Source organism: Halobacteriovorax sp. ZH5_bin.2 (assembly GCF_043196375.1).
Taxonomy (GTDB): domain Bacteria; phylum Bdellovibrionota; class Bacteriovoracia; order Bacteriovoracales; family Bacteriovoracaceae; genus Halobacteriovorax_A.
In genome coordinates this window covers 173,015-230,685 of the sequence record NZ_JBEBMJ010000002.1, presented here as the reverse complement: position 1 = coordinate 230,685, position 57,671 = coordinate 173,015, and the positions used below count along the sequence as shown (strand labels likewise).

The window sequence follows — 57,671 nt, the reverse complement described above, 5'->3', positions numbered from 1 at the left end:
ATCACTTGGTCTCCAGTTTCTTCTATACTTAAGCCTAAAGTTTATACTTCGTTGCCTTTCATTAGTATTCATTATTGAATGATATCTTTTATATTAGTAATCTTAATTGTTGTGAGTTTTTTGAGGAAGATTTCTCCTTTTTGTTAGATAACTTTCTAGAATCTCGAAAAGGTGGCGCGTACTATGTTTCATAATTGAATAAAAAAATAAAATGATGTCGTTTTTATTTATTTGTCATGTCAGATGCGACAGAACGTTTGAATGCCTAGACCTAAATTAATAAGACAAAATGAGTTTCCTTATCACGTAACATCTCGAACTAATAATAAAGTTCCTTTTCCTCTACCAATGTATCATACTTGGGATTTAGCTAAGCAGGCATTAGTTTATGCTCGGAAAAATGTTAATGTTGAAATAAATTGTTTCGTTTTAATGAATAATCATTATCACTTACTTATTACAACTCCTAATGAGAATCTTGATAGATTTATGATGTATTTTAATCTTAAACTTTCAAAACTAATTAGTCGTAATGCAAGGGTAATAAATCATAAATTCAGTAATCGCTATAAGTGGACAATCGTGTCCAATCAGGATTATTTACAAAATGTATATCGTTATATTTATCAAAATCCTCTACGAGTAAATATTGTAGAAAGATGTATTGATTATCCATATAGTTCTTTACACTTCACAAGCATTGAAGCTCGCTTGTTAAACTATAGGCCACATTTTAAGTATGCAGATGAGGTGTCTTATTATGAACAAAGATTTTCAAGTAACTTATCTAATATAATTAGCACTTCTTTAAAAAGGAGTGTTTTTGAAATCCCTCTTAGTGTAAGTACTCATGATCGCAAGATGTTGAAATCCTGAAAAGGTGGCGCGTACCTTAAAGGTCGCGTACCTTCGCAAGCAGTAAGATTAAACCCTGCTGGCAGAATTTATTTTTCAAACGCATTCGGTCTCCACGAAATTCAAATCTTTCAGCTGAAACACCTTCTTTTGTGGCCACACCGATGCAAACAGTACCCACTGGTTTGCCAGGAGTCGCACCACCAGGGCCCGCGATTCCTGTATAAGAAATTGCAATATCAACACCTAAGGCCTTGCGAGAACCAGCGGCCATTTCCGTTGCTGTTTCGATACTTACAGCGCCATGGGATTGAAGAGTTTCCTTTTTAACGTGAATAATATTTTCTTTCACCGAGTTGGCGTAACTTACAACGCCGCCAAGAAAGACAGATGACGATCCTGAAACATTTGTGATCGTTGAGCTCGCAAGCCCACCTGTACAACTTTCAGCAAAGCCAATTGTTAGTCCTTTTGCTTTTGCTTCTTCAACAATCACTTCTTCAATTGAGCGAAGACCGTAAGTCCAAATATTGTTTTTAATTTCTGTTGCTTCAATGATGTTGCGAATCTTTTGACGAGACTCTTCATTTTGAAATTCAGGTTTTAGGTTAATTGTAATATCAACACCTGATACAATTGGAAGAGAGCTTACTTTTCCAAATTGTTCTAGATCTTCCCAAAGGTTTGGGCAAAGCTTAAAGAAGATAGTTTCTTCTGGGATGCTGTGTGTTCGGCAAACGAATAACTCGTGGCCACTTTTTGCACGATCCTTAAGCATTGGAACAATACTGTCTCGAATCATGGCCTCACATTCCCTTGGTACACCTGGAGTACAAAAGATTTCACAGTCCCCAAGTTTTGCATGTATTCCTGGAGCTAGTCCAGATGGGTTATAGATTGGGGATGTATCTTTTGGGAGCATATGATAGTTACTCGATTCACGTGAAAATATTCTACCAAATGCCTCATATTGCTTAATTGCTATATTCTCTGCATCAAGGTTTTCGACAAGTTCAACCCCAAGGGTATTTGCCACAATGGATTTTGTTAAGTCATCTTTTGTTGGCCCAAGCCCACCAGTAATGATAAGAAAGTCATTTTCAGCGGCCTGGGTTTTGATTTCTTGAGTTACTTGATCAAATTTGTCACCTAGTACCGTGCACTTCTTGAAGTCAAATCCAAGTGGAGCGATCTCTTTTGCAAGTATTTGCAAGTTAAGATCATTAATTTTTGCGTTTAGCAGCTCGTCACCAATGATTATTTGGGAAATTTTGGCCATGTTAATCCTTTAATTTAGGAAGCATAGGTTATAATATACGCTGATTATTTTAACACATAACTTTATCATTTATAGAAAGAAAGAGTACGAATGAGTAAAATTACAAATTTTAAATTAGACTACGATCAAGACCTAGAGTTTTACCTAAATAAAAACTTTCCTGGTTTTGCGGATTATCGAATCCATAACAAGGCCCTTGATGCTCGTGGCGCTAATCGCGGTAAGAAGCCGATTTATAATTATAAAGTAGAAATTATTTATCCTGGAGAAGAGTTTGCGGCCTACCGTGAACAATTTAATTTTCTCGATAACTTTTCACAGACGCCTGTCATTATTGGTGCAGGGCCAGCGGGGCTTTTTTGTGCTCTTCGCTTAGCTGAATATGGGATAAAGTCAGTTATTATCGAAAGGGGAGATCGTGCTCATAATCGAATGAAGCATATCGCTCGCTTTTGGCGTTATAATGAATTTGATGATGATAATAACGTATGTTTTGGAGAAGGTGGTGCTGGTCTGTTCTCTGATGGGAAGCTAATTACACGTATTAAGTCTCCTTACGTCCAATATGTAATGAATCGTTTTGTTGACTTTGGTGCACCTCCTGAGACGGCCTATGTTTCTAATCCACACTTGGGGTCAAATAAGATTCGTGGCCTAATTAAGAAAATTACTGATCATCTTAAAGATAAGGGCTGTGAGATTCACTACAATGTAAAAGTTGATGAAGTTCTCTTTGAAGAAGATAAGAAAGTTGCAGGTGTAAAGCTTAGTGACGGTAGAATTCTGGAGACTAATAATGTTGTTCTCGCTACAGGTCACTCAGCAAAAGAGATTTACTATCATTTGAAAGATAAAGAAGTTGCGATGGAGGCAAAGGACTTTGCTGTTGGTGTGCGTATTGAGCACCGTCGTTCGCAAGTTGACTTCCTTCAATATGGCCGCTTTGTTCAAGAGGATCTTGGGGCCGCTCGCTACAAACTTACTTATCATAATAAAGAAGTAGATAAAGGAACATATTCTTTTTGTATGTGTCCTGGTGGCTATGTTCTGTCTTCAGGAACAGATGCTGATGGTATTGTTGTAAACGGAATGAGTAACTTTGCTAGAAACTCGCCGTGGTCAAACTCGGCACTTGTTGTCTCTGTTAACGCTGGTAAGGACTTTGGGCTAGATGATGTTTTAAATGGCCACTACTTTCAACGTGATATTGAAAAGAAGGCCTATGAGGCTTCTGTTGCAAATGCGAGTGGAAAAGAAATTCCTTCTCAAAGAGTCCAAGACTTCCTTGATGGGAGAGTATCAAAAGATCTTCCAAAGACTTCTTGTCCTTCTGGAATCTTCTCTCATAATTTAACAACGATCTTACCTGAATTTATTGCTCAAGGCCTTCGTGAAGGCTTAGAGTCTTTTGATAAGAAAATGAAAGGCTTTGTTAATAACGATGCTCTTCTTCTTGCTCCTGAAACACGCACTTCAGCGCCTGTGACAATAAAAAGAAGTCGTGCAACATTTGAATCAGAATCTCACAAAGGTTTATATCCTTGTGGTGAGGGTGCTGGTTATGCCGGTGGAATTACATCTGCGGCCGTCGATGGTGTTAAAGTTGCCATGGCCATGATTCGTAAAGAAAAAAATATCTAAAGAAAATACTCTGCAACTGCAAATAGGCCATTTTGAATTACTAAGAAGTGAACAGAATGATTAGTTGGGTTGTAGAGAATTTTTCTCTGTGATGAATAGCAATCAACTTGTGCATCCCAACTTAATTCAGTTTCAATATCATCCGTAAAATTATATTGCCAAAGTTTATTACTTGCACAGTAATAGTAGTATTCCTTTGAATTGTGGCGTACGTGAGTGAAGCCGTTAGTCGTTCTTGGTAGCATTGTATAGTCAACAATATTTCCATCGCCACCTTTAACCATGACTCGTGCAGAGCTTGTTTGCTTAAACATCCAACCTAGTGTTGAGTCATAATGTGCATTTACCATTCCACCATAAGTTGGTACACGAGATGTTGCTAGAGGCGTTCCAGCACTATAGAAACTTCCTCGCTCTGTACTAGGCATCCCTGAAAAATGTGACTGACGATAACTATCATTCATGTCATATAGTTTAATAAATGCATCTGATGTTGTTGTGCCATTATATCGTGACTTGTGAAGCATAAGCTGGCCATTTGCCACTCCAAGAATTTGTTCGTTATACCAATCAAATTTAATATCAGTTCCAACTAGGCCATCTGATCCTGCATCAAAATACCAAGTGGCACCACTTCCAATAACACGAGTGTTTGTAAGTGTCGTTCTGCTGTAGCGATTAACACCTGAGCCAACATCATCAAAAATATCTCCCGTTGTTCGATCAACTGAAAAGCTGTAAGAGCGAGCTGAGTAGCCACCAACAACAGTTTCGATGGTTCCGCCAATTGTGAACTCACGATATGTACCGGAAACATAATCCCCAACAACAATAGTGTTGTCTAGGCCGTTATCTTTACCCCAATCAATTTGCCATGAAGCTGATATACGAGCAGAAAGGGCACTTTCTCCATCTCCCGAAGATGAGAATTGACCGGCCAGAGTAACGACATTACCACTGTCATCTAAAGTTCTAATAAGTCCATGGTCATTAAAGTAGATCTTTCCTTGTTGGTTCACAAAATAACCTTGAAGGTCAATTGGACATGATGTGGCGGCAGTACCATCTGCACACGGTGTACTTGATGTCGAGTCTGTTCCTAGTACTCTTGAGTACGTATTTGTTACGTGATCATAGAGCATGAGGTTTCGGCCATGGTTATAATCAAAGTAGATTTTTCCATCAAGGCCAGTTTTATAGATAGAACGATAACCTGTATAGATATCATAAGGGGCAATTGCATTATAAGTTGTTGTTGGTGTTCCTGAGGCATAATCTAGTCTTGCCACTCGATAATGAGTATTTCCTGGTACAGGCTTGTGAACTGTCACATGCATGTGTTCAAGTGCTGAGTTTACAGCATTAAATGCAATGGCCATATTTGTAACACTTCTACCTGACCAGCTATAGGTCTCATCAGAATAGATCCCAACGCCGTCGATTTGTATACGATTAACGATATTTTCACTTGCATCGAAGTGAAACCAATTTCGATCAGTATTACTTGAAGTGCTTCTAAAGTAGAGGTCACCATTTGGTAGCGGGATAAGTGTACCTAGAAATCGATGAAAGCTTGCAATGTCGATTGCACTTGGTGCAAAACTTGTTCCTGGGTTAGAGTTCGAACCTCCACCGATTAGAGTCGTTATTTGCCAAGGTGTCGTATTCATATCAATACGTCTAATACTTCCCTTATCGACAATTAGAAGTCCATTGTTGTAGTCAAGTGTAATGGCACTAGCAAATCCAATAGTCGCATTTTCAATTGGTCCGCCATCTCCACTTGGTGTACCTGTTGTAGGTAATAGCTCTTTAATAATACCTGTGGCAGGATCAACCCATAATAGGCCTGCATCAAGGTCACGGTAGAAAATATCACCACGGTCAGTTACAGCTGTAGAGAACTGGTCTATTTCGTAAGTTGAGTTTCCATCTTTAAAAATAACTGAACGACCACTTCCACCAACACCTTTTTCTGTACTTCCTGCAATAATTCTAAAGTTAGACTCATTAAGAGGCGCCGAAGTCATAAAGGTTTCACTACCATCGCTATCAAGTGCCACAACTCTAATTTTATAAACAGCATCAGTAGGTGATAGGCCCGTAAGCTTGATACAGCCTGTTTCTTGGGCCGAAATCGTACAACCACTTCCTTGCGTGTTAGCAATATTATCAAGTAGTAGCGCGTATTTTTCTTCTGTCCCATCCATATATGAGTAGTAAATACTAATTGGGTTAGTTGCGAGTCCTTCGTTATCAATGGCCTTCCACTTGACGTAGAGATCACTATCTTTTGGTGCTTGAAGCTGTGTTAAAGTTGCAGGTGAGCTTGGTGTATTTGTATTAGTTGCACTAATATTAAAAATTTCAGGCGGCGTTCCTGGCATATAATTAATCGACTCTTTGTCAACACCAACTACTTGAGTATTTGTCGAAATATTTCCAGCAGCATCTGCTGCCCATGCATAAACACTGTAGCTATTAGTTACAAAACCAATTCGTACATAAATATTATCTGCATTCGTAATTGTTAGGTTTTGTGCTCTTTTTACTTCTGGCAGGGTCGTGAAGCATTCATCGCTAATACTTGCCGGCTGAGTTGCATCGTCGTATTTAAGACAGATATATGTGATATCTGATGCGGAATCAGCTGCAGTGAGATCGACTTGTACATTATTATTCCCAGTGGTTGTTGCACCACCATTTAATGAAATCGATGTAATCGTTGGTGCTGTTCCATCTATCACAAAAGATTTTTGTACAGTCGTGCTATGTCCTGCTGCATCTGTAAAGCTTACTTCAAAGACTGCGTTATTGGCCTCACTACCTAAGCTAATATCAGTGGAGTAGCTTTTTGAAATATTTTCACTTGTTACCGCAGCTACGGCCGTTAGGTTTTGCCAAGAACTTCCATCAAAGAATCTTAGAGTGAAGTCATTTGCACCAGCATCAATATGCTTTTCAGTTAATGTCCATGAAAATGTCTTAGTTGAACTTTGTCCATATGATGTAAAAGTGTCGTGGGCAATTTGTGGTGATGTCGAATCAATCCAGAATGTATTCGATTCTACTGTGTTAGTATTTCCAGCTAGGTCACTAAGTGAGATTCTTATTTTAGCGTCTTCTATATCTAGGGCAGGTACTGTCCATGCTTGTGTGAAGGTTGTATTCGATAATGGACCTACACTTGCATTAAGTGTCGAAGTTATATTTACCCAAGCACTACCATTCCAATAGTCGATTGTATGTGTTTGTGCAGCTGAAATATTATCTTCTGTAACATCCCATGAAAGTGTTATTCCATTTGAGCCTGCTTGATTAGCAATTGTCGAAAGCGAAATTGTAGGGGCCACCGTATCATAGTAAACAGAGATGTCTGTTGATGTTGCCGATACGTTGCCATTTGCATCTTTAGACCATGCCTTAAGTGTATGGAGTCCTTGGTTTGTATTGGCCAATGTATATGTAATGGCCGAAGCTGCCGTTGAACAAGATTGCCAAGAGCTATCTGCAGGAGCTGGCCTAGTTCCTTCATTAATTAGGACAAAGCTTATATCACTGCATGAGCTAACTGTAAGATTAGTATTCGTAGAATTCGTATAAAGAGCAGAGCTCAGAGCTATAGTAGGTGATGCTGAAGGAGTCTTGTCAGCTACTGTGATTGTGACAGTCGCTGAACTTATGGCATCTGTTGTTGAGTCATTGGCGATAAATGAGAAAGTATCTGTACCATTATAGTTTACATTAGAAGTATATGTACAAGTTAGATCTGTCCCGTAACTCCCTGTTGTTATACAATTCGTTAGAGTTCCGTTTGTCGGCATCGATGTAATCTTATAAGTTAAGCTATCTCCATCAACATCCGTTGCATCTGATAGTGTAATACTTAGTGGTGTGTTGTCATCAGTTGAAAAACTTTGGTTTGAGGCCATCACAGGTGCATCATTAATAGCAGTTACGTCAATTGTTACTGTTGCTGTGTTAGAATCAAGGCCCGCATCACTTGCTTTATATGTAAAACTAGCTTGACCGTTAAAATTTACGCTTGGAGTATAAGTACATGCTCTTGAACTTCCTTCATCGCAGACAAGTGTACCGCTAGCAGTTGTTGAAACTATTGTATAAGTAAGGGCATCATTTTCAATATCTGTTGCCGCGTTTAAGTCAAAACTAACAGGAGTGTCTTCTGTTGTTAAAACACTTTGTGTGGCGGCCAGTACTGGGGCATCATTTACTGCGGCAATAGTAATTGTAACAGTTGCCTCTGTTGGAGAGTCTGCTAGCGTGTCATTAGCTCGATATGTAAATGTATCTGTTCCATTAAAGTTTAAATTCGGAGTATAGTCACAAGTAATATCTGTTGTGTAGCTTCCACTTGTAATACAGTTTGAAAGGGTACCATTAGTAGGGCCTGTAATTAGTTTGTATTGAAGTGTTTGTGCTGGTACATCAATATCTGTCGCACTATTTAGCGTGAAACTTACAAGAGTATCTTCATTTGTTGTTTCACTCTGATTACTTCCGATTAGTGGCGCATCGTTTTCTGAAGAAACCGTAATTGTAACGGTCGCGATATTTGAATCAAGGCTGCCATCGTTTACTTTATATGTGAAAGTATCAACGCCATTGAAGTTCGCTGAAGGCATGTACTGACAATCTCTTGAAGTGCCTCCTGTACATGTTAAAACTCCATTTGAAGTTGTGGAAACCACGAGATAAGTCAGTGTATCTGCTTCAATATCACTTCCTGTATTTAGAGTGAATGCAAGAAGAGTATCTTCTGCTGTCGTAAGTGTCTGTGTTGAAGAAAGTGTTGGAGCATCATTTACTGCTGTTGTATTTATTGTCACCGTTGCTTGGCCAATTGAATCGTATTGGCCATCATTTACGATATAGGTAAACGTATCTGTTCCGTTATAGTTTGCACTTGGTGTATAAGTACAACTTAAGTCCGAAGTATAAGTACCTGTTGTGAAACAATTTGATAGGGTCCCATTTGAAGGGGGCGTGATTAATTTATAGCTTAACTCAGCACTAGTATTGTCTATATCACTTGAGTCAGTGAGGTTGAAGTTTAAAACTGTGTCCTCTGCCACGCTAAAAGTTTCATTTGCTGCAATTGTTGGCCTATCATTTATATTTGCTACATTAATGTTAACTGTAGCAATATTTGAATCAAGCTCGGAATCATTTGCTTTATATGTAAAGCTATCATTACCTGTGAAATTAAGATTTGGAGTATATGTACAGCTAGTTGTACCAGCACTACAGTTTAGAGACCCATTTGTTGGTTGCGTTTCAATTGAATAAGTTTGTGAGAATGAGTCTGGGTCAACACCTTCTGTTAAACTAAAATCTAAGTTTGAATCTTCTGTTGCACTAATTGTTTGTGGTGTTACCAAGGTAGGAGCGTCATTCACTTGATTAATATCAATTACATAACTCTTTTCATGAAAAGGGAAGTTTGTATCAACGCGGTCATTACCACTTTGTTTTTTACCAACTTTAAGTGTGATTGTTGCCTTTGGTAGAGTATTTGATGGAGGAGTGTAGCTCCAAGCATTTCCTGTTCCTGTCGATACACCATCAACAAACCACTCGTAGGCAATTTGATAATTCGAATCCCAGTGATCTGCAAGCGCTGAGTATGAAGCGGAAACACCCTCATCCATAAAAGTTGGCGTTAAAATTTGCTTGATTTTTGGCTTCGAGCTTTTTAGGACCTCAAGACTTTCACCATCTGTTAGTTCGTTAAATGTATTTTGTATATCGCTATCACTTTCAATTTGTGTATAGGCATCTTCAAGATTAGTCAGATTCTCATCAAGAGATTTTGATAAGGCCTCTTCAGCTTCTTCTAATTTCTTAGTAAAGTTCGCATCTGTCGAATAATCAACACTAGTTGAAGGAAGTTGCGCAAGTATTGTTGAAGCTGCTGTAATATTTTGGTTTTTATAGAAGCTTGTGACAATTTTCTCTAATTCAAAATCACAACCTAAAAGCTTGATCTTGTAGCGCGCTGGTGCTGTTAAGTCTAAATCAAGATCATTAATATTGAATTCAAATTGAGTGGAAGTTTCAATAGTCTCTAAATCTATTGGATTGTCTTCTAATATTGACATCGTCACAGTATCAAAGACTGCAACTTTTGGATCAGGACAAGTCGTTGCTGCATAGGCACTAAATTGACGAGAAAAGAAATTTGTATGTGTAATAACACCATTTAATGGTGGCACTAACCCCTGTAGTCTTGGTGTCGGAGGAATGTATGGATCAGATTTAGAAGAAGATGAGGACTTAGAACTTTGGCCTGACGTTGAAGTCGACTCTTCTTGTGATTGTACTGTTGTTTGGTAATAAAAGCTTGAACTCGATGAAGCCGTTGACTCTTGAGCAATATTTTTATTGCTACTCAAATCTCTCGTTGGTTCAGGAGGAGAGAAATGAGAAGAGCTTGGGTTGTTAGAACCCGAGTATGCTGGAGTCGCGTCTTCTGTTACGTTTATAGCTCTATCACTAGAATTAAGATCTCCTGTCGAGTGAGTAGAGTCACTAGGGTAATTATTGTTAATATAGGCCGGTGTCGTATGATCGTTATCTGCGGACTTGTTAACAGCTGCAGTATTCTTTGGTCTGAAGATTTTCTTTTTTGACTTTACTGACGTGGAGGCCGGTGTACGTTTGGGATTTCTTTGTTTATTTTCTTCAATAGAATTTGTGTGACTTAGATCGTTAGAACTAACTAGACTTTCGTCATTTGAATTTTTATTCGTCAATAGTAAGACCAGCGCTAATATGGCGATGGCCGATATTGCCTTAAGTTTCAAACTTGTTCCTATCCTGTTTACGTACCACTTTTATTCTTCAAGTTCTTATCGGAAATATTACATACTTTTTAAGGTTTTTTTATAATAACAGAGTATTGAAATAGTAAAGAATTCAGTAGTTTAGGTAGGTATTTTGGCCATTTCCTCTAGGAAATAGCCAAGCTTATATGGCAGTTGGTAACTATTTAAGATAATAACTCAAAAAGTTCTTCAATCTTTTCGTTGAGAACACTCTTTTTTTGATTAAGTCCTGCGATTAATTGGTTCTTTTCATCATCCATATTTGAGTAATCAAAACGAGAAAGTAGTTCGTCAATTTTAGCAATTTGATCTTCAATATCCATGATTTCGGCTTCAATTTTATCAGTATCAACCTTTGGTTTTGTCTCGACCTTCACTTCTTCAACAGCTTGTGGCCTAACTTCTTCCTCGCTTTGCTGCTTCTCTAGATTTCTTTCAATTTCACGCGCCTCAAGGTATGGACGGACAAATGTGAAACCACTTGAGAACTTAGTGACAGATTGATTTTCAATTAGCCATACACGATTTGTTATATTTTCTAAGAACGATCTATCGTGAGAAATGATAATAACAGTCCCTTGGAACTCGGAGAGTTTTTGTTCTAAGATTTCAATCGATTCAATATCAAGGTCGTTTGTTGGTTCATCAAAGATCCAAATATCTGCCTCATTCTTCAAGTTTAGCGCTAATTGAAGTCGATTAAGCTCACCACCTGAAAAGCTTGAAAGAGGACGATAGAGTTCACCGCGATCAAAGAGGAAGTTTTGAAAATAACTTGCAACATGGATTGAGCGGCCATTTTTGAAATGTATAAAATCTTCACCTTCACCGAGTAGATCATATGGCGATTTTGTTAAATCAAATTCATCTCTCTTTTGCGAAAATAGACAAACTTTTAAATCATCGGCCCTTTTAATTATTCCACTTGTATTCGTGAGGCGTTCAGCAACTAATTTCATTAGAGTTGACTTACCAACCCCGTTTTCTCCAAGAACACCAATTTTATCACCTTTAAATACTGAAAGATTGAGTCCTTCAAATAATGGGGCTTGATTTTCAAAACCAAAAGAAACGTCTTTGAATTGGACAAGTTGCTTTGTCTTTCGATTGCTATCGTTCATGGCAAGATCAAGCTGACTGCGTGCCTGATCCTTTAATTTTTGGACTGCTTTCGATAAGTCGTTAAAGTTCTCAACACGCTTCTTTGAGCGTGTTCCACGGGCCTTGATCCCTTGGCGCATCCACGCAGTCTCTCTGCGTAGGGAGTTCTTCAACTTTGTTAAAGAGTTAATCCTTAGCTCTTCCTGTGCTGCCGTGAACTCAAGGTACTCAGCGTACGTTCCCTTAAAAGGGGAGACAACTCCGGCATGGATATGAAAAATTTTTGTCGTCACTTTTGAAAGCAAGTATCTATCGTGGGAGATGATTACGTGAGTCTTATTCGACTTCATAATCTCATCTTCAAATTGTTCGATCGTTTCAAAGTCTAAGTGGTTTGTTGGCTCATCCCAAAGAATGAGATTTTCTTTTGCCGTTAATCCAAGACTTAGTTGAATCTTTTTCTGCTCTCCACCTGAAAGGCCTTTTATTTTTGCGTGAAGATTATTAAGGCCAAATGATTTGATATAACTTTCGTAATTATTTTTGAGCTCCCAGTAGTTTTTATGCTCAAGCTCTTCCATGATTTCGTTTTGTCTCTCAAGTCCTTTATCTGTTGATAAGTCTAGAGCAAGTAAGTCATCATTGAGTTTTTTTAGATCACGATATTGAAAATAAAAATATTCAGCAATAGTGATATCGTCATTTGGGATTGTGAAATTTTGGTCGACTTTAAAAACATTAAATTCGAGAGTTGGGCCTTGTGCTTTAGTGGCCTTTTCAAATGTAAATGGGGGTGTTGATGAATCAGGTACTAACTCTTCGTTTATAATTTTTAGTAGCGAAGATTTTCCCATTCCATTTAGCCCAATGAGGCCAATTTTATCACCATGCTCAATATAGAATTGTGCGTTATTGAAAATGACTTTCTGCCCAAAGGCAAGATTGGTGTTTTTTACGTTACAAAGGATCGACATAGGTCAAATCTAACCTATTTTTAGCCATTTGGCCCAAAAAATTGTCATCCATTTTCTAGCCGAAATGAAGCCTCTTAGGTATGATAATGCCTTTAATAACACACACTTTCACTTATTTCGGGGTAAATATTATGAGAAATTTATTTAAAATAGCATTGGCCGCTTTTGGCTTACTAAATGCACAAGCAAATTACGAATTATTAGCAAGTAGTGGTGAGTTAAATATAAATCTTCCAGATCAAACTTTTTGGATTAGTACTTCTCTAAGATTAGAGAACTCTGGCAAGGTTTGTTTTTCTTTAAGTGGTGCAGATAATGGAATTTCTAAATATGGAATTCTTTGTGGAGATCAAAGTGACAATGTAAAGCTTTTTGCTGGAAACGGTGACGAGGCCATTAGTGAGTTCTATCTTTTCAATGATGGAGCGACAGGACAAGATCATGTTGTTTTTGCTCCTAATAATGGTTACGAACACACTGGTATTTACACGATCAACCTTGAAACAGGTAAGCGTTTAGAGCATGAAAACTTTGAAGGGATGTATACTGGTGTTTCAGGTGTGGCCATGAATAGCGAAGACACTTTAATTTACCGTCATTCTTTTGGAACTAGTAAAGCAAAAGTTGTGATCAAGAACCTTGATGGCCAAAAAGATGTTTTCACTAGCTTTACAAAAGAGATGGGTTATATCTTCTCTCCTGTAACGGCAGGGAATTATGTACTAACAAAAGTTAGAATGGGGAAGTCTACTGCTGAATCCCAACCGGATCGTCTCTACCTTTACAATATTAAAAAAGGTAGTCGTCAAATCGTTATGCAAGATAGCGATGGACAACCATCATCAAAAATTAAAGCAATTCAAAATCAATACACTGTAAACAAGAAGGGTGATATTGCAGTTTGGGCGCAAACAAATGAAGGAGTAAAACTCTTTGCTTCGACAAATGGAATTATTAAACCAATTCTTTCATTAGGTGAGACGATTTCTAAATTTGATGGCTTCGCTCCAGCTATGAATGATAAGGGTGACATTATTATCCGCGGATATGATAAAACAGGTGTTGCTGCAATCTTTACATATACAAACGGACAGTGGTCAAAACTAATTGGTGAAGGTGATGCACTTTCTATTAATGGTGTTGATTACGAGGTTGTTGATGCAACGACATCTCCATTTGTTCACGCTCCACGTATCAATGACAATGGTACAGTTGCATTTATTGTTTATGTAATTAATCCAAAAACTCAAAAATTATCAACAATGGTATTAAAGAAAAAGTTATAAGAAAATGGCATTACTGAAAAAGAAAGATCCGATTACTAAATTTTATGACGTCATCATCGTAGGCTCAGGGCTTGCTGGGATGACGGCAGCTAATAAACTGGCCAAAGATGGAAGAAGTGTACTTCTGCTTGAGGCCCATAATAAATTAGGTGGCTTTGCTACTTGGTTTAGACGTCCAACAAATGAAGGTGAAAGACATATTTTTGACATCTCTCTTCACGGCTTTCCTGTTGGGATGATTAAGACTTGTCGTCGATACTGGTCAAAAGATATTGCTGACTGTATTGAGCGTGTGGACAAAATTCGATTTATCAATCCACAATTTGAAATTGATACTGATTTTACGAAAGAAGATTATATCAATATTATGGTCGAGAAATTTAAACTTGATCGTGAATATGTTGTGGGTTTCTTCAACGAACTTCGTGCAATGAACTTTTACGATGATGAGGCCATGACAAATGGCCAATTATTCGAAAAATACTTTCCTGGCAGAAATGATGTCGTTCGCTTCCTACTTGAGCCTATTGCTTACGCTAATGGTTCAACACTTGAAGATGAGGCCATCACATTTGGAATTGTTTTTTCTAATTTCATGAATAAAGGTGCTTATATCTTTAGAGGTGGAACGGATAAGCTTATTGGGATGATGAAAGATGAACTTCTTGCCAACGGAGTTGATATCAAACTTCATGCAAAAGTAGATGAAATCTTAGTTGAAGATAATGTGGCAAAAGGTGTACGAATTGGAGAAGAAAAGGTTTTATCAAAGTCAGTACTTTCTAACTCTGCCCTTTATAATACAATCTTTAAAATGACTCCAGATGCGAATTATTCTGAAAAATTTGCTAAAGAAGCAAAGGCCGTAAGAGTTAACTCATCTTCATGTCAGGTCTTTATGGGGCTCAAAGAAGGAGAGTCGATTCCAAATATTGGTGAGCTGATCTTTTATTCAAGCTCTGATAAATTTGATACAGACCTACTTCTTTCACCTAAGGCGTACTCACAAACTTTTTCTATCTACTATCCAGATATGAGAAAGCATATGAAACAAAAATATGCTGTCGTTTCGAGTATCAATGCTCGCTATGAGGATTGGATGCACTTAAGTGATGAAGAGTATAAAGAGCGCAAAGAATATCTTGCGCAGAATGCTCTTGATACAATGGAAAAGCTCGTTGCTGGCTTTAAGGACAAGGTTGAGCATGTAAATGTATCCTCTCCTCGTACCGTTGAGAAGTATACTCACCATCACTTTGGATCTTCATTTGGAACAAAGTTTGAAGGACTCGCTGTTTCTAAAGAACTTCCAAATGAAATAAAGGGCCTTTTTCATGCAGGCTCTGTTGGAATTATTATGTCTGGCTGGCTTGGGGCCGCAAACTACGGTGTAATCGTAGGGCATGACTTAAATACTTACTTAGATAAATCTAGCGAAAATTAAAAAATAAAAGGAATGAATATGTTTGATTTTAAAGATCAGGTTGCAATTGTTACTGGTGGAACTCGTGGAATTGGCCGTGGAATCACTGAAGCTTTCTTGAAAAGTGGAGCTCGAGTTATCGCTACTTATGCTGGTAACCACGACGCTGCTAATGCATTTAAAGCAGAGTTAGGCGAGTTAGGCGAAAATCTGTTTCTTGAGGCCTTTGATGTTTCAAATGCGACAGAAGTTGAAGCTTTTTGGAATCGTATGAATGAGCAATTCGAGCAAATTCATATTCTTGTAAATAACTCAGGTATAAGACTTGATAACCTTTCTCCAATCATGCCAGATGAAGACTGGGCACGTGTTCTTGATATTAACTTAACTGGTACATTTTTAATGACAAAAAGAGCAGTGAATCACTTTCTTTCAAAGAGATATGGCCGAATCGTTAATATGAGCTCTGTTGGTGGAAGTCTTGGTCTACCAGGTCAAGCTAATTACGCTGCTTCTAAAGCAGGTCAAATTGCCATGAGTAAATCAATTTCTAAGGAAGTTGGTAAGAAAGGGATTACGATTAATAACGTTTGTCCTGGCTTTATTGAAACTGAGCTGATTGCAGATCTTCCTACTGAGCAGGTTAAAGAATACAAGAAGCAAGTTCCTCTAAAAAGATTTGGAAAGGTTTCTGAAGTTGCACATGCTGTACAATTTCTAGCATCTAAAGAAGCTGCATATATTACAGGTGCATCACTTGAAGTAACAGGTGGGCTGTAATGAGTGAACTTAATGTAAAAGATCTAATCCCTCAAAGAGAGCCTTTTCTATTTGTTGATAAAATCATTGAAAGGGAAGGTAATAAGATTGTGACGACTTATCAAGTAACCGGAGAAGAAGACTTCTTTAAGGGGCACTTTCCAGGAAATCCAATTATGCCAGGTGTTCTTTTGCAGGAAGCACTATTTCAATCGGGGGCATGTCTAATGGCCGCAGGAGCTGATGGTGGACTTGGTGTCGTTGCAAAAGTATCAAATGCAAAATTCAAAAATATGGTTCGCCCTGGTGATGAGTTAGTGATGGAAGTTGAACTTACTGAACAAATCTCAAATGCATTTTATTTTAAGGGAAGAACGAAGGTTGCAGGTAAGAGCGTTCTTTCAATCGAATTTACATGTGCAAAAGTATAAAGGTATAAAGTGAGTTTTTTAAATTTTGAAAATAAATTATTTCTAATCACTGGTGTTGCAAATAAGAAAAGTGTTGCCTATTTCAGTGCAAAAACAATCATCGAAAATGGTGGAAAGTGTGTGTTCACTGTTCAAAGTGAGGATCATCAAGCAAAGCTTTCAAAACTTTTTCCAGAATCGAAAAACTACCTTGTTGATGTAACTAAAGAAGATCAAATTAAGGCGCTCGCACTTGATCTTAAAAAAGATGAAGTAAAGCTAGATGGAATGCTACATTCAATTGCATTTGCGAACCTAGCAAACCCTAAGCCTTTTCATGAGACTTCTTGGGAAGACTTTGCTCAAGCGACGCAAATATCTTCATTTTCACTGGTTCAATTATCAAATGAATTGTCAGCTCTTTTTGAGCAAGATGCTTCTGTTGTGACTATTTCAATTTCGGACACAAAGGCCACGTCATATGGTTATATGGGACCTATTAAGTCAATGCTTGAGACGACTTGTTCTTATTTAGCGAAAAGCTTTAGTGAGTTTTCACGTGTACGTTTTAATAGTGTTTGTTCAGGACCTTTAAAGACTTCAGCGTCTGCTGGGATTCCTGGTTATATTGATAATTATATCTTTGCTGAAAAGCTTACGATGAGAAAGGAAGCTCTCAAAACACAAGAAGTGGCCAATACGGTAGCGTTCTTATTATCTAGTGCTTCAAGCGGGATTAATGCTTCTGGTGTTTTAGTCGACTGTGGAATGCGTTCTAACCACTTTGATCAATCGGTCGTTTCCGGTAAATAAGTCCATACAATCCATTTAATTATTTTAAGCTATAATAGGGGAATGAAGTTTCTATTCCCCATTTTTTTTTCAATAAGTCTCTTTGCAAATCCTACATACAACTCATATTGTAAAAAAGTCAGTTTTGACAAAGATGAGTCAATTTATAATGAAATTGCAAAGCTTAAAGTCGATCTGGCCAACTCTAGGCCAATTGCCGCTGTTGCTGATGAGGCGCTGGGAAGTTTAATTGCTAAAAAAAGCCCTGTTGTAACGAGTTGGATTAAGCGTAGAAAGCTTGATATTAACGACCCTGTCAATGTCGCAAAACAATGGCGTCTTTATTATATCGAAAATATCGTTCTTTCTTCTGGCACATTCAAAGATCGCCCGAAAGTTATTCAGGATTTACTTGATAAAGAACTTTCAGCTGTATTCACTAATTTATACACGAAGAAAAAAATTGCCCTCCTTGAAGATAGTTTTAAGCGCGCTAAAAAGAGTGCTCTTTCTGTTTTGAAAATTCAACTTGGTAAATCTAAGGCGCTTAAAGAAATTGAAGAGAAGGTGAAGACAATTAAAATCTTTATACCAAAGAAGGTCTCTGGTACTAAGGTCGCGCAAGCTCCCCGCGATTTCTTAGAGTGGGGTTTTTCCTATGATCCAAAATCTAACGAAATTAATATCGGACTTGAAGGTTTAAATTTTGCTTTTGCTAAGTATCGTGCAAGTTTGGTGAGTCTTATAGCCCATGAAATTGCCCACTCATTTGATAGTTGTCGTTACTCTGGTTTTTATAAGAGTAAGAATCCTTTTGAATCTATTCAAAAATGTTTAAGAAATTCAACAAGTGCTGGTGCCAAGTATAGAGATGATTCACAACTTAACTTCTTAGTTCAAAATAAAGTATTAACTAAAGAAGTTAGTGACAACCTCTTAGCAAATCCAACATGTAATCGTTCTCTCTATCCACTTCCAGGAAAACAACGAGATCAACTAGATGAGGTCTTTGCAGACTGGTTTAGTGCTGAGGTTGTGGCCCATAGTGGTATTGATGTCGATAACTTAAGGAGTGAGCTTTGTTTAGACAAAGAGTTAAGAAAGGGCTCATCTTACATATCTAATAAGAGAAGATTGACTTCACTTTATTTAGCTCAGCCAACGATCGCTAAGAAGTTAAAAATATCTGAAAATGAATATAGGTACTGTTCACACTAAGGTTTTTGAAGATACTTTTCAAAGACCTGTATACGCTGCAGGATTTTATTTGATAAATCTAGAAGTGATTGATCGATATTTTGCTGTAGGTTTCTAAAGTCGGCCTGCATCTTCTTCACATCATCAGCATGTTTTAGTTCCAGTTTATTTAAGCGATCTTCGATAACCTTGAGGCCGTCCATATTAGTTTCTTTATTCTTAAGTTCTTCAAGCTGTGCCTTAAGAGACTTAAGCTCCTTGCCCATTTTGTCATCCATACCTGTTTCGACGCGACTTATTTCTTCTCTGATTTTTTTGACGTAATTTTCAAGTGCATCAATCCTAAATATTTTTGCGTTACCTGGTCCTGAGTCAAACTCTGCAAGCTCGGCGTAGACAGGTGACGTGACAGAAAATATTAACAATAAAAGAATATGAAATCTCATTTTTAAATCATATAATATTTTGCAATGACTATGCACTATAAAATTTGGTTGAATTACTTACGCCGCAAAAAATCAGCTTACTTTCTAGGAATTATCTCAATAGTAGTTTGTAATATTTGTCAGGTATTTTACTCACGGGCCATGGGGGATGTCGTTGACTTCTTTACGAATAAAACCATGCCTTCTTGGACAATTGATTATTTTATTACCGGCGATGATTTAAGGCATAAATTCTTCTATATATTCTCAGTTGTTTTACTTTCTAGGGTTATGCTCTACTTTGGCCGTGTTGGTTGGCGTATCTTCTTAGGTAGACAAACACATCATGCTGGTGGTTTCTTAAAAGACGACATTTGGCAAAATGCCCAATACTTTTCTATGGACACACTAGTTAATAAATATCCTAAGGGAATTCTTATGAGTGCTGCCAATAGTGATGTTGGACAGGCCCGCTTTGTTTTTGGCTTCACGCTTGTGGGTGCTGCAGATGTACTCTTTTTAGGTTTATTTACTGTTATTTCTCTCTTTATGATCAATATACAGATTACTATAATATCTGTATTAGCTCTATTAATCGTTCCAATTCTTGTTCGCTATATTTCAACAATTGAAATGGAACGCTACGATGTGGCACAGGATTATCTGTCTTATTTTAATGATGAAACTTCAAAGGCCATCTCAACAGTAAGGCTACAGAAATTAGGAAATACAGCATTCTTCTGGTACAAGCGTTTATTCGCTGGTGCTCAGAAGTATCGTAAAATGCGACTAGAGGCAAATAACACTTCGATGCTCTATATTCCTTCTTCTGGACTTGCATCATTTGCAACCTATATCATTCTATTTACTTACGGTTTTAGTATACTAATGAAGGGTGAGATAACAGTTGGGGAGTTTGTTGCTATCCAAGGTCTTGTTCTCCTTTTACAAGATCCACTTATGGAACTTGGTTATATTATTTCAGATTGGAGAAAGTCTTTTACATCTCTAAGACGTCTTGCTGAAATCTATACTCATTTAAAAGAAGAGTACTTACTCGATAAGAAAGTTGACCATGAATTAACTGGTGATACCGTTTTTAATCTTAAGGACTTGAGTTTTAAGTATGATGAAGGAAACGATATTCTTTCAAATATCAACCTTGAAGTGAAACGTGGTATGCGTATCGGTATTATCGGTCAGATTGGTACTGGAAAAACGACGCTTTTAAATATCCTAAGTGGACTTGAACGAGATATTGGAGGGGAAGTGACTTTCTTCGGCCGTCCTTTCAAGGAGTATGGCCACAAATTCTTAAGATCTCATATTACCATGGTTCATCAAAAGTCATTTCTCTTTGCTGACTCTATTCGTAACAATATTCTGATGGATCGAGAGTATGAAGATGAAGTTCTGTGGCAAGTTTTAGAGATTGCAGGTCTTAAAAGTGATATTGAAGGTTTTGATGATGGCCTTGATACACAACTTGGAGAGTGGGGTGTAAACCTCTCTGGTGGTCAAAAACAGAGACTAACTCTTGCTCGAGCTCTTGTGAGAAGGCCAGAGATTTTACTCTTAGATGACTGTTTATCAGCAGTCGATACTGTCACTGAAGAAACTATTTTATCAAATATTAATAAATACCTGCCAGAGTCAACTCTTGTTTGGGTTGCTCACAGACAATCAACGCTAAAGTATTGCGAGAAGGTGATTAATTTAGATCGTATCGAAGCAGGGGTTAAGTAATGAGTGATGCAAAACAATTCTTAGCACAAGATGATCAAGATGAATCAAAACACAAAGAGCAAGGACATTCGGCCTTAAAGACAACTGCCTTTTTGTTTAAGTTTGCTAAAGGGCATCGTCTAAAAATTTTAGTGTCGATTCTTATGCTTATTACATTCACTGTTTTTTCAATGCTATCTGGTCATGCTCTTGGGGTATTAGTTGGTGAGGGGCTTGCGAAGTCAAATTGGGAACTTGCCAAGAAATGGGCCTTCTATGTTTTAGCTCTTGAGCTAGGAGGTGTTCTTATTCACTACGTGGGCCGCCGTTATTTAATTGTACAAACAAGTTTTGTGATCTTGAAAATTAGAGATCGTCTTTTTCAAAAACTATCTCACTTACCACTTAAATTCTTTGATTCATGGCCCCAGGGACGTATTGTTACGAGAATGACTCATGATGTAGAAGGGATTGAGAAATTCTTTACAAGCTCTCTAGGACGTCTGGCCATCTCTGTTCTTATGATTATTTCATCAGCAACAGCAATGCTCATTACTGATTTAAAAATTGGTTTAATGGTTATCTCTGGGATGATCCCAGCAGTTATCTTTTTAATTGTTACTCGCGATAAGATTGGATCACTTAATAGGGCCATTAGTAAGTACTCATCAAATATTAACTCAAAACTTTCCGAATATATTGATGGAATTCATGTTATTCGCTCTTTTGGCGTTGAGGATTGGTCTTATGATAATTTCAAATCAGCGGTTAATGAACAACAGGTTGTCCAGTTAAGTGCAAATTCATATTATGCACTAACTATGCCAATGTTGTCTTTTCTATGCGGACTTCCTCTTCTAATTTTAGTTTGGTTTGGTGGGAATGCTTACTTAGATGGCACGCTAACTCTTGCTCTTTTTATTGCTCTTATGCGCTATTGTGAGAGGTTCTTCTGGCCAGTGCTTTCTCTTTTTAGAGAGATGGCCAATATCATTACGGCCTTTACAAGTGTGAATCGTGTTGCAAACTTTATTGAAGTTGAAACAGAAAGAGAAGTCTTTGATCAGCATGATAATAGACATCACAAGATTAATGGGGAAATTGAGTTTAAAAACGTTATCATGGGCTATAATGAAATCAGTACGGCATTAAATGATATTTCATTTAAAATTCACAAGGGTGAAAAAATTGGGATTGTCGGCCCAACTGGTTCTGGAAAGACTACTGCTGTTGCTGTTCTATCTCGTCTTTATGATTACCAAAGAGGTGAGGTTCTAATTGATGGTCAAAACCTCAAGGATTTAGATATTGATCACTATCGTGATCAGATTGGAATTGTTTCACAAGATGTTATTATCTTTGATGGAACTCTTAGAGAAAATCTCTCTGTAAATCCTGATCTCACAGATAAAGATATCCTTTCAATTTGTGATAAGACTGGAATGAGTAAGGTAATGAGTTACTCAAAGCTAACCTTAGATAGTGTCTTAAAAGATGGTGGTTCAAATCTTTCTGCAGGTGAGAAACAAGTCATTTCTCTTACGCGTGTTTGTTTACAAAATCCTAATATTCTCATCTTAGACGAGGCCACGGCACATGTTGATCCATATTTTGAAAAGATTCTTCATGATGGGATTCATAATGTGATGGAAGGTAAGACATCATTTTTTATTGCCCACAGACTCGATACAATTAAAGAATGTGATAGGATTCTTGTTTTCAAAGATGGAAGACTTGCAGAATTCGATACTCCAGACAATCTAATGCTTCAAAAGGGGATTTTTTATAACCTAACACAAGCGACTAATTCTAATAATGGCCTCTAATTTTACTTAGGGCCATTATAAAGCTATGATCTAAATAATTTAATAGGCTCATGCTTAGCAACCATGATCGTTTTAGTTAAACACCATGGAGACAAGATGAGTATATCTGAATTAATGTTCTTAAATTTACTAGAAGGTAAAAAAGGTGACACCACTAAGTTTTCACCTCTACAACTTGCTTGTCTCTACACAAAATCTGCTTTCTTAGTGACAGTAATGGATTTTTTAAAAGATGAACTTTGGCTGCAAAAACAAGAAGATAAGAAAAGTAGCCAAGTGACATCTTATGAAAATTTCATCTCACCATTTTTTGATGATGAATTAGAGGCCGTCTCATTCCTTAGTGACTTCCTTGTGGGTAGTGGACCAAGTAAGTTAAAAGATATAAAGAAACGCTCTAAAAAGATAGAAACTCAAATCCTAGAATCAATCACTAATAAAACAGGACCAGAACAGAAAGAATTTCTTATCCACTCTTTAAATACAATGAGTGATTTCTTTATCAAAGAAGAAAAGGATCAAGAGGGACGCACCCAAGAGATGGGGCACCAAGGGCCAAACCTGTATCGGACTTTTGATAATCTCGATGATATCTTCGATCTAAATTATAATCTGGATCAAGAAATGGAATATGATCATGAAACAAATGAACGCCTCTATCAAAGGGCCGGAATTGGTGTTCAATCTGGTTATTCCACTATTTTACTCGCTCTCGATCAAATTGACGCCGCTAAAGGCAGCTCTATTGTAGATCTTGGCTCTGGCTATGGCCGTGTTGGATTAGTTTGTTCTCTTGTTAGACCAGATCTAAACTTTGTCGGATACGAATATGTCCCTCACCGTGTTGAGGTTTCTAATAATGCTTGTGAGGAACTAGGGCTAGAAGAGAATTTAGTCTTCAAAGTTCAAGATCTTTCACTTAAGTCTTTTTCAATTCCTATCGCTGATATTTACTACCTTTATGACCCATTCTCTAAAGAAACATATGAATATGTTTTGAAGCAAATTTTAGAAATAAGTCGTCAACAAGAAGTGACTATTGTGACAAAAGGGAATGCGAATATCTGGCTAAATATTTTGGCCGATGAGAATGGCTGGCCCTCACCGACTATTGTCGATGAAGGTAACCTTTGTATATTTAAATCAAATTGAAAGTAATTAATTCCAGAAAGCTGGATTGATAAGAAGCCCATGGGCCATATTAACTTTGATAGGCTTAACTTCATCAACTTTAAGTGTCTGCATGAAGCCTAGAACAAGTGCCATATTTGTCACATCTGTTGATGCATACTTGCTGTTAATCTCTTTGTCAGTTAGCTTTGCTCTTTCAAGAAGCTTTGCTAGTAGTGTTGATTGGTTGTAGACACGATTTGCTTTTTTGAATTGTCCACCGATACTGAAGTAGTGAACGCCACCAACACCATAAACTTGATAATCTTTTAAGTTTCCAAAGTCAGTCAGTTGATCTTTTGCTGTAACTCTTGCAAGGTCCATGGCCTTAAGGGCACGCTCTTCTTTTAATGGGTTTGGTGTCTTTGTTCCTTTTGGATAAAACTCTTTAAGAACTAGGTTTTTAAAAGTCACAGATGCTACTTTCAGAAGTGCAACTTGTGTCTTTTCACCTTTTTCATCAACTGGCTTTGTGATTTGCATACTTCCACCACCAATATCCCAAATTGCAATAGGTGGTGTTTGGGAAACATTCATAGACTTAAGTTTTGAAAGTGCTGCTGAATATGCAAACTTGGCCTCTTGTTCTTGAGAGATAATTTCAAGGTCAACACCTGTTTGCTCTTTTAATAGATCAGCTACGTCACCACCATTGTCCGCTGTACGAAATGCAGATGTGGCCACGGCCCTAATATCATTTGCTCCTTCACTCTTAGCGAGGTATTTGAATTCATCAAAAACATCTCTTAGACGATTTTGCATTTCTTCATTAAATTCATTGTCATCTGATGCTTGTAGTTGATCTTTGAGAGGAACAGCTCTTTGTGCCTCAAAAAGAATTCCTTCTACCATGCCACGACATGTATCAACTAGACCAACTACTAATTTAGTCGATCCTGAGCCAAGGTCGATGGCCGCTCTCTTTGTGTGACAACTTGTTGTCTCAAGATTTACTGACTCTGTATGACTTGCACAAGAAAGGGTTAGTAGAAGTAATAATAATGTCGAGATTCTAGCGATAGACAAATGCTCCTCCTCGGACATCATCAATTATAGACTTAACTTTTGTTTTCTTTTTTACTTTTCCGTCTACAGCTGTTTTTAGGTATGCATTGTGCATTTTCTTAATTGCACTACCGATTGCCTTACCCATAAGTGGTGGAACAGCATTACCGATTTGTCTCCATTGAGCAGAGATTGGTCCACAGAATTCAAAGTGATTTGGAAAACTTTGAATCTTTGCTGCTTCCCTTTGAGTAAGATAGCGATGCTCTGTAGGGTGGTAGTAGCTATGACGGTGAGTCATGATTGTTGGCGATACACTCTTTGAATCAAGTCTCTGGTACTTTGTTTGTCTAAAACGACCTTCACGCATTGTCTTCCAGTCGACACCTAGTTTTAAAGACGGGGTAAGGTACATCTTTTCATCTTTTTCGTAACGAATACCTTTTCCTTCTGGAATACGTTTAATACGCTTTAGATCTAGTTTAGATTTAATTTTTGCACTATCAAGGTCGTGATTTAAAATTTCACCATTCTTTGTTTCGATATCACTTAGGGCCTCACCTACAGTTACTGGTGGACGGAAAGTTTTTGCAATAATTGTATCGTGTGTAATTTTTGGAAATTCAACTTTCTCGTTGATACGGCTACCAATGAAAATTGTACGGCGTCTCTTTTCTGGTACACCATAATTTTGAGAACTCATTACTTTTACATCTAAATTGTAACCTAGAGAGTTAAATTTCTTAAAGATTGCTTTTAGAGTGGACTCATTCTTCTTTGCAAGAAGACCAGTTACGTTTTCAATAACGACAAATTCAGGATTTGTGAGCTTAACGACTCTTACGAACTCAAGAAATAACTTATTTCTAATATCATCAGGGTTACCTGGGCCAACTGTCGAAAAACCTTGGCATGGAGGACCTCCAACAACTAGGTTTACTTCAGTATCACCAAGAACTTCTTTAATCTTCTTATTCGTTAATTTTGAGATATCACCACAATACGGGAAAGCTTTCTTGTGATTAAGTGCAAATGTGTCCATAGCATGCTTGTTAAAGTCAATTCCCATGACACATTCAAAGCCTGCCATCTCAAGTCCACAAGAGAATCCTCCTGCACCTGAAAAGATATCAATAAATTTTAGCTTCTTGCTTCTTTTACTATTACCCTTACTCGTTTTCATAATCTGTGTTGTGTCCTCGTGTGTTATTGCGTCGTGAATGAATATTATCTGATTTTGCGTTGAGTTATGTCAATGAATATATGAGGCTTTTAGTGGGATAAAGTTATCGATAAAATTAAATTTACCCTGTTTAAATTTTCAAAATCACTTATAATTTAATTATGCAATTCGCTAAAAAAGAAATGAAGAAAGAGAGGATTATCGTCGGAATGGATGGCGGTATTGACTCGGCCGTTACCGCACTGCTTTTAAAAAAGCAGGGACATGAATGTATTGGCGTAAATATCTCATTTTTTGAGCGAATAACAAGTGAAGACGAATCACTCGCCGAGCAATTTAAAGCGAAATTAACTCCAGAGGGACAATTACCAGAGGAGTTACGTGGTGATGAAGAGCAACTTGAGGCCTTCAGACACTATGAGAAAATCACGTGGCTAAAAAAAATAAATAATATTTTTGCACCATGGGCCAGTGAATCAGAAGAAAGAATTCGCGATATTTGTCGCTTAATTGGTATTCCATTTTATGTGACAAGTGCATCAAGCGCTTTTGAGGAACGAGTTATTTCAAAATTACTTGAAGGCCGTGTTGCAGGTGTTTGGGTCAACCCAACAATTGATAAGGCCACACTTGTTTTGGAAACCCTCTACTCAAAGCTTGCTGCTCTAAAAGCGACAAAAATCGCAACCGGGCATTACTGTAAGGTAACCCCTGTTCAAAATCGCTTTGTTTTAAGTGCCCCAAATGATCCTATTAAGAATGACTGTCACTTATTGATCGAAGCTAATGATGAATTAATGTCGCATTTAATTTTGCCCTTAGCTGATTTGAAGACCTCTGAGGTTGATAAAATCGGACAGCATGTTGATTCCAAAACTATTAGTCGGACCGAACATGATAGGAAGGCCAGTTTAAGGGCCAAGGCTTATGCAAGCGAAGAGATTATAGAATTAACTGATCGCTATATTGCACCAAGCTTTATAAAAGAAAATACAATTTATCTTCACGATGATGATAGTGTTGTCGGCGAACATAAAGGCCAGCATCAATATTATTTGGGACAAACTCAGTATAAGACTTTCGATAACAAGCCTAAGGCCCCTGATAGTAAAGTTGTATCAATTAATATGTCTCGTGGTTTTATCTACGTCGCAAAGGCAAAAGAATTAACATTTGAGCGTATTGTTGGAAATCACTTTGTGAATTACGAAGTTGTGGACACTTCAAAACCAGTAGAGTGCTTCTGTCGTATTAGTTCATCAGGTGATGTTTATAAAGGGAATCTTTTTATCTTAAATAATGGCAATATTTATTTCGATCTTGATGATAAGTCCTCAGGTATCCATTTTAGAGGTGATCATTTCACTTTCCTAACAAAGAATGGGCCGAGTGCTAAGGTTATAGGACACGCAAGAATTTTTCAAACAGGGCAATTCATCGAAGGTGAATTCTACCGTCTACCACTAAATAAGAAACAAAAAGAAGCTAACGAAGAAGCACAATCTCGTCCAAAGAAAAGAGAATTAGGGTTTTAAATGAAGTATTTAATTATCGCATTATCAATGTCACTTTCTGTGACAGCTAAAGAATTTAAAAATTTTAAAGACACATATAAACTTTCTAAAAGTAAAAGATCGCCAAAGAAATTACGCTCTCTTTATTATGCAGTTTCAAAGAATTCTGAAAAAGACATTGAAACTCTTATTAATAGTTTTGTTAAGGAAACAAGGCCGAATCGTTTTGTAGGTACTAGTGGACACAAAACGGCACAGGATTATATTGTTAGTTATATCGAAAGTAATGTACGAAAAAATAATACTTCTCTTAAAACAGTAAAGTTTGTTCCAGATATTGAGTATGCGAAAGAACTCTTTAGGAAGGACCTGGCCGCATCAAAAGATAAATTGAGTGCCGCTAATTTAAAGAAGTGGCAAAGGCTTACTAATGAGAGAATTCAGCAAGTCGATGGGCTTAAGTCCACAAATGGTTACAATATCGTCTGGGAAAAGAAGGGGATAAAGAATCCAAATGAGGTCATTATTATTGGTGCTCATTACGATACGGCAGCTTATGACTTAAAGAATTTTAAGGTCGTAAACAAAGGACGCCAGCCTGGTGCCGATAATAATGCTTCAGGGGTTGTTGCTGCCTTAAGTTTAATTAATATCCTTGCAGAACTTGATCTTGAAAAAACTGTTCGCGTGGTCTTCTTTGATTATGGTGAAAATGGCTTCTTAGGTTCATATGATTATGTAAAGAATCTTAATCTAGAGAAAGGAATTCGCATCTATTCTTATGTTGAACTTGTTATGCTTGGTTACGATACAATGACTCAAGATAAGGAACAGAAGCTTGGAAATATGAAGCTCTATTATTCTCCTGCAAGCTCTGGCCTTCATAAGGCCGAAAAGTCTATCGCCCAAAGGTTCTATACCAAGTCTTCTGAAGGAACTTTCCGAGTGGACTTCAAGGTAAGTCCTTATGATTTTGTCTATGGTGATAATACGTCATTTCAGAAGTTTAATATCCCTAGTGTTGTCTTTACCCAAAATTGGGAGAGTGATTCAAATGCAACTCGCATCCACACACCTGCGGACCATGTGAACTCACTCAATATTAAGACTTTACATCACGCCACCAATAATATTGCCATGTCCATTGCTTCATGGGCACTAGACCTCTAGTGCGTAAATGTGCTAAATAAGGCACATGGAAAATGTAGGTAACGGAAAAACAGTCATTGTCGGAATGAGCGGAGGAGTGGATTCTTCAGTGTGTGCTGCTTTATTAAAAGAGCAGGGCTACAACGTCATTGGCATGTTCATGAAAAATTGGGAAGAAGAAGACGAGAATGGTAATTGTAAGGCATCACTAGAATTTGAAGATGTTATTGCTGTTTGCGAAAAGCTTGATATCCCATACTACTCGGTAGACTTTGTTAAAGAGTACCGTGATAACGTCTTTGCAAATTTTCTAGAAGAGTACGAACAAGGTTTTACTCCAAATCCAGATATTCTTTGTAATCGTGAAATCAAATTTAAGGTCTTCTTTAATAAGGCCATGGAGCTTGGTGCAGATTATCTAGCGACAGGGCACTACTGCCAGACAAAGAAAATCGATGGAAAATCAAAGCTTATCAAAGGCATTGATAATAATAAGGATCAAACTTATTTCTTATATACAATCAAATCAAAAGTACTTGATAAGGTACTCTTTCCAGTTGGTGCAATTGAAAAGCCTGAAGTTAGAGAAATTGCAAAGAAGTACGATCTAATTACTCACGATAAAAAAGATTCAACAGGAATCTGTTTTATTGGTGAGAGAAATTTCAAAAACTTCTTATCAAATTATATCCATATCAAAGAAGGGGACTTTGAACTTCTTGATGGAACTAAAGTAGGCCGCCATAGCGGTAGTGCCTTCTATACGATTGGCCAAAGAAAGGGTCTTGGCCTTGGGGGGCCAGGTGAGCCTTGGTTTGTTGTAGGTAAAGACACTGAAAGAAATGTTGTTATCGTAGAGCGCGGTGAAAAACATGGTGCTTTATACGCTGACTACCTAACGGCCACAGATCTGTCATGGGTTGATGAGGAATTTAAGCCTGAAGTGGGAATGAAGCTAAAGGCAAAGATTCGCTACCGTCAAAAAGATCAAGAATGTACAATCACTGAAGTCTCTGATGACTTTATTAGAGTTGATTTTGATATTCCTCAACGTGCAATTGCCAAACGCCAATCAATCGTTTTCTATACCAACTTGGAAGGTGAGGAAGTGTGTCTTGGTGGTGGAATGATTAAAGAAGCTGGCCCAACCTATTATGAACAAGGTATAGAGCTTCCAGATTCACAGGTCTAAGACGATTTCATAACTTCGTTTAATCGCTTTTAAGAAACTTAGATATTTCTCTTCTTTGTTTACCTTTCTATCTTCAAGCATTTGCGCTACATGGGAGCGTGCACTCGATTGGAAGCATATTGGGAGTTTTCCGTTTTGCATGAGTATATAGTCAGCGCAAAGTCTTGCACATCTTCCATTTCCATTTTCAAAGAAATGAAGACTTACGATCCATTGATAGAGGTGAAAGGCCTTTTCGTAAAAGCACATTTCATTATTTTCTAAGATAAGGTTGATAAAGTTGTTCTTGGCCTCTTCTAAGTATTGCGGTTTGATAAATTCAATACCACCACCAAAAATTGGTGATGTTCTCGTTTCTACATTCTTTGCATTTAAGATAGAATTAATTTTTTGGATGATATCAAAACTCAATTGAGATTCATTTTGAATTTCACTACTGATAAATTGGTTGGCCTTATCCCATCGCTCCAAACTGTTGTCCAGGCGCTTTGATGCTGTATTGGAAGAGAGTAGGCGTGAGTGCGCAAGCTTTGGCCAGTTTGCCGTAGGCGTTTTTATTAAACGAAGCTCGAGCTGTTCGATTTCTCGAATTACTTCTTTAAAAACACCCCCTTGATTTTGATCAAGGGGAGTTTGTAAATATTCTAATATTTCTTTGGAATTCATTCTTTTATTTGTTCTTATTAACTTGCACAAAGAACACATCTTTATATTCAAATTGTGAGAATACATATTGAAGATTCTTAATTAAAAGAATTTTTTGGTCTCCAATATTTTCAAGAATCATCTCAGTGTTTGCGTGCTCGCTTTGGCAATTAAGTGTTGAATCACAGTTGTAAAGTTTAAAAACTTTGTCAGTTAAACGATCAACACGATATTCATTTTCAGAACTTTCAATGTGTCCGTCTTCAAATTCTTTGTTCAATACTAAAAAGTATTCCATTTTTAATTCATCTTCAGTATGAGTCATTGTCTCATCACTGTTGTCTCTAATTTCGATTCTCCATTTGAATTTGCGATAGTGTTTTGTTGCATCATTAAGATCTTGATTATAAGTCCAATAATGACCGTCGAAAGATTCACTAGACACAAATGATAAATTTGCTAATGTTTCATACTTTGATAGCATTTGCGCTCTGACCTCAGTAATTTCCTTGGCCTGAAGATTTGCAACTGGGTTCATCATAATTAATGATGTTAATAGAATCTCTTTTTTCATTTTTCACCTCACATACTTGATTGATGAGGCTTATATATGATGTTTTTATTTATATTAGAAATAGTATTATAGGATAATTATTATACTAAAAAGATATAGGTGATTTTACCAAAGGCTTGGGTCATTAAGATCGTCTAATTTACTCTTTTTCTTCTTCAAATGTTCTTTTTGTTCAAAGAAGCTGCAATCTGAGCCACTAGATTGGCGAACGAGGATATAAGGCATATTTGTCGATTTCATATTAAATTTACGACATCCGCGAGGTGCATCCTTGTCCCAAGTGCTAAAATAATATTTGCATTGCATACAGTTGATTCTTTTCACTCCAATATTGTACCACGCTCATGATATCTCGCAAGTTGGTGACTAAATAAAATACGACTAAGTGTTTGATATTGTGAGGTTAATTTGTCTAACGAACACCCTGGCCGACCAAATAATTGACGTTCAATTTTTGTAACCTTCCAAATTTACATGGGTTATCCCAAAAAATCTTGGCCTAGGTTATGCTTTATAAATAGCGACGACAATTAAACGCTATAAATGCTTATTATGAGGAATTGAAATTAATGAAACAAATTGAATCAAACACAAAATCAGAAAACGATGTTCTAGTGATGTTTCCAGCATCAAAGCACTTTCCTGTAGAAGATCGTACTGCTAAAGCCCCTACACCTCTAAATAAGCTAATTGAAGAATTTGAAGAACAGGTAGCTTTAGAGCAACAAAAAGAAAAAAGACCCGTTATGAATATCCCATCGAAAGAGGGGATTGAATCAATCAAAACTCGCCGCTCTTGTAATACGGCCATCGAAATTCGTCTTGCGGCCCTTGAAGAAATTGAGCAGCGTCTAAAATTTTATCTTGATGATATTGGAACTGCTAAAAGAAAAGTCTAAAGACGTTATTGAGCTAGATATTGTTTCTGAGGCAATAGCTCATTGCTGTTTCAAAATTCAGATATTCACCGGCCGGCCGTAGTATAAGTCTCTAGCACATTGAATTTTTTTGGAAATGGTGCCTAGAAACGGATTGGCCGTTTTTCTATTGACTTGCTTCAAGACACGGAGGAGTATCAAACTCGTTTATAGTTTTAAGGTAGTTGTTATTTTAGGTCTTATTCTCATCACTTTATTTTATTACTTTGGCGTTTTACTAAATCATCTTGGTGTTCCAATTCCTTCTGCGGTATTGGGGTTACTTTTGATCTTTTTTGCTCTCATTTTCAAAGTTATTCCGCTTAAATTAGTAGATAATACGGCGCAATTTATGGTTAAGCACATGACTCTGCTTTTTATCCCTTTACTGGTTGTTTTGCCTAAAATATCAGGTCAGTTAAAAAGTGATGGAGTGGCCTTACTAATTTCTGTTTTGATTAGCTACTTGATCGTATCACTAGTTACAGGAATATTAGGGGAGTATCTCCTTGTAGATAAAAAGGGGGAGAAATGAATATTTTTTCAAATATTACTTCTTTAACCTTTTTTTCGCTTGGGCTGACTTTCATTTGTTATTGTATCGTTTTTAAACTTAGAAAGCGTTATGCTTGGTTAAATCTTTTAATTGTTCCATCAATTTTGATTTTTGCCGTCATCCAACTTTTCAATATTTCATACGAAGATTATGAAAAAGGATGCTCATTATACTCTTTTCTTTTAGGGCCATTTACTGTTGCTCTTGGCGTTCCAATGTATAAAGAGGCCCAGAAATTAAAAGGCCATAGAAGAAAACTTTGTTTCATTATTTTTATTGGATCACTTGTCAGCATGATTTCAGCAGGTGTTATTGCTTGGATTTTTGGAGCTTCATTTAAAAGCATTATGTCTGTTATTCCTAAGTCAGTTACAACTCCTATAGCGATTGAAGTATCTAAGCAACTTCATGGAGATCCTTCGATAACGATTGCAGTTGTTATCATTACCGGGATTCTAGGTAGTTCTTTCTCATGGAAGCTACTTCATTTTTTTCATATCCGTAATGAAAGAGCAGTTGGAACCGCAATGGGAACTTGTGCTCACGCTCTTGGAACTGTTAGTGCATTTCAAAAGTCAGAAACAAGCGGTGGTGTTTCCTCTTTATCGATGGCACTAGCTGGAGTTTTAACTTCAATTATTGCTGGAATTGTTACGTATTGGTTGTAGAGAAAAACAGGTCGAAGGTGCGGCTTTCGGTTAGTTGGCAAGTACGCATCGGACTTGGCCGACTCTCGGCTCCTGCCTCCGTCGGCATACACGCCATCCTGGCGCTAAACCAGCACGCCTACGGCTTGCTTTTAACTAAGCAAGTTATCTATTAAAATATGATATTTGGAATTTGTTTTTGAAATGGTGCCTAGAACTGGACTTGTTCTTCGGGATCTCCTGATCCCTCGAATTTGTTCGGCATCAATTTGCCATCGTGGCAATTGACGCCTCCAAAACCAGCACGCCTACGACTTGCTTTTAACTAAGCAAGTTATCTATTAAAATATGATATTTGGAATTTCTTTTTGAAATGGTGCCTAGAACTGGACTTGAACCAGCAAGCCTTGCGGCACACGGCCCTCAACCGTGCGTGTTTACCAATTTCACCACCTAGGCACATTGAAATCACTTGAATTCTTTAGATATATTAATCACTTAGAAATTAATTGGCAATGAAAAATCTTGCTGGATATTGACCCATTGTATCATTGTCGCTTAAGCTTTATTGGTGAGAGTTTTATTAACGTTGGTGCTAGTGGCACTTTCTTTTACAGCAGGGGCTGGTGAGTACACGAGGCCTTCTGAATACGCTGAGTTTACAGTTGAGATCAACGCTCCAATTGATATTGTATGGGACTATAATTCCAAAAATGAAAATGCCCGCCAGTGGTCGACTTATTTCTACAAGATTGTTTCTTGCCCGATATCTGATTGCCCATGGAATGCAAATTTAAAAGAAAGTGATATTGGCTTCACTCGTCGCTGTTATCGAAGAGAAAGTGAAAATGGTACTTTTTGGGATGAGACGACCACAAAAGTCACGAAGTCTGATGGAGAGTACTATAAGCAAATTAGGGCCTATAACTTCAATGAGTTTATGGATTTCATGAATTACGATGAGAAGGGAGAGTTTCTTGTGGAGCAATTTTATAAGAAGCTTGACGAAAATAAGACGTCTCTAACTTTTCGTTCTGGCTACATTAGGCGTCTTGAACTTGAGAGTCCACCCTCTAAATTTGAGTTCTTCTTTTGGGAACAAATCTTTAACTTCATAACAAAGAGAAGTGTTACCAATACCTTCAAGTGGAACTTGATTAATATAAAGGCCCATATTGAGCAGGGTGAAGATTATAAGAGAATACACCCTTATAGTTCAAATGATGCTGACTTTTACTAGTCTCTTAAGCGGTAAAACTTGTTAAGGTTTTCGTAGACTATAGGTTTTGAATTCTCAAGCTCTTGTGCCCTTTCAAAGTACATCAAAGAGAGTTTAGAAAAATCACCATTCATCTCTTTTAGGGCCAGCTTTCCAAAATCAATTTCAAATTGCTTCTCATTGAACTTCAACCATTTTTCAAATGGCCACGTCTTATCGATGAACTTTATGCTTGGATAGTAATTTGTTCTCCTTTTAAAGATAGGTAGGCACGCATAGTATGAAGTCAGAATACGTTGCTCTTCTTCGATTGATTCGTGCCAATTTTTCTCACTGTAGAAAACTAAGATCGAATTTAATAACTTATCTTTGTCTGGCGTCGTAAGCTCACTAAATAGAGAAGCCTGCGATGTAAGAAAATCATTCCACAATAATCTGTTTTGCTCATATTTCTTTTTCTGAAGATTTCTTCTTAGTTTATGAGAGTAATGCTTATAGAAGAAGTAACCAAATAAGAGAATAAAAAATAAAAGAATAGGAATGACAATCATACTGTCACCATAACATAAAAAAGCGGCCAATAAAATTGACCGCCTATTAATATTTTAGATTACTTTAAATACTTCATCGAAACTAAAGCGTACTTTTTCAAGGTCCTTGTACTTATCTTCATCTGATCTGTAACCAAGAGCTACTGTTCCAAGAGTTTTGTACTTTGTACCTTCTAATCCTAGAATTTTGTCGTACTCTTCAGGAACGATCCCTTCGATTGCACATGTATCAATGCCTTGAATTGCCGCTGTCATTAAAAGTTGCCCCATGGCGATATATGTTTGGCGTTGCGACCATTCTGGGATAGTTTTTGAGCGTGGCCCATCAATAAGCGCTCCTTTCATTACGTCAAAATAGCCCTGTAAGCTCTCACGTTCTACATTTCTTTGCTCAGCAATTGATTGCACAAATTTCTCAACGTACTCTTCATCAAGTTCTGTTAGGTAAGCTAGAACGACGTAGTGAGAAGCGTCTGTCACTTGAGATTGTCCCCAAGAATGTTCTCTTAGTTTTTCGCGTGTTGCCTGGTCATTTACTAAAATAAATTTCCAAGGCTGTAATCCAAATGAACTGGCCGCAAGTCTTAAAGACTCATTTAAAACGTGTAGGTCTTCATCTGATATCTTTTTCGTTTTATCAAAAATCTTTGTAGCGTAACGCCAATTTAGTGCTTTTATAATTTCTTCATTTTTCATGTGTACTCCATTGATTATAAATTTTATCTGCTTCAGCTTTTAATTTTTGAATCTCTTTAAGATCAACATTATTTGAACAAAGTAGCTTTTGCGGAATTGTTTTTGCTTTTTTCTTTAACTTCTTTCCACTAGTCGTGGTTGTGATATAGACAATTCTTTCATCTTCAAGACAACGTTTCTTCTCAACCATACCTTTTTCAATAAGGCGCTTAATTAAAGGAGTTAAAGTTCCATTATCAAGAGAAAGTTTTTCACCGAGTTGAGACATATTCACTTTGTCTGTCTCCCATAGGGCAAGCATGACAAGGTATTGTGGGTAGGTGAGGTTAATCTCATCAAGATATGGCCTATACTGGCTTGTAATTAACTTACTAAGTCTGTAGAGACTAAAACATACTTGATTATCGATTAATAGAAGCTCATCACTCATTATTTAAAACTCTTTTCAATATCTTTTTCTAAGCTTTCAGGCTTATCAATTGGTGCATATCTCTTAACAGGTTTACCTTCGCTATCAATGAGAAATTTTGTGAAATTCCATTTGATTTTCTTGCTGCCAAGTAGCCCAGGCAACTTGTCTTTAAGATATTGGTAAAGAGGGTGAGTGGTATCTCCATTAACATCAATTTTTTCAAAAAGTGGAAATGACGTTTTAAATGTTAGATCACAAAATGATTGAATATCTTCTGAACTTCCAGGCTCTTGTTTTCCAAACTGATTACATGGAAAGGCCAATATTTCTAATTTGCCTTGATATTTATCATAAAGCTTTTGTAGACCTTCATATTGTGGAGTAAACCCACACTTACTAGCAGTATTTACAATAAGGAGACTCTTTCCTTTAAATTCAGAAAGAGACCTTTCATTACCTCTAATATCGACTGCTTTATAATCATAGATGCTCATACATAATCTCCCGAGATTAGTTTATATGAGTATTATATATTACAAAATTATATTGTGTACAACATAATTGTAAAAAATAAGATATCGAAATAAATTCAATATCTTATTTATACTTACGATCAAATAGAGGAGGTCTGGCATGTCTTTCCATGTACTCATTCACTCTATATTCATCTTGCTCTTGGGCCTGATCTTGTGAAGCTGGTGTTCGCTCCATCTTCTCCTCTTCCATTTTTTCTTCACGTGACTGGTTACGTTCTTGACTTGCTCGTTCCTCTTCACCGTGAATTAGCCTCTGAACGGATGGGTCATTTTCATCTATAATGGCCGTATAGCGCTCACCGTAAACCTCCATACTGAATGCAAGGAGAGTTAATGTAATCAAGATATATGTGAGGACTTTCATCTTAAACCTCTTTCCTCTCTATCAAAATACTCTTATTCGTATATGAGAAAGTGAGTGTCAGTTAATGAGACACCTTTCTTACCTTCTTTAGAAGCTGGCATACGATCTCTATGTTGCTTCATCTTTGTTTTCTTATCTTTTTTCATCATTCGATGAGTTTCTGATTTCTCAGACATTTTCTTCTGCTTATCTTTGCGTGCAAACGCAGGCGTAGTCAGTAGGACAACAATTAATGTCATGGGAATTAGTTTCATATCTTACCTCTTTTTTGTGTTATAGCTTTAAAAGCTCTTTCGTTTGATTATGAAACTGTACTTTGGATTTTTTATGTAATTATTGTGGATATTGTTTGATAGTTTTTTTACTTGTAAGGTCTCTTATATTTCTCATCACTATCTTGAATATGACCGTTTTCATCTTCAGCTGGAATACTTGCCGGAAATCGACTTTGTTCAATTTCTTTTGGGATGACTGGGCCCATTCCATCATCATCAACTTTGAAGAGTTCTGCTTGTGTATCGTAAGTAGGCGTTTGTGTCTGGATTTCACTATCGACAATGATATAACCATAACTATATGAGGCCATAAATATAGAGATTAGAACAATTAAAGAGAATGCTTTCATTGGCCTTGTTACCTTTATTTTATTAAAATAACGAATATAGTTTTACTAATTTTAACTATCGGAATTTTATTTATATACTTTATTTAATAAATACTTTTCCGTGTAAATGTAATGGGTTACACATTGTCTAAATCAATTACTGAATTCATTCATAAGAAGCGACTTTCATCAATGCAGTCATTCTTTGATGTTGGTATAAAACGCTTTTCTCGAATCACTCTTGATGAGCTTAGAAGGGCGATGGATCTTATTGAAGGTGAGTATAAGGCCCTTGTTAAATGCTCTGTTCAAAAGCTCAATAATCAGACTTGCTTAGTATGGGGGGAGCCTAAGTCTCACTGTATCATTCACCTTCACTCTGGTGGCTATGTAACAGGTCATGAGTATACTAGTGCTCAATTCTGCCAAGCACTCTTTAACGAGCATAATGAGTCTGCATATATCATCTGCCCAGATTACCCATTATCTCCAGAGTCTAGCATTCCTGAGATTACGAATTGGTGCCTAGCTCTTTTAAATGATCTTCATCTAAAAGGTGTTAAGACTTTCACGCTAACAGGTGTCTCTGCTGGTGCAAACCTTGCGACTTTACTTAGCCTGGCCAATAATCACCTGGGTGATAAGAGCTTTGAAATTACTGATCTTCATCTTCTAACAGGTCACTATCAAAGTGACTTTGAGACGGCCTCTGCTAATAGATACGAAAGTGGGGAAGAGAGTGGATTATCAAAATCAATGCTCTTAAAGCTTTTGGATTACGCAATTTCCAATAGAGAAGTTCATATGCAGGATCCTGCAATTTTTCCACTCTATAGCGATGAACTTGATACATTACCAAAGACTTATATCTATGCTGCTAAGTATGATGTTCTCTATGATGATAGCTTAATGTTCTATGAGAAGTTACTTAGAGAAGGAGTGAATGTGACTTTCAAAGAGTTTTCACATGGCTTTCATGCATGGTCCAATCATGTACTTGAAAACGAGGAACTACTTAAGTATGCGAAGGAGTATATCTTTAATGAAATTGTTAGTTCGTAGATTCCTGTTGTCTAATCTATAATAAATAGCTGATATGGATATGGCCACTAAATAGGTCATATTCTTCCTTTAAAAATGATCAGAACTACGATAACTAGGTGTATTTAGAACATTTGTTGAGTAGCGATAAAATCTTACTTGTGAGAGGTTTTATGAAGACTCAATGGGGGTTTTACAGGCGTAACTTAGCAATTGGAGAGTTATATTCTCTACAGGGCCTTCTAAAATTAATTACTCTATTTTCGCTATTTTTTTTCATCTTACTAACGATTTTAATATTAATAATCCTATTTGATTATATTCCCTATGTTCCAAATATAAGCTTCATCCTTGTTGCTTCTTTATTGATTTATCAACATCGTTTCTCTAATGAATCTGAAGAACTTTTTGGTGAGTTACTATTTCCGAAAACCTCATTTAAGAAATGGTTTGAAAGAAGTTTTATGATCTGTTGTTTATCTCTAATTATTTCCTTCTTCTGCCTTTCGATGCTTAGGTATATCCGCTATTCTTCTGCAAATACGCAACAGCTGTTGTCTTACTTTCATATGGCCAAACCTGTCTATGCCTTTGTTTTTATCAAAAATCGTCCAGAAGATTTTTTAGCTTATTATGATAAAGGGATGCCTCTTGATCGAGACTTTAGATGGCTCAATGATGATATTCTTATTAAAGCTATGGTTGTTAATAATCGTCATGAGCTGCTAGTAAAGTTTCTATATAAGAAGAAGGGCCTTAATATTTCTTCTGCTCAATAATGAATTCTTATATCTTGTGTGAGTAAGTTTAATTCGTTAAAATTTATCCATGGCACGTATAAAACTATCGACACCTCAAAGAGAAGCTGATTTTAAAACAAAAATCGAGCTAACTATTAACTTCGTCAACTATGGAAATCATATGGGCAATGATGCTGTGGCAACACTTTGTCATGAAGGGCGTCTGCGCTTTCTAAAGTCCCTTGGCCATGATGAGCTTAATTGCTTTGGTAAATCTCTTATTCAAGCTGACGCCGCTTACATGTATCGCGGAGAAGCTTTCCATGGGGATGTTTTAGAAGTTGAAATGTTTGTCGAAGATATTAGTGAATACGGCTATGACCTTCTTTATAAGTTCACATGTGGCGATCGTCTTATCGCTTACGCTAAAAATGGCCTCGTTTTCTTTGACTATGAAGAGCGCAAGCTTGCCAAGGCTCCTCAAGATTTTTTAAATTATTTTAAGAAATAAAAAAGGCCTCAAATGAGGCCTTTTCTTATATTTGAATTAATCTATTTTTTGAATTTGTTGAATATATTCTCTGTACTCTTGAATATTATCATTTTGTGCTTGGATATTGTCTAGCTCTGGTAGGTCGACATTATCAAAAATATTTTTAACTTTGCTATCAATCTCATGCTTAACACCAATTGATAGTAGGAAGTCATAACACTTTAGTGCTTCTTCAATCTTCTTGTTTGCTTCGTGCATAGTCGCTGCATTTGAAGTTTCAAACGTTGAAGGAAGTTCAAGCTTTCCTAGTTTTCCACCTGAAACAACGTGAAGAAGTCCTGGCCAAAATGATGCTTCGTCTGCATCCATTGAGTCGTTAATTGCTAGTGCAAGGATGATATCAATACGCGCTTTTAAAAGAGCAATTGAAATTTCACGGTTGTGTCCTGCAACGATATACTCTTCAGACTTACTCAGAGTTGCACCTTGAGAGTCTTTAATCAGTGCATCTTTCATAAGTGTGTACATCGACATTTCTGCAAAACCATTGTTTTTTGCATTGAATGTTTGACGGTGGTGAACCTTGTGAAGGGCCGCAGCTACAGCATAGAACGATTGCTCATAGTTACGTTTTTTAAGTGACCACTTTCCAGTGTGAATTGGAGTCATCTTACCTTTCTTCATTGCTTTTTTAACGTTGAATTCACCCTTGATATCTGTTTCATAAACAGAGGCCATATTCTTGTAAAATTCTTCAACTGCATCATAGAAAAGCATGTCACGAATTTCTAAATTATCGTAAGGCTTAATTCCTGTATAAAGGTTGTACTCAAATGCCATAAAGAATTTTGCTGCATTTGTAAGTTTTTGACCCATTTCTATATTATCATTAAGGATAAGTGCGAAAGCATCACGTCTTTCAACTGAAGACTGTGCCGAACGAAGCTGTGAGTATAGCTGTGATGTTGTATCACTCATACCATCAGTCGTCTCACCAAGTTTATCCATTTTTTGTGGCATTTTGATGGCCTCTTTAACTTCCTTACAACCTGTAAATAGAGTAAGTAGCATTAGAGGAATTAAGATCTTTTTCATGACTCTCTCCCAAATTTTTTATGTAAAAGTAGGTCTTTGTATGATGTGAGTCACTAAAATGAAAGTGTTTATCTTGACGTGTGAAAGAAGTAACCTGTCTAACTAGCTGAATTAACACTCAGTGACGTTGACAGCGAGTCCTCCGCGACTTGTTTCCTTGTACTTCGTTTGCATATCGGCGCCAGTTTCTTTCATGGTTTTGATAACTTTATCAAGGCTCACAAAATGACTGCCATCTCCACGCATGGCCATTCTGGCCGCATTGATTGCTTTTACGGCACCCATGGCATTTCGCTCAATACATGGAATTTGCACAAGGCCACCAATAGGATCACAAGTAAGTCCCAAGTTGTGCTCCATTGCAATTTCAGCAGCGTTTTCAATTTGTTCGTTTGTTCCGCCTAGAACTTGTGCAAGTCCTGCTGCGGCCATTGAACAAGCAACGCCAACTTCACCTTGGCAACCAACTTCGGCACCTGAAATTGATGCATTCTTCTTATAAAGAATTCCAACACAGCCTGCGACTAAGAGGAAGTCGACAACCTTATCAATTGAAGCGTCTTTTACAAACTTTAGATAGTATTTGATAACTGCAGGAATGATTCCTGCTGCACCATTTGTTGGTGCCGTCACAACTTTTCCACCAGATGCATTTTCTTCGTTTACTGATATAGCAAAAAGATTTACCCAATCCATAATTGCTAGAGGATCAAGATTCTTTTCACAGTCTTTCTTTAAAAGAGCTTCGTGTAATTTTTTTGCGCGCTTATTAACTTTTAGGCCACCTGGGAGTTGACCTTCTGCTTTTAGGCCCCTACTTATACAATTGTCCATTGCTTGCCAAATAGCTTGTAGGCCGCTGTTTATTTCTTCTTCACTTCGCCATGTTGTTTCGTTTGTCTTAATCAGCTCACAAATTGAAATACCACTTTCATTGGCCGTGGCTAAAAGTTCATCGCCACAAGTGAATGGGTACTTTACCTTACTAGTGTGCTGAGAAAAGATATCGCCGTCATTATTCTCACCTTCAGCAACAATAAAGCCACCTCCGATTGAAAAATAGACTTTCTTAAATAACTCTTTGCCATCTTTATCGATTGCTTGAAAGCACATTCCATTTGAATGGAAGTCTAGCGTTTGCTTGCGGTGAAATAAGATATGTTCACGTGGAATATATGAAATAGTCTTTGCGTTTTCTTTGCCTTCAAAAAAAGTGAGCTTTTGTTGGTCATGTGCAGAATCTAGGATACGATCAATTTGATCAGGGCAGATATCTTCTGGTGTGTGGCCACTAAGACCTAGGATAACTGCCTTGTCTGTACCATGTCCTTTTCCTGTGAGAGCAAGGGAGCCATAGAGTGCAGTCGAGACAATATTAGTCTCTTCATAAAGGCCCATCGAAACAAGCTTATCCATAAATTCTTTAGCGGCCCTCATAGGTCCAACTGTGTGGGAGCTACTTGGCCCAATTCCAATTGAGTAGATATCAAAAACACTTAAATTCATGAGGGATTTATATCAGATGATTATGATTTGAGCTAGCCTAGTTCCACTTATCTTCAAGATATGTATGAATTGTGTTCACAGTTGCCGCATCTGGCGGGTCGTTAAAGAGCATTAGCTCCATGACATCGCCGTTGAAATAGCCGCCATTTCCACTAAGAGATCCTGTATGAGTGTAGCTATCACCAAGATATGAACCAAGAGAGATAGCGCCTGAGTGGGCATATAAAAGGGAGGTTGAGACTGTTGATCCGATAGAACTTCCGTTGACATAGCAAGTGAGGTCTCCGTCAGGCCCAGCTGCTCCAGCGTAATTGGTGTAATCAAATACCCATGTTACGTGGTAAATGGTATTTATTGAAACAGGTGCACTCACTGAGGTAAAAGGCTGGCTTCCATCGCCGTCGTTATTAATATTCCAAAAGCCACAGTAGAGGTTTCCGCCTTGGATATAAATATTCATTCCACGGCTAGCGCCGCCTTCTTCGTAAATGATCTGTAGATTTGTCACATCAGCGGAGGTTTCAAAAGAGGCCGTTATATTTCTCTGATCAGTAGTGGCCGTATTTAACTCAGCATGGTTTGCAACTGTTAGATATTGACTTGTTCCATTAAAGACAACGTGATTATCAAAAGAATCAAATGTTGGAGCTGCACCGTTTTGGTAGAAGTGATGAGTGTTGGCACTTGCTGATGTATCAAGCCAGTCTTCAACCGAACCATTGAAGGCACCATTTGAAGCATCAAGGCCTCCGCTATCTAAGATTGAACTAAGATCACTCGCATCTAAACGCGCTACCATATTTGGTAAAGACGTGGCCGGGTTAAAAACCTGGAATGCTCCCGAGTTTTGAATTACTTCAAAGCCGGCCTCATCAACGGCCTTTAAAGTTATGTAATAATTTGTTGCTTCTGTAAGAGTGAAGCTTGCGCCATTTACGCCATCTTGAATTTTATAAGATGTGACGTTTCCAATATCGATCCAAGTTTGTACATCTGTTGCTCCTGCACTTGTGCCAATAGCTATTTCATAGTGATCAAGAACACAATTATCTGTTGCTGCCGCCCAGGTTGTTGTCGTTGATGAGCCTGCCGTGGCATCATCTGCAGAGACATCTGGTACGCCTAAACCTGCAGGGGAAGTGTTGTCCCAGTAAAAACTCGTGCTTGTTAGTGTTGTTGAGATTTGCGCTGTCGCACTTACTGCGCGTACAGAAGGGTAGTAAGCTTGACATTCAGTGAGTCCGATAAGGCCTGTGTGAGTGTAATTTGTGACAACTCCAATATCCGTCCAGGCCGTATGCTCTGTGCCACCTGCTGAAGTCCCAAGAGCATATTCAATATGATCTAAGCTTGCTGGATTGGTCCAAGATATGGCCGGTGAATTTTGAGGTAGAACGCCTGTAATCACTGCTTGTGCAGTTGAGATAGCAGTAGGCGCTGCCTGTCCAACAGGAGCTGCCTGAATTCCTGATGCACCCTCTGCTCCTCCTGAACAAGAGGTGAGAGTAAGCCCAAGGTAAGTTAATATAATTGCGCACTTAACAGCATTCATTCTGGTTAAATTATAGAATGAATGAGTTACAATTTATTTAGGAAATAATTTACCTAGTTTAAGTTGCTGAAATTATTTACCACGAGAGTCTGGATAGATGCATCGATCCCCACAATTCTCTTCGATATCCTGCCACTTGGGATTTTGTTCCAATTCATACTTGTATTTATAGATTTCTTCAGAGGAAGGTTGACGAATTTTCCGCTCATCAGGAATTGCAGCTTCTTCATATGGATTGGTTGTTCCAAAGCTATCCATGCGGTATGCACCGCTCTGATTTTTTGATTTCTGTGCATATATACCAGATGTGAGGAGCAATATAGTCAATATACTTAGGACCTTCATACAAACTATCATGATCAAAAATCATGAATCTTTGATGAAAGAGTATGAAAAGAAATTCTTATTTGGTTTCTAAGGCCTGATAAAGTTTTAATGAAATCCAGGCGTCAGTTGCAGCATAACGAATCTGGGCATCAGTTAATTTATTATTTTCCCAATTTGTAAGCTTTGCTTTTTTGGAGATCTTCTTCTCTAAAAGAATTCCTGTAAGGGATTGCAGGCCAAGAGTGATATAGCCTTGGGCCTTAGCGAGATCCTGAACATCGACAACACCTTTAGCATTGATATGATATTGCTTTTTAAGATCACGACAATCGTCCTTTACCGCAACTCCTGTCTTAATAAGCTTCTCGTCTTCTAAGTAATCCACTAGGTAATCTGGGCACTGAATCTTATTTAAACGAAAAAGGAAGCATTCTTCTTCAAATGAAACTTGAATAAGGCTTATGCGAAAGTTATCTGTCTTTTTAAAAGATGGCCTTGATTCAGTATCAAGGCCAGTAACGATGTATTTTTGATTTAATTCTTGAAATCTCTTAGCAATATCTTGGGCCTTTTGTTCTGTATCAATAAGATAAATCTGGCCCGTGTAATCAATCATCTCGAAAGAGTTGATTTCTTCTTTGGTGATTCTTGCTTTAATATTCTTCGTATTCTTCAATGATCTCTTCCACTTCTTCTTCGCTATCAGCGCCTTCTTCAAAGATATAAGGCCCTAGAGCTTCTTTTAATTTGTAATCCGTGTAAGCAGAGGCAACTTTTGTAACTGTTTCACCTCGTCCACCAAGTGGAGATGATTGACTATCACACTTCCCACCTTGCTTCTTACACACATTTACTTTATAGCAACCTCTTTTAAAGTCAAAGGTATAATCGATATCACCTGCAACTAAAATTCCAATGACTTCATCTTTATTGTTAAAAACAGCTGAGCCTGAGTTTCCACCAAATGTGTCGAGGTCTGTTATAAACTCTTTGCTATAAATTGGATTTGATACAATTTTTGCACCTGCTGCAACCTTTAATGGCAACCCCGATGGGTAACCTGCTACATAAATATCTGTACCTTTTTTAGTTGCACTTGTTTTATGATTCAGTGTTAAAGATTTCTTATCAGATGCTTCGCGATCAAGTTCGATTACAGCGTAATCAAGAGTTCCTGTGTATGATGCAGCAACAACGCGCTTACATCCATAAACTTCGCTTTTTTGAATCTCTAAGTGTCCATCTTTATTTATAGAAGTAGAGTTGTAATTAAAAACCCACTTATTATCATTACAGGCCGAAGTCACTTGGTCAGATACTTCTGTTCCGCCACGGATCATACAGTGTCCGGCCGTCATTAGAAGATTTTTTCCAATTAAGAATCCGCTACAGCTTGCGATTGTAGGCTGATCTCTAAATCTCATGTCATTACATGTAGGGTAACCTCTATGATATTTTAAAGTAGGAAATCTTAGAAGCTTTGTATCAGCAACTTTTCCTTTCTCGTCTTTTAAAAAAGCGTAAGCTGGAACCATTGCTGCAACACTATCAACTAGAAATTCTTTATTTGATTCATGTACTTCAACTCGATTGTCACTTCCATAAATAATTTTATTGATGGCCATCGAATTTGTTGAAATTAGTACTGAAAATAATGCGATTTGCGTAAGATTTAACTTCAATTTTCCCTCTCTTTTACTTTTTGTAAGTTTTTGCAGTTTTCTTTACTTTTGAATATAAGAAAGTTGTGATTTGAAAAACTTACATGATGACGATTACCTAATTTCACGCTACTATCGGGACCTATGAACCAATTAAATAATGTGGATTTACAGCTATCGTCGTACGATTACGACTTGCCTAAAGAGCAGATTGCAGAGCGCCCAATTGAAGGACGTCATCACTCAAGATTATTAGTTTACAATTGTGAAACTGATACGATCTCACATCATAAATTTAGTGAACTGATTAATTTTCTCCCAAGTGAGACAACTCTGGTCCTTAATCAGAGTAAGGTATTCCCATGTCGACTAAAAGGTCACAAAGAAAGTGGTGGTAATGCAGAGGTTTTCTTTTTAACTGTTGAGCCAAATGAGGCCGGTCACTATCGCGCTCTTGTTAAGGCCCGTGGAAAGAAGAAGGCCGGCGACAAGTATATCTTTGCCAATGGTCTGACAATTTCTATCGTCGACAATATTGAAGGTGAGTTCTTAATTGCCCCTTCTATCGTTGGTAATGATTTAATTGATTACTTAAATGCTAACGCACTTGTTCCAATTCCTCCTTATATTCGTGGGGGAGAGTCGGACGATCAAGATAAGAAAGACTATCAAACAGTTTTTGCAAATGAGCTTGGAAGTGTTGCTGCTCCAACTGCGGGGCTTCACTTTTCAGATGAACTGCTAGAGCAGATTAAAAGTGAAGGGCATGATATTGCAAAAGTAACTTTACATGTCGGTCTTGGAACTTTTGCTCCTGTAAAAGTTGATAATCTAGAAGATCACAAAATGCACTCTGAAAATTACTTTGTTGATAAAGTAAATTTTGAAAAAATAAAAAATGCTAAAAAACGTTTTGCTGTTGGAACAACGAGTTTAAGAACTCTTGAAACGATTTGGCAAAATGGAGTGGAAGACTATACTCCTGGTGAGATGAAGGACACTTCAATCTTCTTGCATCCTGGTGTTGATGTGAAGAGTATCGACGGTTTAATAACAAATTTTCACCTGCCAAAGTCAACTCTTCTTATGCTTGTGAGTGCGCTAATTGGCCGTGAAAAAACATTAGAAATTTATAATATTGCAGTTAAAGAGGGATATCGTTTCTTTTCATACGGTGATGCGATGTTAATTTTAAGGTAAGTGAATATGATTAAAGTTGAAGGATATAGCGGCAAGGCCCGCGCAACTACAATTACAACTGAACACGGTGAAATTAAAACACCAATCTTTATGCCTGTTGGAACTCGTGCATCAGTTAAGTGTATGTGGCAAGAAGATCTTTATGAGATGAATGCTCAAATCATTCTTGGAAATACATACCACTTATACCTAAGACCTGGGCATGAGCTTATTGAAAAAGTTGGTGGTGGACTTCATGGGTTTATGAATTGGGATCGTCCAATTCTAACAGACTCTGGTGGGTTTCAAGTATTCTCACTTTCAGACATTAATAAAATTACAGAAGAAGGTGTAACTTTCTCTTCACATATTGATGGTTCAAAACACCTTATTTCTCCTGAGAAAAGTATGGAGATTCAAAAGGGCCTAGGCTCTGATATTGTGATGGCCTTTGATGAGTGTCCAAAACTTCCTGCAACGAAGGAAACTCTTCGCGAAAGTATGGAGTTAACACTTAGATGGGCCAAGCGTTGTATCGACTACAAGCTTCGCGACTATCAAAAACTTTTTGGTATTGTTCAAGGAGGGCTTCATAAAGATCTTCGTACGGAATGTATGCAGCGTCTTGAAGAAATGGACTTTCCAGGACTTGCTCTTGGTGGACTTTCAGTTGGTGAAAAGAATGAAGAGATGGTTGACTTCTTAAATGACTTTGTTCACACAATGCCGGATCAAAAACCAAGATACCTGATGGGTGTTGGTAAGCCTCTTGATATTCTAAATGGAATTCGAGCAGGTATTGATATGTTTGATTGTGTTCTTCCAACTAGAAACGCACGTAATGGACAATTCCTAACACACGATGGGCCATTAAATATTAAGAACCTTCGCTTTAGAGAAGATACGTTACCACCCGATCCAAGTTGTGACTGTAAAGTTTGTAAAACGTATTCACGTTCTTATATTAGACACCTCTATACAACTGGAGAGTTTCTTTCTGGTAACTTGATCACTTATCACAATCTTTATTTCATGATTAAGATGACTCAGGATGCACGCGAAGCGATTCTAGCGGATAGGTTTGACGATTATTACAAAGAATTTTATAACAGATACACTTCACGAAAATGGGCCTCAGGCCAATAAATATAATTAAAAGTTAGGAGAAACAAATGTTACAACTTTTTATATCTAATGCTTATGCTCAAGGTGGTGCTGCTGCTCCAGCTAATTCAGCAATGAACTTTGTTCCAATTATTGCTGTAGTTGCTATTTTTTATTTCCTTGTTTTCAGACCACAAAAGAAACAAATGGAAGAAGAAAAGAAAATGCTTGATACACTTGAAAAAGGTAACCGTGTTTACACAAAGTCAGGTATTTTTGGTACAATTGTTGGGATGACTGAAAAAGTTGTGGACCTTGAAGTTGCTGAAGGTACACGTATTAAAATCCTACGTTCACAACTTGGTGGACTTGAAGAAAGTATTCTTTCTAATAAAAAAGAGGCGTAATCATGTTTGGTGGCTTTGGTGCTGGTGAATTACTTATTGTTTTAGTTTTTGCTCTGATTTTTATCGGACCTAAAAAATTACCTGAACTTGCAAAAGGTTTAGGAAAAGGACTTCGCGAGTTTCAAAAGGCCAAGGATGATTTAATGGACCACGTCAATGATGCTGCAGAGACCAATTCTCACAAAGAGGAATCTGTGGCATCACAAATCACAGAGTCACCTGAAGCTAGCGTTGCAGCGCAAGGTGATGCCAAAATTAGCAATTCTGATAATTCTGAAGATGAAAAAGACCAAGTGATTGAGTCGGAAAAATCAAAGCAATCGTAAGTTTTTGAAATTAATATTCTCTTAATATTGTTTTTAAGTAGTTAATCTCATATAATTTTTGTAGTTTATTTAACTCAAATATTCGAGAAAACCAAAAGAAACCCAAGGATTAGGAGAATCTAATGAGAAGAGGCTGGTGGTATCGCTTCGTATTTCTACTTATCGTAGCGATCATTTCAGGTATTTCGATTGTACCTACTGCATTTAATTTTAAAGAAACTGACAATTTTCCAGTTAAGTCTAAGATCAACTTAGGACTAGACCTTCAAGGTGGTCTGTACATGATCTTAGGAATTGACTTCAAAAAGGTCTACAAGGACGAGGTTAAAGGATACGCACGCCGTTTAGAATTTAGCTTCAAGGACAAAACTGGTAACGGTTTTGAAATTGGTGACCTAGATTCATCTGATGAACTAGACCCACGCCAAGAAATCATCTTAGGTTCATCAACTGATGTTGAAACACTAAAGGATATTATTCACGATCAGTACAACGGTTTCTTAAGAGTAACAAAAGATACTGGGAGTACAATTTCTGTTGCCTTAACTAAGAAAGTTAAGACTGACATTGAAGATCAATCTGTAAAGAGATCAATCGAGGTTATTCGTAACCGTATTGATGAATTTGGTGTAACTGAGCCAGAGATTATCTCTCAAGGTAAAGACCGTATTGTTGTTCAGCTTCCGGGTGTTAAGGATATCGAAAGAGCAAAAGAGCTAATCGGTAAAACAGCAAAGCTTGAATTTAAGATGGTTAATTCTGAAATTGCACCAATCACTATTCAAGGTTGGGTGTCAAAAGCGAAAGAGCAAGGAATCGATTACAAAAAAGGTGAGAGATTTTCTGATTACGTGACAAAGGTTAACGAAATCGTAGCTTCTGATCTTCCTAAAGGTCATGTTCTTGCATTTGAAAGAGTAACTAATGCAAAAGGTGACATCCTTCAATTAGTACCATACTTAATTGAATCTGTTGCACGTCTTACAGGTGAAGACCTTGAAGATGCAAGAGTTCAATTTAACCCACAAAATAACAACAACCCAGAAGTAGGGCTTAACTTTAAGTCTCGTGGTGCAAAGATCTTTGCAGAAGTTACTGGTGAGAACGTAGGACGTTTAATGGCGATTACTCTTGATGGTAACGTTTATTCAGCTCCACGTATCAATGGTAAGATTGCTGGTGGACGTGCAACGATTTCTCTTGGTGGTAAAAGTTATAATGAGCAACTTAAAGAAGCAAAAGACTTAGCTCTTGTTCTTCGTGCCGGTGCTCTTCCAGTACAACTTGATTTCCTTGAGCAAAGAACAGTTGGTCCATCTCTTGGTGCCGATTCAATTGATAAGGCAAGATTTGCTGCAATCATTGGTTGTGTTCTAGTATTTGGTTTCATTCTTGTTTACTACAGAATTTCTGGTGTTTTCGCTGTTACAACACTAGCGCTAAACGTACTTATTATTCTGGCAATGCTTGTAGGTCTTGGGGCAACTCTAACTCTTCCTGGTATTGCAGGGATCGCTCTTACTGTTGGTATGGCCATTGACGCCAATATCATTATCTATGAGCGTATTCGAGAGGAAATACGAAATAATGTCGGCTTTTATAAAGCTGTTGAAAACGGATTCAACTCTGCTTTCTGGACAATTATTGATGCAAACATCACGACTGCTCTTGCTGGTATCTGTCTACTAAACTTTGGTACAGGTCCAATTAGAGGTTTCGCTGTTACATTATTAATTGGTATTTTTGCAACTGTTTACACTTCTTACTTTGTTTCAAAGCTTTTCTTTGAATTCTATATGAATAAAGTAGAAGGTCAGGACTTAAGCATTTAAGGATTGGAGTTTAAAATGTTTGAAATTATTAAAAGTAATACAAATTTTAATTTTGTTAATAAATTTGGAATTGCAGGTTTTATCTCTTTAATTCTTGTAATTGCTTCACTTGTTCTAATCGGTACTAAAATGAAATACGGTGTAGATTTCCGTGGTGGTGCTGAGATTCAAGTTAAGTTCCAAAAATCTGAAAACCTAGATGAACTTCGTCGTGAGATGAAGTCAGCTGGTTTCACTGGGGTTACAATCCAAACAATTGGTGAACCTCAAATGAATGAATACCTACTTAAAGTTAGTGCAAACGAAGGTAACTTAAACGAAGTTACTGAAAAGGTTTCACAGACACTAACGACTAAGTATCAGCAAGATGGTGTAGAGATCAGAAAAGTTGATATCGTTGGTCCAAAGGCCGGTGCAGAACTTAGAAAGTCTGGTTTCTTAGCAATGCTTTGGGCGCTTCTTGCAATTATGATCTATGTTGGTCTACGTTTCGATTTCAAATACTCGCCAGGTGCAATTGTTGCTCTTTTCCATGACGTAACAATTATTCTAGGTGTATTTGCTCTAACAGGAACAGAGTTTACACTTCAGACTGTTGCTGCAATTCTTGCGGTTATCGGATACTCGGTTAACGATACAGTTATCGTCTATGACCGTGTACGTGAGCATGAGCAAAAATTTGTTGGACGTGATATTAAAGATCATATCAATAATGCAATTAACGAAACACTTTCAAGAACAATCCTTACTTCAGGTACGACACTTTTCGTATCTGCGACGATGTTCTTTGTAGGTGGTCTTGCTATTCGTGATTTCTTTATGGCAATCACTCTTGGTGTTGTTGTTGGTACTTATTCGTCTAACTTTGTTGCAGCACCAGTTGTACTTCTATTTGATAAGTTTAGAGGGGAGCAGGCGAAAACTGCAGATGCAAACGCTTAATTCAAAATTTAATTTTATTAAATACTTAATTGCCCTGTGTGTACTTCTGAGTACACATGGGGTTTTTGCGTATGGTGATGAAGATTACGATAGTCGTGATAAGACGACTTCTTCCCAAGATGTCGAAAATCTTCAAGAGTCAATTGAGACTCTAAACCAAGAGATCAATAAAAATGGCGGCCAAGCTACAAATATAGTGGCCATGCCAACTCAAGGGCTTGCTCTAAAAAATGGTAAGGCCGACCCTGAGATGATGAGACGTGCTATTAAGATGATTAATGCACAATTTAAAAATGTTCCTGATGCACAAGTTGCCCAGATGATTCGTGAAAATGCTACGCAAAATCCAATCATGCAATTCTTTGTTAATAGTGATAAGCTTGTAAACTTTGCAGTAGGGATTGTTAAAGATGATAAGGCCTTGCTTTACTTATTCGAATTAACTCAGGATAAGGATGTTCTAAAGCTTGCCCTTGGTGTTGTTATCTTTCTTTTCATCATTAGCTTCTTTCTAAAACGTGCATTTATTAAGAAAGACGAATTCTTTGTCTTTCGCTACGTAAAGTCGCTTATCTTCTTTGTTTTTTCAACGGGATTAAAAGCCGGTGTTCTTTATTTTATCTATAAAGACTACCTAGATCCAAGTGTCGATGTTTTCATTAAGAGAGTTCTCTAACTTTTAGTTACCACTGGTTACAGGAATACAACCCATCTTACGATCAAGCGGTTTGATTGTTGTAGGAATTGATGTTGTGTAACCACTACTTGCAAGCTCACTTGAGTGCATCACTTGATATAGCTTCTGGTAACCACGCTTTTGTACATATGGTGCATCTTCATCAGCTGGCCAGTAGAAGTAGGTAGGTTGTGATTGTGTATCACTTGTTGGTTTGTAATGGATTCCATCATTAGTTAAGTGAAACCATATTTTCTTTAGCTGGCCTTCTCTAATAAACATAACGTCAGCAGGTTTAATCTCTTGCTTATTTCCATCACCAAGATCAATTACTTCACGTGGACCTTTGGCAAAGTAGAGACCTTCTGTAGGTGTTCCAATAATTTCACCAAGGGCCTTGAATTCAATATTCGATGAATTGTATTCAGTGTAGCCTGGACAAATTGCACGTCCACTATTGTCTGTAAAGAATGGAATCATAGCGAGTCCTGATTGAATTAGCCCTGACTCAGCTCCTGAACATGCCTCTGGGAAGCCTCCATCTTCAACGCTAACATTTGGTGCCACACAAGTTTCAAGAGGTGCAAAGTACGTTTTTGTGCCGCTAACGTTGGCCCCCATTTCAATCATGCGATCCTTAATTAGGAAATCAACCTTGCGGTTTTCACCATCTGCAATAAAGCGCACATCGTTTACATCCCACAGAGAAAAGTGGTCTGGCACTAGCTCGAGACGCGGAAATTGTGGAGCATCATCGTTTTGTCCTGTCTTGATATAGTCGTGACAAAAGATTGTATCTGAAACACCCGGTGGAAGATAAGGAGTCGGGTAGTCAACAGGCATATAGAAGTGCTTTCTTACTGTATCAAGATAGATCTGATCTCTTGGATCATAGTTTGAACTTGTGGCCGTCGCGCGAATCATACAAGTATATTGTGAGATAAGCTTTATTTTGAGGTTACCTTCGTACTCGTCATCATCACCTGGCTCAAATAATTTGAACTGCTCGTAATCACTTTTTGCATTCTCAACGCCACTTCCAGTTTCTTCAATATGGAAAGTATAAGCTTCCCCAAAGTTTACTGTCGTGGCCTCAAGGTTTGCTTCAAAAATATTTGTTCCTTGATAAGTCTTAAGGTCGGCCGTGTAGCGACGTCCGTCGATATCTGTGGCCACTAGCTGACAAGAAGGTGGGTTTTGGGCACCGTTATCAATTGAATTGTTACAGAAACCAAAAAGATTTTGTAGGTTAGCGTCGTCTTTAATTTTTGGCCCAACTGTTACTGTTCCGTATAGTGTAGCAACTGTGGCCGTCTTTTCTTGGCAAGTTGCTGCACATGAGGCACCACTTGTTACCGAGGCAACTTTTTGATTCTTACAAATACAAAAATCGTCATCAATAAAGACGGAGTCACTTGGACGAGCAATTACTTCGGGTGCTGTGATACAAACACCTGCAGAGGCTTCAATATTTTCGCGAGTAAAATCATCAAGTGTTTCATCGGCCAGGATTTCTTCTAATTGTGATTCGTCTGCAACGACTTCTCCTTCACCACATGAACTTGCACAGACATTTCCTTCGTTTAGAAGAAAGAATAGATCTTCACATGTATCGATATTATTGATGTCATCAAAGAACCCATCTGGACGTGCAACCTGTGGAACACAGGAAGATGTGATAAATAAGAATACAATTAAATATATTACCTTCATTGGCCTATTTCCTTAATTTTCTACTTACTTAATCGCCAGTTTTCATTGACTTCTTTAATTTTAGGTTAATTTCTTACATTTCATTGAAATTGTGTGAGAATTGACGTAATTTTAAGTAGTTATGCTGTTAGGAAATAAAATCTAGTGTATAATGATAGTAAAGTTTTTGTGGCACAATAAATATTCCTAATGTTTTTAGAGACTTGGACGATAAGTGAGGTAACTAAAAATCATAGGATTGAGTTTGTGCTCGAAAGAGTTCTCATATCGAGAGGAGATTATAATGACAAAAGCAGATTTAATTGCAGCAATCGAAAAGCAAGCAAATGTAACGCACAAGCAGGCCGAGACTGTTGTTAATATTTGTTTTGATGACATGATCAATGCTTTATTCAATGATGAAAGAATCGAAATTAGAGGTTTCGGATCTTTCGCAAACCGTAATTATAAAGCGTACGAAGGTCGTAACCCAAAGACTGGTAAGGTAGTGAAAGTGCCACCGAAGAAAGTTCCATTTTTCAAAGTTGGTAAAGAGCTAAGAGAAATGGTTGATGAGGGTAAAGACAAGTACGTTATCCGCGAAGCTTAACGGCCACGCATCCTGTTTTTTTAATACTTAAGTATAGGCCTGCCGCATTAGTGGCAGGTCAATATTTTTAAGCATTTAAATTGACTTATTAAAAAATATCCATATTATAGGAAATCTAAAATCATTCTGCGGACGGGTGCTAGAGTGGTCTAATAGGGCAGTTTGCAAAACTGTTTTTCACCGGTTCAAATCCGGTCTCGTCCTCCAAAAAAAAAGCCAGCTTCACAGCTGGCTTTTTTTATTCCTAAATATAATTCTTGAATTAATTACTTTCTTAGATATTCATACAATCGTATGTTGCGTATTTCTTCGTTTCGATATCGTATAGATAGAGTGCTTCACCATATTGTTTCCTTCGGTTATATAAACAATATATACTAAGATACTCTATAAGGAACTAGACTCTGTAAATTTGTACTAGGCTATCAAATGGTTTCTTTCACTACTGATAGGTCCTTGAATAGTCTTTTGTTGTCTTTAAGGAGCTAGTTAGAGGGGGGTGTATATATTTCAGTTGGTTATGCCTTGAAGCTTATCTTGTGCATAAGATTCTGAATATATTTATATCTATATTAAAATATGACGATGAGTAGTTATATGAAATTTTTAGTCCTCCTTATTTTAATAAGTACTTCGATTAGTGCAAGTAACGTCAAGATAAATTCCCAAGGTCCTGATGATGCTAAAATAATTGAATTGCAGCAAATTTATATAGAGTGCAATGTGGAGGATGCCGCTACTGATGTCACTTGTGAATATTTTGGAGATGGGTACTTTGATGGTTCAACTGCAATTTGGAAGCTAAATAATCAAAGCGTAGAAAAGCCTGTTTTTAAAGTAAACACTTTAAAAGATAGGAATGTGGTAGAGTTATTTAAGAAGACTGGTGATAAAATAATTTTAGGCCAAACTTATATTTTCTATAAAAAGCACATTGGAATAAATCTTAAAAATGGTTTTAAAGATATTCCAAATGTTGTCTACTTTCGTAATCGATCATTCAAAGAAACAATAGAGTTAAAGTATCCGTTAGATACTAAGAAGGCAAATGTCGAAATTTATTTAGAAGAAAAATTGATAGATAAATCTGGTGTAAGTATACAGAGTAATCAAATTACTTTCGATTTAATCGGCATCGAAAATAAAGCTAACGTAAAGCTTGTTTACCGCGAAGGGGATTATAAGTCTGAACTTTACATGACTTATATAAGAGGAGATGGGAGAGTCAAGCTTTCAAAAGATTTTGAAGGAAAGACTGCATATATTAGTTTTGTTGAAGAAGAGATTGAACGTTGGACAACTGTTTCTCAAAAAATTAGTGATGGTGAAGTTAGAAACTTGTTTGATGGAAACTATTTTATATTTATCGATGGTGATGATCAGTTGGGAAAGTTCATGCAGGTCAAAAATGGTAAAGCTGTTGAGTTACATAAGCTTACTTTTAAGAATAAAGATTATAGCGAAACGTTGAAGTATTATACTTTGGATTCAGCACCTGCTATCCAAGGTGAATCTTATACTTATAAATCGGGAACTAAGGTCATCTATGAAAAGACTAATTCTGGTGACTATGGTGGTTTATCAATACCTTTAAACCTTAATCATGCGATAGAGAAAACGTTACTCTTCGTTGTTGTGAAATCAAGTAATGAAGTAAAGGTCCATCCATATGATTTAAGTAAATTATATGCAGGGGCTTCTGATACTGGACTTGAAGTAAATACTATCGTTGAAAAAGGTAGTGATGTGTTTATTTCTTATTGGTATTTTAAAAATTAGTACATCGATACTTTTGGTAGTTTCAGTTAGTTAAGAAGCTATTTTGTCGAAAAGTATCGACGTACCATACTTAATACTTATGAAAATTAAAACAAAGTGGCCGTTCTATTTAATTGTTGCTCCTACCCTTTTTGTCGCTATCTACTTTGCGATGACTGTGGCAGGTTTCTATATTGGTCATCAAAGAGATGTTAAAGGTGAAGCAATACATCGTATTTATATTGTAGAGGGGGCTATTCACACTGGAATACTATTTCCTATGGAGTTATTAAGTCCGCAGCTGAGATCTTTTACAATAGAGGAAGGATCAAATTTTAATTATTTTGAATTTGGCTGGGGTGATCGTGAGTTCTTTTTGAACGTACCTGAAATGAAAGATCTTACGCTTCCTATTTTTACAGCGTCTTTATTTCTCCCTAGCTCCTCTGTCATGCACGTAACTCAATATCAAGAGTTACCGAAGAATGCTTTTAAACTATTTGATGTAAAAGTTTCGCAAATGCAATTGAATATTATATTAAATTATATAGAAGATTCTTTTAAGTTAGAAAAATCACGTCCTATTAAAATTCAAGTAAAGGGATACTATAATTCTCCCCAAGTTAAGGATAGCTTTTTTGAAGCTAATGGAAGCTACCATATGTTTAATACTTGTAATATGTGGACGGCCAGAGGCCTCTTTGAGGCAGGGATTAAGACATCCATATTTACTCCGTTTAAATACTCAGTTTCAAGGTTTATTAATAAAGATTAAGATCTTCTTATCCATAATGTGACCTATGTCATATTCGAGTACTATTATATAAAGAGATAATATCGATATAAGAACATAAGGAGGTTCCATGAGTAAGCTAATGATTTGTGTTGATATAACTGATGAGTCAATCAATGCATATAAGAATCAATTAAAAGATTTTGACTGGAATAGTTGGGATGAAGTTCATCTCGTGCACGGCTTTGAAACTCAGGTCTATGCAGATACTTTCTACTTCGCTTCTTATCCGCTTGAAGGACAAATGGGAGATATCGAAAAATCAGTTTCAGATCTTTTATTGGGGCTTTCTAATGAAATCGTCGCTGAAGACTATAAGGGAAAGGTACTTGGAAAATGTCTCTTTGCTAGTTCTGCAAAGGTTGCTCTAAAAGAGTATGCCGAAGAAAATAAAATTGATGAAATGATCATAGAAACAAGAGGGAAACACGGAATTGCGGCCCTGTTCTCAAGCTCGTTTGC

At 37.3% G+C, this 57,671-nt stretch carries 55 protein-coding genes and 2 tRNA genes (1 of these 57 cut by a window edge); 33 read left to right on the top strand and 24 right to left on the bottom strand.

The genetic code is table 11. The features are described 5' to 3' along the window. The first annotated feature begins 261 nt into the window (after positions 1-261). A complete protein-coding gene (locus ABMA76_RS06315) occupies positions 262-876 on the top strand; it encodes a transposase (protein ID WP_392989011.1) in 615 nt (204 codons plus the stop codon). 16 nt (positions 877-892) lie between these two features. On the opposite strand, the gene ABMA76_RS06310 is transcribed toward ABMA76_RS06315, so the two are convergent. After that, positions 893-2,134, bottom strand: a complete 1,242-nt coding sequence (locus ABMA76_RS06310; RefSeq protein ID WP_392907936.1) for a CinA family nicotinamide mononucleotide deamidase-related protein — start codon at positions 2,132-2,134, stop codon at positions 893-895. A 90-nt stretch (positions 2,135-2,224) separates the two neighbouring features. On the opposite strand from ABMA76_RS06310, the gene ABMA76_RS06305 reads away from it, so the two are divergent. Beyond that, entirely contained in the window at positions 2,225-3,775 is a 1,551-nt protein-coding gene (locus tag ABMA76_RS06305; RefSeq protein WP_392907938.1) for an NAD(P)/FAD-dependent oxidoreductase, read from the top strand. On the opposite strand, the gene ABMA76_RS06300 is transcribed toward ABMA76_RS06305, so the two are convergent. Both ABMA76_RS06300 and ABMA76_RS06295 read right to left on the bottom strand, forming a co-directional pair. After that, complete coding sequence (locus tag ABMA76_RS06300) at positions 3,772-10,551, bottom strand: tandem-95 repeat protein (RefSeq protein ID WP_393061156.1); 6,780 nt, start codon at positions 10,549-10,551, stop codon at positions 3,772-3,774. The two genes, ABMA76_RS06305 and ABMA76_RS06300, sit on opposite strands and share 4 nt — an antisense overlap. Positions 10,552-10,787: 236 nt before the next feature. After that, entirely contained in the window at positions 10,788-12,698 is a 1,911-nt protein-coding gene (locus tag ABMA76_RS06295) for an ABC-F family ATP-binding cassette domain-containing protein (RefSeq protein ID WP_393061154.1), read from the bottom strand. A 131-nt stretch (positions 12,699-12,829) separates the two neighbouring features. Here ABMA76_RS06295 and ABMA76_RS06290 point away from each other — a divergent pair, with 131 nt between their 5' ends. From ABMA76_RS06290 to ABMA76_RS06265, 6 genes are read left to right on the top strand one after another with little or no spacing between them, the layout of a single operon-like run. Beyond that, a complete protein-coding gene (locus ABMA76_RS06290) occupies positions 12,830-13,984 on the top strand; it encodes a hypothetical protein (protein ID WP_392907945.1) in 1,155 nt (384 codons plus the stop codon). 4 nt (positions 13,985-13,988) lie between these two features. Next, a complete protein-coding gene (locus ABMA76_RS06285) occupies positions 13,989-15,428 on the top strand; it encodes a phytoene desaturase family protein (RefSeq protein ID WP_393061152.1) in 1,440 nt (479 codons plus the stop codon). Positions 15,429-15,446: 18 nt separating this feature from the next. Next, positions 15,447-16,187, top strand: a complete 741-nt coding sequence (locus tag ABMA76_RS06280; RefSeq protein ID WP_393061150.1) for an SDR family oxidoreductase — start codon at positions 15,447-15,449, stop codon at positions 16,185-16,187. Next, positions 16,187-16,597 carry a 3-hydroxyacyl-ACP dehydratase FabZ gene (gene fabZ / locus ABMA76_RS06275; protein WP_392907953.1) on the top strand — a complete coding sequence of 137 codons (411 nt, stop codon included), beginning with the start codon at positions 16,187-16,189 and terminating at the stop codon, positions 16,595-16,597. Before ABMA76_RS06280 ends, fabZ begins: the two co-directional genes overlap by 1 nt. Before the next feature lie 9 nt (positions 16,598-16,606). After that, on the top strand, positions 16,607-17,389 hold the full coding sequence (locus tag ABMA76_RS06270) for an enoyl-ACP reductase (RefSeq protein ID WP_393061148.1): 783 nt from the start codon (positions 16,607-16,609) through the stop codon (positions 17,387-17,389). Positions 17,390-17,431: 42 nt separating this feature from the next. Then, entirely contained in the window at positions 17,432-18,586 is a 1,155-nt protein-coding gene (locus ABMA76_RS06265; protein WP_393061146.1) for a hypothetical protein, read from the top strand. On the opposite strand, the gene ABMA76_RS06260 is transcribed toward ABMA76_RS06265, so the two are convergent. Continuing rightward, positions 18,583-19,011 carry a hypothetical protein gene (locus ABMA76_RS06260; protein ID WP_392907960.1) on the bottom strand — a complete coding sequence of 143 codons (429 nt, stop codon included), beginning with the start codon at positions 19,009-19,011 and terminating at the stop codon, positions 18,583-18,585. The two genes, ABMA76_RS06265 and ABMA76_RS06260, sit on opposite strands and share 4 nt — an antisense overlap. A gap of 48 nt (positions 19,012-19,059) precedes the next feature. Between ABMA76_RS06260 and ABMA76_RS06255 the strand changes: the two genes are divergently transcribed. The 3 genes from ABMA76_RS06255 to ABMA76_RS06245 all read left to right on the top strand — a co-directional run bounded on the left by ABMA76_RS06255 (position 19,060) and on the right by ABMA76_RS06245 (position 23,693). Continuing rightward, positions 19,060-20,736: an ABC transporter ATP-binding protein gene (locus ABMA76_RS06255; protein WP_392957670.1), complete on the top strand. Its 1,677-nt coding sequence runs from the start codon at positions 19,060-19,062 to the stop codon at positions 20,734-20,736. Continuing rightward, complete coding sequence (locus tag ABMA76_RS06250) at positions 20,736-22,541, top strand: ABC transporter ATP-binding protein (RefSeq protein ID WP_393061144.1); 1,806 nt, start codon at positions 20,736-20,738, stop codon at positions 22,539-22,541. The genes ABMA76_RS06255 and ABMA76_RS06250 overlap by 1 nt, the downstream gene beginning before the upstream one ends. A 96-nt stretch (positions 22,542-22,637) precedes the next feature. Beyond that, complete coding sequence (locus ABMA76_RS06245; RefSeq protein ID WP_392907968.1) at positions 22,638-23,693, top strand: methyltransferase domain-containing protein; 1,056 nt, start codon at positions 22,638-22,640, stop codon at positions 23,691-23,693. Between the two features lie 6 nt (positions 23,694-23,699). Here ABMA76_RS06245 and ABMA76_RS06240 read toward each other — a convergent pair whose 3' ends face one another. Together ABMA76_RS06240 and ABMA76_RS06235 are read right to left on the bottom strand one after the other, a co-directional pair. Then, positions 23,700-24,737 (bottom strand): Ppx/GppA phosphatase family protein, encoded by a 1,038-nt coding sequence (locus tag ABMA76_RS06240; protein WP_392907970.1) that lies wholly within the window; start codon positions 24,735-24,737, stop codon positions 23,700-23,702. Then, positions 24,724-25,899 (bottom strand): DNA cytosine methyltransferase, encoded by a 1,176-nt coding sequence (locus ABMA76_RS06235; RefSeq protein WP_392907972.1) that lies wholly within the window; start codon positions 25,897-25,899, stop codon positions 24,724-24,726. The genes ABMA76_RS06240 and ABMA76_RS06235 overlap by 14 nt, the downstream gene beginning before the upstream one ends. A 161-nt stretch (positions 25,900-26,060) precedes the next feature. Between ABMA76_RS06235 and ABMA76_RS06230 the strand changes: the two genes are divergently transcribed. From ABMA76_RS06230 to mnmA, 3 genes are read left to right on the top strand one after another with little or no spacing between them, the layout of a single operon-like run. Further along, entirely contained in the window at positions 26,061-27,434 is a 1,374-nt protein-coding gene (locus ABMA76_RS06230) for a hypothetical protein (RefSeq protein ID WP_392907974.1), read from the top strand. Next, complete coding sequence (locus ABMA76_RS06225; protein ID WP_392907976.1) at positions 27,435-28,583, top strand: M28 family metallopeptidase; 1,149 nt, start codon at positions 27,435-27,437, stop codon at positions 28,581-28,583. 25 nt (positions 28,584-28,608) lie between these two features. Then, a complete protein-coding gene (mnmA, locus tag ABMA76_RS06220) occupies positions 28,609-29,754 on the top strand; it encodes a tRNA 2-thiouridine(34) synthase MnmA (RefSeq protein WP_392907979.1) in 1,146 nt (381 codons plus the stop codon). Here the strand turns inward: mnmA and ABMA76_RS06215 are convergent. The 3 genes from ABMA76_RS06215 to ABMA76_RS06205 all read right to left on the bottom strand — a co-directional run bounded on the left by ABMA76_RS06215 (position 29,743) and on the right by ABMA76_RS06205 (position 31,297). Further along, positions 29,743-30,420: a Fic family protein gene (locus ABMA76_RS06215; RefSeq protein WP_392907982.1), complete on the bottom strand. Its 678-nt coding sequence runs from the start codon at positions 30,418-30,420 to the stop codon at positions 29,743-29,745. The two genes, mnmA and ABMA76_RS06215, sit on opposite strands and share 12 nt — an antisense overlap. Before the next feature lie 4 nt (positions 30,421-30,424). Beyond that, positions 30,425-30,973, bottom strand: a complete 549-nt coding sequence (locus tag ABMA76_RS06210; RefSeq protein WP_392907984.1) for a hypothetical protein — start codon at positions 30,971-30,973, stop codon at positions 30,425-30,427. A 105-nt stretch (positions 30,974-31,078) separates the two neighbouring features. After that, complete coding sequence (locus ABMA76_RS06205) at positions 31,079-31,297, bottom strand: hypothetical protein (protein WP_199177525.1); 219 nt, start codon at positions 31,295-31,297, stop codon at positions 31,079-31,081. Positions 31,298-31,542: 245 nt separating this feature from the next. Here ABMA76_RS06205 and ABMA76_RS06200 point away from each other — a divergent pair, with 245 nt between their 5' ends. The 3 genes from ABMA76_RS06200 to ABMA76_RS06190 all read left to right on the top strand — a co-directional run bounded on the left by ABMA76_RS06200 (position 31,543) and on the right by ABMA76_RS06190 (position 33,114). Beyond that, complete coding sequence (locus ABMA76_RS06200; protein WP_392907987.1) at positions 31,543-31,872, top strand: hypothetical protein; 330 nt, start codon at positions 31,543-31,545, stop codon at positions 31,870-31,872. A gap of 133 nt (positions 31,873-32,005) precedes the next feature. After that, on the top strand, positions 32,006-32,425 hold the full coding sequence (locus ABMA76_RS06195) for a CidA/LrgA family protein (protein WP_392907989.1): 420 nt from the start codon (positions 32,006-32,008) through the stop codon (positions 32,423-32,425). Further along, on the top strand, positions 32,422-33,114 hold the full coding sequence (locus ABMA76_RS06190; protein ID WP_392907991.1) for an LrgB family protein: 693 nt from the start codon (positions 32,422-32,424) through the stop codon (positions 33,112-33,114). The genes ABMA76_RS06195 and ABMA76_RS06190 overlap by 4 nt, the downstream gene beginning before the upstream one ends. A gap of 353 nt (positions 33,115-33,467) precedes the next feature. Here the strand turns inward: ABMA76_RS06190 and ABMA76_RS06185 are convergent. Next, positions 33,468-33,552 (bottom strand) — tRNA-Leu (locus tag ABMA76_RS06185). Positions 33,553-33,664: 112 nt separating this feature from the next. Here ABMA76_RS06185 and ABMA76_RS06180 point away from each other — a divergent pair. After that, a complete protein-coding gene (locus ABMA76_RS06180) occupies positions 33,665-34,333 on the top strand; it encodes a hypothetical protein (RefSeq protein ID WP_392907993.1) in 669 nt (222 codons plus the stop codon). On the opposite strand, the gene ABMA76_RS06175 is transcribed toward ABMA76_RS06180, so the two are convergent. The 7 genes from ABMA76_RS06175 to ABMA76_RS06145 form a co-directional block, all read right to left on the bottom strand. Then, positions 34,330-34,863 carry a zinc-dependent peptidase gene (locus ABMA76_RS06175; protein WP_392907996.1) on the bottom strand — a complete coding sequence of 178 codons (534 nt, stop codon included), beginning with the start codon at positions 34,861-34,863 and terminating at the stop codon, positions 34,330-34,332. The two genes, ABMA76_RS06180 and ABMA76_RS06175, sit on opposite strands and share 4 nt — an antisense overlap. Before the next feature lie 54 nt (positions 34,864-34,917). Then, a complete protein-coding gene (locus tag ABMA76_RS06170; RefSeq protein WP_392907999.1) occupies positions 34,918-35,559 on the bottom strand; it encodes an NAD(P)H-dependent oxidoreductase in 642 nt (213 codons plus the stop codon). Beyond that, on the bottom strand, positions 35,549-35,989 hold the full coding sequence (locus tag ABMA76_RS06165; RefSeq protein ID WP_392908002.1) for a MarR family winged helix-turn-helix transcriptional regulator: 441 nt from the start codon (positions 35,987-35,989) through the stop codon (positions 35,549-35,551). The genes ABMA76_RS06170 and ABMA76_RS06165 overlap by 11 nt, the downstream gene beginning before the upstream one ends. After that, positions 35,989-36,465, bottom strand: a complete 477-nt coding sequence (locus tag ABMA76_RS06160; RefSeq protein WP_392908004.1) for a glutathione peroxidase — start codon at positions 36,463-36,465, stop codon at positions 35,989-35,991. The genes ABMA76_RS06165 and ABMA76_RS06160 overlap by 1 nt, the downstream gene beginning before the upstream one ends. A 103-nt stretch (positions 36,466-36,568) precedes the next feature. Next, entirely contained in the window at positions 36,569-36,871 is a 303-nt protein-coding gene (locus ABMA76_RS06155) for a hypothetical protein (RefSeq protein WP_392908005.1), read from the bottom strand. Between the two features lie 32 nt (positions 36,872-36,903). Next, positions 36,904-37,125 (bottom strand): hypothetical protein, encoded by a 222-nt coding sequence (locus ABMA76_RS06150; RefSeq protein WP_392908007.1) that lies wholly within the window; start codon positions 37,123-37,125, stop codon positions 36,904-36,906. Between the two features lie 107 nt (positions 37,126-37,232). Then, positions 37,233-37,496: a hypothetical protein gene (locus ABMA76_RS06145; protein WP_392908010.1), complete on the bottom strand. Its 264-nt coding sequence runs from the start codon at positions 37,494-37,496 to the stop codon at positions 37,233-37,235. Between the two features lie 123 nt (positions 37,497-37,619). On the opposite strand from ABMA76_RS06145, the gene ABMA76_RS06140 reads away from it, so the two are divergent. The 3 genes from ABMA76_RS06140 (at position 37,620) to ABMA76_RS06130 (ending at position 39,767) form a co-directional block, all read left to right on the top strand. Next, positions 37,620-38,537 carry an alpha/beta hydrolase fold domain-containing protein gene (locus tag ABMA76_RS06140; RefSeq protein ID WP_392908012.1) on the top strand — a complete coding sequence of 306 codons (918 nt, stop codon included), beginning with the start codon at positions 37,620-37,622 and terminating at the stop codon, positions 38,535-38,537. A gap of 152 nt (positions 38,538-38,689) precedes the next feature. Beyond that, positions 38,690-39,295, top strand: coding sequence for a hypothetical protein (locus ABMA76_RS06135; protein WP_392908015.1), 606 nt, complete (start codon positions 38,690-38,692; stop codon positions 39,293-39,295). 49 nt (positions 39,296-39,344) lie between these two features. Beyond that, complete coding sequence (locus ABMA76_RS06130) at positions 39,345-39,767, top strand: thioesterase family protein (protein ID WP_392908017.1); 423 nt, start codon at positions 39,345-39,347, stop codon at positions 39,765-39,767. 36 nt (positions 39,768-39,803) lie between these two features. On the opposite strand, the gene ABMA76_RS06125 is transcribed toward ABMA76_RS06130, so the two are convergent. From ABMA76_RS06125 to ABMA76_RS06100, 6 genes are all read right to left on the bottom strand, one after another. Then, positions 39,804-40,844, bottom strand: coding sequence for a hypothetical protein (locus tag ABMA76_RS06125; protein WP_392908019.1), 1,041 nt, complete (start codon positions 40,842-40,844; stop codon positions 39,804-39,806). Between the two features lie 111 nt (positions 40,845-40,955). Then, positions 40,956-42,350, bottom strand: a complete 1,395-nt coding sequence (locus tag ABMA76_RS06120) for an L-serine ammonia-lyase (protein ID WP_392908021.1) — start codon at positions 42,348-42,350, stop codon at positions 40,956-40,958. 37 nt (positions 42,351-42,387) lie between these two features. Further along, positions 42,388-43,902: a hypothetical protein gene (locus tag ABMA76_RS06115; RefSeq protein WP_392908023.1), complete on the bottom strand. Its 1,515-nt coding sequence runs from the start codon at positions 43,900-43,902 to the stop codon at positions 42,388-42,390. Between the two features lie 72 nt (positions 43,903-43,974). Next, positions 43,975-44,247 (bottom strand): hypothetical protein, encoded by a 273-nt coding sequence (locus ABMA76_RS06110; protein ID WP_392908025.1) that lies wholly within the window; start codon positions 44,245-44,247, stop codon positions 43,975-43,977. Between the two features lie 58 nt (positions 44,248-44,305). After that, positions 44,306-44,905 (bottom strand): 3'-5' exonuclease, encoded by a 600-nt coding sequence (locus tag ABMA76_RS06105; RefSeq protein WP_392908027.1) that lies wholly within the window; start codon positions 44,903-44,905, stop codon positions 44,306-44,308. Further along, positions 44,883-45,911 carry a trypsin-like serine peptidase gene (locus tag ABMA76_RS06100; RefSeq protein ID WP_392908029.1) on the bottom strand — a complete coding sequence of 343 codons (1,029 nt, stop codon included), beginning with the start codon at positions 45,909-45,911 and terminating at the stop codon, positions 44,883-44,885. Before ABMA76_RS06100 ends, ABMA76_RS06105 begins: the two co-directional genes overlap by 23 nt. A 123-nt stretch (positions 45,912-46,034) precedes the next feature. On the opposite strand from ABMA76_RS06100, the gene queA reads away from it, so the two are divergent. From queA to ABMA76_RS06065, 7 genes are all read left to right on the top strand, one after another. Then, positions 46,035-47,090, top strand: coding sequence for a tRNA preQ1(34) S-adenosylmethionine ribosyltransferase-isomerase QueA (gene queA / locus ABMA76_RS06095; RefSeq protein WP_392908032.1), 1,056 nt, complete (start codon positions 46,035-46,037; stop codon positions 47,088-47,090). A gap of 6 nt (positions 47,091-47,096) precedes the next feature. Beyond that, a complete protein-coding gene (gene tgt / locus ABMA76_RS06090; protein WP_392860975.1) occupies positions 47,097-48,215 on the top strand; it encodes a tRNA guanosine(34) transglycosylase Tgt in 1,119 nt (372 codons plus the stop codon). A 26-nt stretch (positions 48,216-48,241) separates the two neighbouring features. Then, positions 48,242-48,580 carry a preprotein translocase subunit YajC gene (yajC, locus tag ABMA76_RS06085; RefSeq protein ID WP_392908035.1) on the top strand — a complete coding sequence of 113 codons (339 nt, stop codon included), beginning with the start codon at positions 48,242-48,244 and terminating at the stop codon, positions 48,578-48,580. Between the two features lie 2 nt (positions 48,581-48,582). After that, positions 48,583-48,906: a twin-arginine translocase TatA/TatE family subunit gene (locus ABMA76_RS06080; RefSeq protein WP_392908037.1), complete on the top strand. Its 324-nt coding sequence runs from the start codon at positions 48,583-48,585 to the stop codon at positions 48,904-48,906. A gap of 122 nt (positions 48,907-49,028) precedes the next feature. Further along, positions 49,029-50,738 (top strand): protein translocase subunit SecD, encoded by a 1,710-nt coding sequence (gene secD / locus ABMA76_RS06075; RefSeq protein WP_393061142.1) that lies wholly within the window; start codon positions 49,029-49,031, stop codon positions 50,736-50,738. Between the two features lie 15 nt (positions 50,739-50,753). Next, positions 50,754-51,680: a protein translocase subunit SecF gene (secF, locus tag ABMA76_RS06070; protein WP_392908042.1), complete on the top strand. Its 927-nt coding sequence runs from the start codon at positions 50,754-50,756 to the stop codon at positions 51,678-51,680. After that, on the top strand, positions 51,667-52,356 hold the full coding sequence (locus ABMA76_RS06065) for a hypothetical protein (RefSeq protein WP_392908044.1): 690 nt from the start codon (positions 51,667-51,669) through the stop codon (positions 52,354-52,356). The genes secF and ABMA76_RS06065 overlap by 14 nt, the downstream gene beginning before the upstream one ends. Positions 52,357-52,359: 3 nt before the next feature. On the opposite strand, the gene ABMA76_RS06060 is transcribed toward ABMA76_RS06065, so the two are convergent. Next, positions 52,360-54,069 (bottom strand): hypothetical protein, encoded by a 1,710-nt coding sequence (locus ABMA76_RS06060; protein ID WP_392908046.1) that lies wholly within the window; start codon positions 54,067-54,069, stop codon positions 52,360-52,362. 283 nt (positions 54,070-54,352) lie between these two features. Here ABMA76_RS06060 and ABMA76_RS06055 point away from each other — a divergent pair, with 283 nt between their 5' ends. The 5 genes from ABMA76_RS06055 to ABMA76_RS06035 all read left to right on the top strand — a co-directional run. After that, the gene (locus ABMA76_RS06055) at positions 54,353-54,658 is read left to right on the top strand and encodes an HU family DNA-binding protein (protein ID WP_021266755.1); all 306 of its coding nucleotides are present in this window, start codon (positions 54,353-54,355) and stop codon (positions 54,656-54,658) included. A 130-nt stretch (positions 54,659-54,788) separates the two neighbouring features. Continuing rightward, a tRNA-Cys gene (locus ABMA76_RS06050) sits at positions 54,789-54,865 on the top strand. Between the two features lie 390 nt (positions 54,866-55,255). Beyond that, the gene (locus ABMA76_RS06045) at positions 55,256-56,437 is read left to right on the top strand and encodes a hypothetical protein (RefSeq protein WP_392908047.1); all 1,182 of its coding nucleotides are present in this window, start codon (positions 55,256-55,258) and stop codon (positions 56,435-56,437) included. A 79-nt stretch (positions 56,438-56,516) separates the two neighbouring features. Beyond that, complete coding sequence (locus ABMA76_RS06040) at positions 56,517-57,191, top strand: DUF2459 domain-containing protein (RefSeq protein ID WP_392908049.1); 675 nt, start codon at positions 56,517-56,519, stop codon at positions 57,189-57,191. 88 nt (positions 57,192-57,279) lie between these two features. After that, positions 57,280-57,671: the 5' portion of a universal stress protein gene (locus tag ABMA76_RS06035; RefSeq protein ID WP_392908052.1), read on the top strand. Its footprint extends 58 nt past the window's final position; 392 of the gene's 450 nt are visible here — the first part of the coding sequence; it begins with the start codon at positions 57,280-57,282; its stop codon lies off the right edge, out of view.

Bases quoted from the DNA above. Each gene is read 5' to 3' on its own strand.
- ABMA76_RS06305 (WP_392907938.1), top strand. From the start codon at position 2,225: ATGAGTAAAATTACAAATTTTAAATTAGACTACGATCAAGACCTAGAG.
- ABMA76_RS06150 (WP_392908007.1), bottom strand. From the start codon at position 37,125: ATGAAACTAATTCCCATGACATTAATTGTTGTCCTACTGACTACGCCT.
- ABMA76_RS06145 (WP_392908010.1), bottom strand. From the start codon at position 37,496: ATGAAAGCATTCTCTTTAATTGTTCTAATCTCTATATTTATGGCCTCA.
- ABMA76_RS06135 (WP_392908015.1), top strand. From the start codon at position 38,690: ATGAAGACTCAATGGGGGTTTTACAGGCGTAACTTAGCAATTGGAGAG.
- ABMA76_RS06200 (WP_392907987.1), top strand. From the start codon at position 31,543: ATGAAACAAATTGAATCAAACACAAAATCAGAAAACGATGTTCTAGTG.
- ABMA76_RS06110 (WP_392908025.1), bottom strand. From the start codon at position 44,247: ATGAAGGTCCTAAGTATATTGACTATATTGCTCCTCACATCTGGTATA.
- ABMA76_RS06055 (WP_021266755.1), top strand. From the start codon at position 54,353: ATGACAAAAGCAGATTTAATTGCAGCAATCGAAAAGCAAGCAAATGTA.
- ABMA76_RS06245 (WP_392907968.1), top strand. From the start codon at position 22,638: ATGAGTATATCTGAATTAATGTTCTTAAATTTACTAGAAGGTAAAAAA.
- tgt (WP_392860975.1), top strand. From the start codon at position 47,097: ATGATTAAAGTTGAAGGATATAGCGGCAAGGCCCGCGCAACTACAATT.
- ABMA76_RS06120 (WP_392908021.1), bottom strand. From the start codon at position 42,350: ATGAATTTAAGTGTTTTTGATATCTACTCAATTGGAATTGGGCCAAGT.
- fabZ (WP_392907953.1), top strand. From the start codon at position 16,187: ATGAGTGAACTTAATGTAAAAGATCTAATCCCTCAAAGAGAGCCTTTT.
- ABMA76_RS06285 (WP_393061152.1), top strand. From the start codon at position 13,989: ATGGCATTACTGAAAAAGAAAGATCCGATTACTAAATTTTATGACGTC.
- ABMA76_RS06175 (WP_392907996.1), bottom strand. From the start codon at position 34,863: ATGATTGTCATTCCTATTCTTTTATTTTTTATTCTCTTATTTGGTTAC.
- ABMA76_RS06235 (WP_392907972.1), bottom strand. From the start codon at position 25,899: ATGAAAACGAGTAAGGGTAATAGTAAAAGAAGCAAGAAGCTAAAATTT.
- ABMA76_RS06310 (WP_392907936.1), bottom strand. From the start codon at position 2,134: ATGGCCAAAATTTCCCAAATAATCATTGGTGACGAGCTGCTAAACGCA.
- ABMA76_RS06040 (WP_392908049.1), top strand. From the start codon at position 56,517: ATGAAAATTAAAACAAAGTGGCCGTTCTATTTAATTGTTGCTCCTACC.
- ABMA76_RS06115 (WP_392908023.1), bottom strand. From the start codon at position 43,902: ATGAATGCTGTTAAGTGCGCAATTATATTAACTTACCTTGGGCTTACT.
- ABMA76_RS06210 (WP_392907984.1), bottom strand. From the start codon at position 30,973: ATGAAAAAAGAGATTCTATTAACATCATTAATTATGATGAACCCAGTT.
- ABMA76_RS06250 (WP_393061144.1), top strand. From the start codon at position 20,736: ATGAGTGATGCAAAACAATTCTTAGCACAAGATGATCAAGATGAATCA.
- ABMA76_RS06130 (WP_392908017.1), top strand. From the start codon at position 39,345: ATGGCACGTATAAAACTATCGACACCTCAAAGAGAAGCTGATTTTAAA.
- ABMA76_RS06190 (WP_392907991.1), top strand. From the start codon at position 32,422: ATGAATATTTTTTCAAATATTACTTCTTTAACCTTTTTTTCGCTTGGG.
- ABMA76_RS06060 (WP_392908046.1), bottom strand. From the start codon at position 54,069: ATGAAGGTAATATATTTAATTGTATTCTTATTTATCACATCTTCCTGT.
- ABMA76_RS06295 (WP_393061154.1), bottom strand. From the start codon at position 12,698: ATGTCGATCCTTTGTAACGTAAAAAACACCAATCTTGCCTTTGGGCAG.
- ABMA76_RS06080 (WP_392908037.1), top strand. From the start codon at position 48,583: ATGTTTGGTGGCTTTGGTGCTGGTGAATTACTTATTGTTTTAGTTTTT.
- secD (WP_393061142.1), top strand. From the start codon at position 49,029: ATGAGAAGAGGCTGGTGGTATCGCTTCGTATTTCTACTTATCGTAGCG.
- secF (WP_392908042.1), top strand. From the start codon at position 50,754: ATGTTTGAAATTATTAAAAGTAATACAAATTTTAATTTTGTTAATAAA.
- yajC (WP_392908035.1), top strand. From the start codon at position 48,242: ATGTTACAACTTTTTATATCTAATGCTTATGCTCAAGGTGGTGCTGCT.
- ABMA76_RS06230 (WP_392907974.1), top strand. From the start codon at position 26,061: ATGCAATTCGCTAAAAAAGAAATGAAGAAAGAGAGGATTATCGTCGGA.
- ABMA76_RS06260 (WP_392907960.1), bottom strand. From the start codon at position 19,011: ATGAGATTTCATATTCTTTTATTGTTAATATTTTCTGTCACGTCACCT.
- queA (WP_392908032.1), top strand. From the start codon at position 46,035: ATGAACCAATTAAATAATGTGGATTTACAGCTATCGTCGTACGATTAC.
- ABMA76_RS06265 (WP_393061146.1), top strand. From the start codon at position 17,432: ATGAAGTTTCTATTCCCCATTTTTTTTTCAATAAGTCTCTTTGCAAAT.
- ABMA76_RS06125 (WP_392908019.1), bottom strand. From the start codon at position 40,844: ATGAAAAAGATCTTAATTCCTCTAATGCTACTTACTCTATTTACAGGT.
- ABMA76_RS06215 (WP_392907982.1), bottom strand. From the start codon at position 30,420: ATGAATTCCAAAGAAATATTAGAATATTTACAAACTCCCCTTGATCAA.
- ABMA76_RS06045 (WP_392908047.1), top strand. From the start codon at position 55,256: ATGAAATTTTTAGTCCTCCTTATTTTAATAAGTACTTCGATTAGTGCA.
- ABMA76_RS06170 (WP_392907999.1), bottom strand. From the start codon at position 35,559: ATGAAAAATGAAGAAATTATAAAAGCACTAAATTGGCGTTACGCTACA.
- ABMA76_RS06290 (WP_392907945.1), top strand. From the start codon at position 12,830: ATGAGAAATTTATTTAAAATAGCATTGGCCGCTTTTGGCTTACTAAAT.
- ABMA76_RS06065 (WP_392908044.1), top strand. From the start codon at position 51,667: ATGCAAACGCTTAATTCAAAATTTAATTTTATTAAATACTTAATTGCC.
- ABMA76_RS06155 (WP_392908005.1), bottom strand. From the start codon at position 36,871: ATGAAAGTCCTCACATATATCTTGATTACATTAACTCTCCTTGCATTC.
- mnmA (WP_392907979.1), top strand. From the start codon at position 28,609: ATGGAAAATGTAGGTAACGGAAAAACAGTCATTGTCGGAATGAGCGGA.
- ABMA76_RS06160 (WP_392908004.1), bottom strand. From the start codon at position 36,465: ATGAGCATCTATGATTATAAAGCAGTCGATATTAGAGGTAATGAAAGG.
- ABMA76_RS06225 (WP_392907976.1), top strand. From the start codon at position 27,435: ATGAAGTATTTAATTATCGCATTATCAATGTCACTTTCTGTGACAGCT.
- ABMA76_RS06165 (WP_392908002.1), bottom strand. From the start codon at position 35,989: ATGAGTGATGAGCTTCTATTAATCGATAATCAAGTATGTTTTAGTCTC.
- ABMA76_RS06315 (WP_392989011.1), top strand. From the start codon at position 262: ATGCCTAGACCTAAATTAATAAGACAAAATGAGTTTCCTTATCACGTA.
- ABMA76_RS06280 (WP_393061150.1), top strand. From the start codon at position 15,447: ATGTTTGATTTTAAAGATCAGGTTGCAATTGTTACTGGTGGAACTCGT.